A 54637-nucleotide genomic window follows, 5' to 3' on the forward strand; every position below is an offset into this window, starting at 1 on the left:
GGCCCGGGGGTGACCCGCGCGCCCGCCCGGGACCACGGCCCGGGCGGGCGCGCGTCGCCGGGGTCCGGGGCCGGAGGCCCTGGCCGCGGGCGCCGGCGCCGGCGCCCGCGGCGCACGGGGTTCGCGACGGCCGGGCGACGGCAACGACGGCCACCTGTCCGCGCGTCGACGCCCGGCCGTCGGGGTCCGACCGTCGTCGGCCGCCGCCCGGGGGGTCAGGACTTCAGCCGGCCTTGACGAGGTACGCGGCGACAGCCTCTCGGACCAGCTGCGACATCGGGACGTGCCTGGCGGCCGCCGCTGCGCGGACCTGGGCGTCGAGCTGGGCGCTGGCGCGCACCTTCCAGACCGGCGACGGGCCCTCGGAACCCAGGCGCGGTCGACCCAGGGCGACCCGCACGGCCTCGTCCGGGTCGTTCTGCCCGGTGGCCTGCATGAGCATCTGCCGGCCAGCCTCGGCGGCGCTCGGGCCTCGGCGCGCCGTGCCCGGCTTGCTGGTCATCTCGCCGCGCTGCGCGCGGTCGGCCAGCTCGTCGTACTCGCTCATCGTGCTCACTCTCCCTCGCTCACCAGGTGCCGGTACAGGTCTGACAGCTCCATCACGTGGAAGATGACCATCGTGCGCGGGTGGCGCTGGGCGACGATCACCTCGAGGTAGCGGTCGGACTGCGCGTGCGGGCGGCCGACGTACACCACCGTCGTCTCCCCAGGTCGCCCTTCCAACTCCTCGCTGCCGACGGCGTGGGTGATTGCGTACAGGGCGTCCTCACGCGAGATCGCGTGTCGCGCTGCGCTGTCCGTCCACTCCACCGGCATGACTAAAGAGTACCACGAAAAGGGACCACAGAATCGGGCCGTTGCGAGGCGTCTTCGGTGATGGCGTCTTCCCAGCACTGGCCGCAGCCGATGCCGCCGACCATCTGGCGGGTGCCGCGGTGGGTGCAGGCGGCGCGGACGGCGTCAGCGAGGCGGTGGGTCTTGGTGAACCAGCCGGTGCGCCGGCCGTCCGTGCGGGCGGGGACCGCGCGTGGGGTGCCGGTGGTGACGCCGCGGGCCAGGTCGACGGCGCTGGACAGCGGCAGGCGGCCGTCATCGAGCATGGCCCGGGCCTCCTCGGGCAGGCGCAGCAGGGCCAGGCGGTCGCGGACGGTGCCGGCGGACCGTCCGCTCTTGCGGGCGATGTCGACGAACGGCACGCCGGCGTCGCGGAGCTTGGCGAACGCGGCCGCTTCCTCGAGCGGGGTGAGCGGGTCGTGCAGGGCGGCGATCAGCATGAGGAAGGTGTGGTCGATCCCGGTTCGGGTGCGCCGGGCGATGACGGGGATGACCTGGAGCCCGACGCGGCGGGCGGCCTCGTAGCGGCGGTGGCCGTCGATGATGCGGAACCGGCCGTCGGCTCTCGGGGTGACGGTGATCGGGTGCAGGATCCCGACCTCGCGCACGGCCGCGACCAACTCGTCCATGCCCCGCAGCTGGCTCCGGATGTTCTCGGGGTTCGGCACGATCCGATCGATGGGCAGGGTGGTGGTCATGCCAGCACCTCCAGCTGGGCAGCGAGGTCGGCGTCGCGGAGCCGGCCGAGGGTGTGCAGCAGGCGCGCGGTGCTGCCCTCCTGGTGCGCGTCGGGGGCGATGATGGCGGGCAGCGCGGTGAGCACGGCGGGCGCGTGGGCGAGCAGGCCCGGGTCGGGCCGCCCTTCGGCGCGGGCGTAGAGGCCGTCTCTCACCTCGCGTGCGGGGCCGGCCGGCTGCGGTCCTCGCCGCCCGTTCAGGGCCCAGGACTGGCGAGCGGCGCGCCGTGCGTCGACCTGGGCTGCTCGGGTCTCGATCCAGTCCCAGATGCTCGCTGCGCGGGCCGGCCCGCGGGCGGGGGCGTCGGGGCGGTGGGCGTCGTGGTCGTGGATCAGCGCGGCGAGCGCGGGCCGCAGCGCGGCGCCGCCGAGCGCCCACCGCGGGTCGCGGGCGCGGATGGTCTCGGCCTCGGCGCGGGACCACAGCGCCCGGTAGGCGAGCTCGTCGACGACTTGGGCCTCGGTCGGGTCGGCGGGGTTCACGGCGCGACGCTCACGTGCGAGTGGTCGGCGAGGGCGGTGATCTGGTCCGGGCGGTACCCGGACCAGTGCTGGCCGTCGGCGACGACGACGGGCGCCTGCAGGTGCCCCAGGCCCATGACGTAGTCGCGGGCGTCGGCGTCGGTGGTGATGTCGACGATCTCGTACTGCAGGCTGGCCTTGTCCAGGGCGCGGTAGGTCGCGTCGCACTGCACGCAGTCGGGCTTGCTGTAGACGGTGATGTTCACGGTGGTCCTCCTGTCGGGTGGGCGGCTGACAGGGCGAGCGGGTGGAGTCAGCGACGGGTGAGGCGCCGCACGATGCGGGCCAGCCCGCCGCGGGGCGCGGGGCTGGGGGCCGGTGCGGGCGCCGGGCAGCCGGCGTCGCACCACTGGGCGATGAGCTCGTGCTTGTCGGCGCGTGCGTCCTCGACGGTGTCGGCGGCCATGTAGCGCTGCTGCCAGGCGTTGTACGCGGGGAGGTCCACGCTCCTGAGCCAGACCTGGGCGAGCGCGCTGGCCCGGTGGAGGCCGATCTGGACTGCCGGGGTGGGGTGCTGGTCGCCGTGCTCGGGATCGGCGACGACGCTGGCGGCGATGACGCTGACGGGGCCGGCTGCGCCGTTGACGTGGGTGCGCAGGTAGGTGAGGACGTCGGCGCGGATGTCGGCGGCCGTCTCACTGCCGTAGGCCTCGGCCCAGGCGGCGGTGTCGATCTCGACGGTGAGGTTCAGGGTGGTGCGCAGGGTGTTCCTCCTGGTCAGAGCCGGTTGGTTCCGGCGCCGGTGGCCTCGGTGCGGCTGGCCATCGCTTCGATAGCCGGAGGCCCATGTCGCAGAGCCGTGGGGGTCAAGGGCCAGACCGACCGACGCAGCCACCGCAGGTGCGGAGCACCTTCCGGGACCGGCTACGGGAGGTGATCGGCCCTTGACGCCCACGGCGGCGCGACAACGATCAGCGGCTCGGATCGATGGGCCCGCAGGTGACCCGCACCCCGCCCGGGACCACAGCACCGGGTTCGCGACGCGTCGCCGGGGTCCGGGGCCGGAGGCCCTGGCGGTGGGCCGCGCCGCCCGCGGCGGCCGCGGTGCACCACGCGCTCGAGGTGAGCGCCACCGGGGTGAGGCCGTGCACAGGTCGCGCGATCCGAACCGCCGGCCGACTGCTCGGGGTGACGGCGCGGCCTGTGTGCGGGCGCCTGCTGGGTCCCGTCGTCCACCTGTGTGCGCCGCGAGCCGCGCAGCGATGGAGCTCGCGGCGTGCCCGGGTGGGCGAGGGGTGCACCGGGCCAGCTGGCTACGGGCTGATCGTCGCCGGGGTCCGGGGCCGGAGGCCCTGGCCGTGGGCGCCGGCGCCCGCGGCGCACGGGGTCCGCGACGGCCGGGCGACGGCAGCGACGGCCACCTGTCCTCGCGTCGGCGCCCGGCCGGCGGTCCTCGCCGGCTCGATGCCGGCGAGGGCCGCGCACCGCCCGGGGGGTGGGGGCCGCGGTGCCCGGCTGCGGTGTGCGGCCGGGCACCGTGGTTGGTCAGGCGGCGGCGTCGAGGTTGGCGGGGGTGGTAATGGCGTCGGCGATGGCGTGCGCGGCGCGCAGCACGTTGGCGGCGGTCGAGCGGATGAGGTCGGTGTCGGCGTCTGACCATCCGGCGACGTACCCGATGGTGTAGGCGCTGGTGTCGAGGCCGAGCAGGCCGGCGACGACGTAGGCGACGGACTCGGCCTCGGTCTCGTAGGTGCCTCGGTGCTGCTGGTACTCCCCGGGCTCCAGGTCGCCGTGCAGGTACGCGTGGGCTGCCTCGTGCAGCGCGGTCTTGGCGGCCTGTGCGGGCTCGACGTCGGTGGCGATGACCACGCGCCGGGTCTTGAAGTCGGTGAACCCGCCCAGGCCCGGGGGCAGCGCCTCGCGCTCGACGCGCCAGCCGCCGGCGGTCAGGTAGTCGCTCACGGCGGTGAGGACTCCGAGGTGGTCGGCGCCGGTGAGGGTTTTCGTCAGGTCGGCGGGGTCGGCGGCGTCGGGGTCGGTCGGGTCGGTCTGGGCGATGTCGAACACGGACAGCACGGGGTACCAGACGCGGCGGCGCTGGCCGTTCTCGTCGGTCTCGGTGCGCTCGTCGTCGGGGGCGTCGGTGCCGTCGGTGATCTTCGCGGTGGCGTATCCGAAGATGCGGATGGCCTTCTCGCCCTTACGGACCTGGCGGCCGCGGGCTTGCCACTGGCGGAACCCGGCGACGCGGGTCGCGTCGGGTCGCTGGGACCAGATGAGCAGCAGGTTGTTCAGTGAGTAGGCGTGGAACCCGCGGGACAGGTCGAGGAACGCGCGCCACTGGTCGGTTCCGCGCAGGGTCTCGACCTGCTCGGCGATGCTGTTGTGCAGGGCGGTGGCCTGCTCGCGGCGCTGCTCGGGGGTGGTGCGGGTGGTGATCTTGCGGGCCATGACGGGTTCCTCCTCGCGTCGGGGTTGGTGGGCCGGTGAGCGCTGGGCGTGCCCGGCCTCACCGGCGTGCGCGAGGTGCCGCGCCGTCCGCGTCGGGGCCCCGCGCGGGGACGGGTGGGGGTGAGGGATCGCATGCCGGCGCGCAGCGTCGGTGTGGGATCGCTCAGGCCCGCACGGCATCGGGTGGGGTGCGGGCGGGGTGGTACCGGCCCTGGTGAGCCGCGATGGCCAGGCACGACGGGACCGACCGGCGCGCTCGGAGGGGTGCTGCGCGCCGTAGGCGCGTCGGGCATCAGCTGGTGCCGTCTGCCGGCGCCGGCTGAGTATCTTGGGCGCGCGGGCACCTACGGCACGCCGGATAGGTGGTCACCTGGGTGTACGCAACAGACGGATGAGTCGCTACGGTGCGGTCCGGCGGCGTCCCGGACCCGATCGCGGGCGCCGTCCTCGCTGGTCGGAGCCGTGGAGGGTCGGCGCCGGCCAGCGAGCAGGACCCGGGTGTGAGGTTCTCGCCCTTGCCACACTCAACGACCTGTCGGGACCGTCGGGCATGGCTCGCAACGACGCGAAGACGCAGACGATCGAGGTCCTGACGACGAACGGCGTGCTGTTCTGCCCCGGAGGACGAACGCCGCTCGACCCGGAGGACGCCGCCCGGGTGTACGAGCTCCTGGTCGATGCCGAGGGAGTGCTCGCGGCCCCGCCGGGCGCCGGCGGGCCGGCGACCGTCGACGGGTCGTGGATCCGCGATCGGGACCGCGGGGAGGACACCCGGGCCCTGACCCTGGTCGTCCTGACGTCGCACCCGGTGCTGCAGTGCGGGCAGCCGCTGGCGGTCGACGAGGCGCTGTGCGCCTACGAGCTGCTGGTGACCGAGCACGGGGTGCTGGTGCCGGGCCGAGGCACGTTCCTGCCGGAGCAGTGGGTGCAAGCCCGGGCCTGCCGGTGACCGCGCCCGCAGCAATGGCCGCGGTCATCAAGCGGATCGTGTGGGCCAGGGACGCGGGCGTCGCTCGTGTGCCAGGCCGTCCGGTGACGACGAAGGCTCGTTCACCGAGCCGGTGAACGAGCCTTCGTCGTACTCGCGTGGGCGCCGAGGAGACTCTGGTCTCAGAAGGCGCGGTGCGTCATCGCAGGCTGACGGCGATGACGTCGGTGACCCTGTCGAAGAGGTTGGTGCTGTTCGGGCCGACCTCGGGGCTCACGATCCCGTTGGCGAACCTGACCTTGGCGGTCCAGCTGCCGGACGTGTACTTGGTGCGAGCCGGCCAGTTGCCCCGCATCGTTCCGGCGCCGGTGAAGCCGTAGTTGGCGTTGGGCACCCCGGTGCCGAACAGGCACATGTTGCCGGTCTTGCACACGTTCGAGGAGGTCGTCAGCGGCGACACCAGGGACTGACCGGTCTCGACCGAGATGATCTCGCCGTTCGAAGGGTTGCTCGTGACGGTCTTCGACTCGTCGGACAGGATGAACGCCTCGAGGTCAGCGGACGTCTCGACACCCGGGACGCTCACCTCGATGCCGTCGATGACGGTCGCGTCGGTGTCGTCGTCGGCGATCGCGGCCTGGCCGGAGATGGCCAGGACTCCTGCGCACGTGGCCACGGCGATGAGGGAACGGAAAGAGCGCATGCGGAAAAGCCCCCTGGAAAATTGCATTCTGGGCGCCAATCGGCGCCCAGACGGAACCTAGCAGGTCAGAGCGCTGCGTCGGGGGACTTTCGATCAGTGGATCTCGAACCGCGAGTAGAGTTGCTGGCGCCCAAATGCGAGGTGCCGGATCGGGCTCGAGCGCGTTCCTGCTGAAGCGGCCCCCAGGTCCGCGGCCGCGGTGAACAGCGTGCGGTGACCGGCTGCGGGCTGATCGTCGCCGGGGTCCGGGGCCGGAGGCCCTGGCGGTCGGTGCCGGCGCTCGATGCGCCCGGCGCCGGCCACACCCGCCCGATGGCTGTGGGCGCGCGGGGGCTCACCAGGATGGGGTGGTGAGTGGTCCTCTCCTCGCTACGGTGTGGCGGGCGGTGGTCCTGCCCCTGCGATCCGCCGCCCGCGCCCGGCCGGAGCCATTCGGACTGGTTCCGGCCGGGCGTCCTGCGGCTGGGGGTCAGGCTGCCGGTGCGGCCGCCTCGGCGGGCTCGGGGTCGGGGTCGGTGGCGGGGGTGCGGCCGCACGCGACCTGCTCGATGTCGGACAACTGGTATCCCCAGGTCTCCAGCGTGGTCAGGTAGTCGGCGGCGCCGCTGTCGCCGGAGGCGTTGCGCCAGGAGTGCACGCCGGTGCACTCCTCGATGGCGGCCAGGACGACCACGAGGGTGATGACGTGCGAGCGGGGGGTGTTGGCCTTGCTCAGCAGGTTGGCGATGTACTGGCGGCCGCCGTACTCGCCGGTGTGCCCGAGCAGGCTGGCGGCGACCTGGAAGCCCCGGTCGGCGGCGTAGGAGAGCCGGGAGGCCTGGTTCACGATGGCGTCGGCGACCAACTCGGCGGCGCCCTTCGGCGGGGTCTTGCGGCGGGCGATGGTGGCCGCCAGCCAGTCGCGCCGCACCTTCTCGGCCGAGCGCCAGGCCGCGTTGTTCTCGCGGACCTGGCGGCGCTCGGCCCGCTCGGCCTCGGACACGGGGGTCCGCTCGGCCTTGGCGGCGGGGTCGGTCCACCGCAGGTGCCCGGCGGCCTTGTAGTCGGTGCAGATGTAGACGGCCTCGGCGGTGGCGGTGGCGTCGTCGTAGTGGACGTAGGCGGCGTGGTGGGGGCAGGTGGCGTGCTGCTCGGGGGTCAGGGGCTCGGTGTGGCCCTTGGCGCGCAGGGCGGTGACCTCGCGGCGGGGGGTGACCTCGTAGTACCCGGGCTTGGGGGTGATGGTGACGCCGTCGGCGGTGAGGCGGGCGCGCTCGGTGTCGAGCGCCTGGGTGCGGGCGCGCTCGTCGCGGATGCGCTGGGCGGCGTGGGCGAGGGAGCCGCCGCGCTCGGCGGCCCACCGCAGGGTCCGGGTGGCGTCCTCGTCGCCGTCGAACTCCGCGAACAGCGCGGCGGACACCAGGTCGAGCGCGTACCCCTCGGCGGCCTCGGCGGCGGTGGTGGACTTGGCGACGGTGAGCCCGGCGGTGACCTCGGCCTTGGTGCGGCGGGTGCGCTTGGCGATCTGGGAGGCGGACAGCCCGAGCAGGGCCAACTGCTCGTAGGCGGCGGCGGTGTCGGGCTGGGTCATCGCGGCGCGGTCGTGGTTCTCGGCCAACTGGCCGATGATCCGCTCGACGTCGCCGCCGTCGGGCACGACGTAGACGGGGATGGCCGGGACCTGCTCCTGGGTGGCGGTGATGGTGCGGCGCTGGCCCTCGCGGACCTTGATGCCCTCGGGAGCGCGGACCGCGGTGACGGGGACGCGGACGCCGAGGTCGCGGATCGACTGGCGGAACTCGGGGGTGATGGCCGCGTCGGTGCGGATGTTGGCGTCCACGATGAGGTCGGCCGGGTTCATGTACAGGAACTCGACGCCGTCAGGCAGTGCGGCGGGTGCGGGCTGGGTGGTGCTGGTGGTGGTCATGGTGACCCTCTCCTCGGTGTGATCCGGTACCGGTTGGTCCGGCCGGTGAGTGCCCGTGTCTTTCGGGCCTCACCGGCAGGCGCGAGGTATCAGGCCGAGGAGCGGGAGGGGCCCCGCGCGAGGCCGGAGCGCTGTGACGTCGCGCATGCCGGCGCGCAGCGACGGGGTGGGCTACGTCATGGCGCGCAGGCATCGGGTGGGGAGCGACGGCCTGATACCGGCCGAGGTGGGCCGCGATGGCCTGGTGGTGGGAGGCCGGCTCGGGCGCCGATGGGGTGCAGCGCGCCGTAGGCGCGACCGGTACCAGCTGGTGCCCCTGGGGCGCCGGCTGGCGGTGGTGCACCTCGAGCGCCCCGGACCCGGGGTGGGGCGAGCAGCTAGGAGCGCGGAGCGCGAGTCGCTGCGAGGGATACGGCAGGCGGCAGGCGCGACGTCGCGTCGATGTTCTCGCAGGTCACGGCGTCGGGGAGCCGGGCGCTCCGGGATCTTGTCCGCCATCTTGTCCGCGAGAAGTTCTCGCAGCGCGTCCGGAAGATCTTGCGCTCGTGGTGACGACGGAACTTCCCGCACTCGTCATGTCAGCGAGTCCCGCTGTGGCTCACGGGCTCTGTGCCCGTTAGCCACCACGGTGTTAACATCCTGATAGCAGTGTGGCGACGCCCCGCCACGGACGAGGTCCATGACGGGACGTCACCACGGTGTTGTGAACTCAGGCTACGAGTTCACGGATGAGGCGAATAACTTCCACGACGACCGGCATGAGTTGCTTCACGAAGGGTGCAACCTTCGCGGCTCGGCCGGTCGTTCGCTGTTCAGAAGCTTCGGTCCTCTGACAGTGCTGACACGGTTCGTCTGCCACTGCCACCACCTCCCATCTCCCCGCAGCTGCGAGGCATGAGGCGACCCCTCCCACCGGGTCCTGGAACAGTCAGCTACGTGATGTGAGGTGGCAGGCACGAGTGTAGGGCGTGGCGTTGACACACCCGCGGCTCGGTCCCCGGGACGGGTCGCGTTCAACGCGCCGACCCCGGTTCCCACGCGAATGCCTGACGATTCCGCGCTTGCCCACCTCGTGCTGCCCCGGCTGCGGATGCCGTCGATCGATGGCGCGGTGAAACTGGCCGTGACGTCGAACTAGGAGGTCTCCAATGAGCCAGGGCAACGGCGTGCACACGGTGCACAGCGACGGTGCGTGGATCAACGAGGTCGCCGGCCGCCAGGTGGGCGACCGGCACGACACGAAGGACGCCGCGGTGGCGGCGGGCCGCGAGGAGGCGATCGCGCGCGGCGCCGAGCACCACATCCACGGGCTGGATGGCCAGGTGCACGAGAAGAACTCCTACGGCCGCGACCCCCGGAACATCCCCGGCTGACCGCGGTCGCGACCGGGCCTGCTCGCGGGTCGGGACGCGCAGGAGCCCCGGGTCGCCGAGGCGCCCCGGGGCTCCTGCCCTGCTCCTGTGCGCGCCGCCGGCGCGCGCCGTCAGCTCCTGGTGATGGACACCAGGGTGATCGGGCTGGTGAACGTGGTCGTCACGTTCACGTTCTGGTAGACGCCGACCGTGGCGCTGCGCCACCAGGTCGTCACCTTGTTGCCGGCGCTGACCTTGGTGACCCCGGAGATCGAGGACTTGAACGTGAGCTGACCGGTCCCGTAGAACCCGATCGTCTTGTTGACGATGCACGCGTCACCGCTCGCGCACCCGGGGCCGCGCTGAGTGATCGCCCGCGTGACGATCGTGGGCTCCTCGACGAACGCCGAGACGTACTCGCCGGCCTCGACGTCGTACAGGGCCTGGACCTGCTGCCCGGAGTTCAGGATCGCGTCGACCTCGTCCTCGCTCTGGACCGCGGCGAGCGCGTCGAGCTCGGCCCGCAGGGCGGTGTCGTCGTTGACGACACCGTCACCGGGCTCGCCCTGCGTCAGCGGCACATCGGGCGACGGCGCGCCGGCGGCGATCGCCGGGGCCGTGCCGAGCAGGACCAGGCCCACCGCCAGTGCCGTCGTGGTGACTTCCTTCAACATGCGCTAGATCCCATCGTTGTACTTTCGCCCCTTGCGGCCAACGTAGCCGCAGGTGAAGGCCGATGTGGGCGCTTTCGCAGAGGAGTGTCCAGAGCAGCGAACGCCGTCCTATCCGGGGGGTCGAAGCTGGATGGTCACGTGCTCCGGTCGCAGGCTCCACCTCCGCGACGGGGACGTCCGGGCGGGCACCCGGCAACGACCGGATTTCGGGACCGGCCAAGATGTCTAGCAGGCGTCTCCGGCCCGGGGGTGGCGTTGACGCACCAGCTGCGGACCGCTGGTCGCAGCCGGGGAGCAGACGGTCCCGGCAGGCTGCAACTCGCCCGGGCGCTCGCCGAGGAGGGCCGACGGCCTCCCGCTTGCCAGCCACGGCCCGAGGTGTGCTAGGGCGTTCTGCGCGGGCGTCCGGGTGGCCCGCAGCCCTTCCCGGCTGGGGAGCGGTGATGAAGGTTCGCTGAAGAGTGCGATGGCGAGCACCAGCGCTTGAGACGCTCCGTCTAGCGTCGCTCGGAACCGGGCGCCGTCCGGGGCCGCGCGGACGCCGAGTCCTGCCACCGCCCGGCTTGTCGATGTTGCGCGGCAGGAGCGGGGGGACCCAGTCTCCACGGGCACTCAACCGCCCTCGGCGGCAAAGCGAGTCCCGGGTCGGTCGAAGAGCTTCGTTCGAACCGACAACGCACCTCGCAGGCGACTGGAGCCCACATGCCTGCTCATCTGCGCGTCAGCTCGCGCAATCGCACTCCCGGCCCCGCCCGGACGCCGTTGACCGACGCCAGCGCGAATGCGCGGGCGACCGGAGCGCTCGCCGGCCGTCGGGTCGGCACGCTTGTCGCAACTTCGGGGCTAGCGGTCTCGCTCACAGCGGTTCCGGCGTCCGCACAACCGGCTGAGAGCAGCGCCGGCATTCTCGATCTCAACGCCCTGGCCGGGGCCCGGGCGTTGGCCTCCGCCGCCCCGAGTGCAGTCGCGCCCGTCACCGCGACCTGGTCGTTCGACGTCCCTGGCGCGACCGCGGTGCTGCCACCGCCTCCCCCGCCGGTGGTCGAGGAAGCGGCTGCTCGACCCGATCAGGCGGCAGCCCGCTCCTCGCGACGAACCGAGCCCACCGAACCGCAGGAGCTGACCGCGATCGGCGCACCAGTGCCCCAGTCCGCGAACGGCAGCGCCGTCGTCGCGGTCGCCTCGGGTCTGGTCGGTGTGCCCTATGTGTACGGCGGCACGACCCCGAGCGGGTTCGACTGCTCCGGCTTTACCTCGTACGTGTACGCGCAGGTCGGCATCAAGATCCCGCGCACGTCGACGGCCCAACGAGACGCAGGCACGGTCGTCCCGCGCGACCAGGCGCAGCCGGGCGACCTGATCTGGTCGCCCGGGCACATCGCGATCTACGCCGGTGACAACCTGCAGGTCGACGCGCCCGTACCCGGCAAGACGGTCCAGATCCGGAAGATCTGGCAGTCCGACCCGTTGTTCATCCGGATCGGCTGATCGGCGTGCCGATCGGAGACCTCAGCACCCTGCTCGTGTGGGGCGCGGTGACTGCGTACGCGATCGCGCTGGTCGCGTACTCGACCGCTCTGGCCCGCGTCGCGGATGCCTCGGCCCGAACGCAGCGCCGCCCGGTCGCCGTCGGTGCCGGCGCGGCCGAAATCACGACCGCAGAATCGACCATCGCCGCGCCCGGCCGCGCGGCGGGGATCGCGCGATCGACCGCCACGCTGGCGACGGCGCTGCTGCTGTGCGGTGTGGTCCTGCGTGGAGTGGCGGCCGGGCGGTGGCCGACCGCCAACATGTACGAGTTCACGATCGTCGGGATCTTGGTCGCGGCGGTGGTCTTTCTTGCCGTACGGCGCACCCGCATGTTGCCGTTCGTCGGGGTGCTTGTGACCGGGATCGCCGTGCTGTCCCTCGTGGTCGCGCTGAACTCGTTCTACCTGCGGGCGGACGCGGTGCAGCCGGCGCTGCAGAGCTACTGGCTGGTCATCCACGTCAGCATCGCCATCGCAGCAACGGGGATCTTCACCGTCGCTTTCGCGACCTCGGTGCTGCAGGTCCTGCAGGATTCCCGCGAGTCCGGGCGGTCCCGGCTGGATCGCCCGTGGCGCGTGGGCGACGAGCTGCGCCGTTCGCTGCGTCGGTGGCGGATCACCGGTCCGTCATGGTTGTGGCTGCGGACGGTCCCCAGCGCGGTGCGCCTCGAGGCGCTGTCGTTCCGGTTGAATGCGATCGCGTTCGTGCTGTGGACGCTGACGCTGATCGGTGGGGCGATCTGGGCTGAGCAGGCGTGGGGCCGGTACTGGGGCTGGGATCCCAAGGAGGTCGCCACGTTCGTCGCGTGGGTGGTGTACGCGGCGTACCTGCACGCGCGCACCACTCGTGGCTGGCAGGGCCGGCGTGCCGCGTACCTGGTCTACGTGGGGTACGCCGTCGTGATCGCGAACTTCACCGTCGTGAACCTGTTCGTCAACGGCAAGCACTCGTACTCGGGCATCTGACGACCGCCCCGGACCGTGAGGACCACAAGGTGCGTAACGAGGCCGGCCAGCCGGGTGGCGACCGGGTCGCGATCATCTGGATCGTCGCGGCTCTGGTCGTCGGCGGCAGCCTGACGGTCGCCGGTGTCGTGGCGAGGAGCGCCGCCCCGATGATCGCGGGGGTCGCGCTGCTCTTCATCTGCTCGACGGCAACTCGGTTCTGGTACTTCCGCCGCCGCGGATGAGCCGACCTGCAGACAGTGCGGCGACGGCCGCGCTACCTCCCACGGGTGTGGCGCACGATCCGGCGCCGCATCGGTGTCCTGGTCTCAGCCCGGCTGGTCGGGTGAGGTCGTCTGACGTCGATCGAGGCGAGGCGTGGGGGCCTGGGGCTCAGCGAATCGAGTCGATCCCAAGGACACCTTCATCGAGTTTCCGTCGCTGGAAGACGAGGACCGCGTTCCCCTGGTACCGGGGAAGAACGAGCCGGCTCAACGAGTAGTCGTGGACGAACTGGAACCCGGTCTGTCGCCGGTAGTCGAACCAGTTCCCGCTGCCGGTCTCGCGAGAGCTGCCGACGACGATGTAGGTCTCGACGCTTGGCGTGCGGAACACTTCACGCTCGAACACGTTGCCGACCGGGGGCCACGAGCACACCACGACCTGGGGTTTGCGGGCACGTAGGGCTGAGACGGCATCCTGGCGTGCGACGTGGTCGGGGTAGTCAATCGACCGCGACCAGCTCTGGTTGTCCGTGGCGACGACGTCGACGCCCCGCTCCTTCAGCAACCGCGTGAGCGTGCCGTCGCCGGCGGCGATCTCCAGGGTCTCGCGCGGCCCGATCAGCTTTGCGAGCTGACGCACGAGCGCCGCGGAGTAGAAGCAGTAGATTCCCCGCGGGCGGACCAGGGGCATGACGTAGCGGCGCTGGCGCGCGAGCGGCCACAGCACCGCGTACGCGAGCATCGAGACAGGTCTGCGCTCCAGGCCGCGCCGGAAGAACAGCCGCTGCAGTACCCGGCCGCTGAACGCGTCGAACGCGATCTGGGACTTGTCGGCCCCGGCTTCAGCCTCGAACGCGGCCCGCTGGATCGCGTGCGCGAGCATCTGACGGCGCACCTCGTGGGCGACCAGGTCCTTCGCCCGCGGCTGCCGGTCCGGCGATCCGGCTCGCGGAGCACTGACTTCGACAACCAGAGCGCGAAGCGCGTCCTCGCCAGCATCCGCTGCACGAACCAGGCGGATCTGCACCTGCTCCCACTCGTGCGGGAAGGTCCGCCGCAGTTCCTCCAAAGTGGGCTCGGTAGCAAGCCACCCAACGACGTCAGACCGGCGGTCGCCGTCTCTACTCATGAGGCCTCCATGCCGGGATCGTCGGGGGTCTCCGACAGCATCGCCGCTGCTCTCGCGGCAACAGGGCGAGAACAGCTCCGTCGTCGATGAAGGTCCGCTGAAGGTTCACCTCAGGAACACCGAGACGATCACCGTTCTGCGGTCCATCCCCAGCCCGGAGGGGGCCTCGCGGGCCTCGCGGCTCACCAGGGCCGGTACCACCCCGCCCCCGACAGGGAATCGATCGCGCGTCCGGTGAGGCGGGCGTGGTTCATGCCTCCGCGCGGCCGGGCGGTGGCTGTCACACCACGGGCTGGAAGATCGCGATCAGCCCCTGCAGGCTCTGCGCCCACCTGCCCCACAGGCCGGTGACCAGGGCGAGCCCGATAAGCACGAGCATGCCGCCGCCGACCACGGAGATCATCCGCCGGCGCCGGCGGACGACCTCGAGCAGCCGCGAGCTGCGCTGCAGCCCGAGCGCGAGCAGCACGAACGGCAACCCGAGACCCAAGGCGTATGCAGACGACAGCAAGGCGCCGCGGGCCGGGGAGCCACCCTCCAGGGAGAGGGCCATCACTGCGGCAAGCGTGGGGCCGATGCACGGCGTCCAACCGAGCCCGAACGTGACCCCGAGCAGCGGCGCGCCCCACAGGGTCGCGGGCGGGCGGCGGTGGACCCGCGCCTCGCGCTGGAGGAACGGCACCCCGCCGAGGAACGCGATGCCCATCACGATCACCACGACGCCGAGCGCGCGCGTGATGGGGTCCTGCCAGCGAAGCAGCGTCCCGCCCAGGGATCCGGCCAGCGTGCCGAGAGTGACGAACACGAGCGCGAACCCGAGGACGAAAAGCGTCACCCCGAGCGCGAGACGTCCCCGGCGCGGCGCCGGTGCGGAGCCCGAGAGCGGGGTGCCGACTGGTTGCATGGTCTGCGCGGTGAGCCCGCTGAGGTACCCCAGGTAGCCGGGAACCAGAGGCAGGACGCACGGTGAGGCGAAGGACACCGCACCCGCGACGAGTGACACGAGCACCGCGAGGAGCAGGGGGCCGGAGAAGGCGGCGGTGGCGAACGTCGATCCGACGTCGGCGGCCAGGAGCACCGCTTCGGTGGGTCTCATGCGGCGGCGACCCGCGCCACCCCGGCGCGGCCCAGCTGCGCGTCCCCGGTCGCGGGGCCTCGCGGCGCGCGGGCGGCGCGGACGCCGTTGTGGATCACGACCACCTCGGCGACCTCGTGGACGAGCACGACGCCCGAGGGCGATGGGTCCCGGTCACGGCAGCAGGGTGGACCAGTAGAACCAGAACCGTTGCAGCGCGAGCAGCGCGATCGTCAGGTACCACGCGGTGAGGATCGTCGAGCGGTAGTCGACGGCCACCGCGAGGGCCGCTCGGGCAGGCCGGGTCAGCGAGAGCTGCCAGCGCTGCAGGTTGCGCAGCGTCACCGACAGGAACAACGGGATCATCACCGCCCACACCACCAGGCAGTACGGACAGAGCGCGCCGATGCGGTAGAGGCTCTGGAACGCGAGCCAGTGCACGAACACCACCCCGAAGGTGACCCCGGCCTGCAGCGCGAGCCAGTACCACTCGCCGAACCGAGCGCCACTGAGCATGCCCGCGGCTGCGGTGAGGACCACTGTGAAGCCCACGATGCCGATCAGCGGGTTGGGGAAGCCGAACACCGACGCCTGCTCCGAGGTCATCACCGAGGTGCAGGACAGGATCGGGTTGAGCGTGCAGCTCGGGACGTGAGTGGGGTCCTCCAGGACCGCGAACCGCTCGAGGAGCAGGGCGAACGCCGCAGCGAGCCCAACCGCGGCGAGGGCCGCCAGGGCGACGGCGCGGCGCCGCTCGGCTGTCCGGGGCTCGAACAGGACCGTATCGGGGGTGGCGGCGACGGCGGTCACGCGCCGCCCGACTCGTCGAGCGCGCGGTCCAGGGCGTCGGTCAGGTCCGAGACGCTGCTGAGCTCCAGGCGCTGCCCGTCGAGGAAGAACGTCGGCGTGCCCTGCACCCCGAGCGCCTGCCCGTCGTCGAGGTCCTGCTGCACGCGCTCCTGGGTCGCCGGGTCCGCGACCGCGTCGTCGTACGCGGCCAGATCCAGGCCCAGGTCCTCGGCGAACGAACGGAACAGGTCGGCCTGTGAGGTCTGCTGCTCGCCCCACTCAGCCTGGGTCTGGAACATCCGGTGGTACATGTCCTCGACCTGGCCCTGCTGCGCCGCCGCCTCCACCGCCAGCGCGGCGTTCATCGCGTTGGCGTGACTCTCGATCGGGAAGTAGCGGATGACGTAGTTGATCTGACCCGCGTACTGCTCGCGGATCTGCTCCACCACGGGGTAGAAGGCGCCGCAGGCCTCGCACTCGAAGTCCATGAACTCGACGAGCGTCGGCGCGCCCGGGCCGGCGTCGTCGAGGACGTAGGAGTCCGCGCGGGTCGCGGGCAGCGCCCCGGCCTCCTGCCGAGGCGCCGGCCCCCGGGGGCCGGTGGCGAGGGCATAGATCAGCAGGCCGGTGATCGCCACGACGACCAGCGCGCCGGCAATCAGGGCGCTGCGCACGCGCGGACTCAGCGGCCGCGGGGGGTTCGCGGCGGCAGCGTCGGTCTTCATGGCGTCTCTCCTGCGGGTCGTCAGGCGCGGCCGCGCGGCAGAGCACGGCTTTGCGGTGGTGAGGAAGAGGGTGGAGCGCTGCCCTCCGGTCGCACGGTAGGCGACCCCAGGCGGCACATCGGCCCTCGGAGGTTGAGATTCGATGAAGGCTCGACCTGAGGTGTGGCACGCGTCGCACACAACGCTCTACCATCGCTGTGTGACGATGACATCCCCAATGGTCGATAATGAGAACGACGCCCGCTCCGCTGATGACGCCGTGCTCACGGCCCCGACCGCCGCGCTGTTCCGGGCCCTCGGCGAGCCGGCCCGGCTGACGATGCTGCGCCACCTGTTCACCGGGGAGCACTCGGTGCGCGAGCTGACCGAGCACCTCGGCCTCGCGCAGTCCACGGTGAGCGTGCATCTGGCCTGCCTGCGGGACTGCGGGCTGGTCACCGTGCGGCAGCGCGGCCGGTCCTCGATCTACGCGATCGCCGACCCGGGCCGCCTGGCGACGCTCGTCGGCGCGGCGGAGGACCTGCTGCGCGGCGGGTCGAGCCCGGACGCGTGCGCGCACCTCGCGGGGGACCAGCGGTGAGCCACGGGCACGACCACTCGCCCGTGGCCGGTGGCGACCACAGGCGCCGGCTCGCGATCGCGTTCGGCCTGACCTCGACGGTCCTGGTCGCACAGGCCGTGGGCGCCCTGATCACCGGTAGCCTCGCACTGCTGGTCGACACCGCGCACATGCTCACCGACGCCGCCGGCCTGGCGATGGCGCTCGTCGCCGCGCACCTCTCCCTCAAGCCGGCGACGTCCCGGCGGACCTGGGGCTACCGGCGGGCCGAGGTGCTGGGCGCGCTGGCGCAGTCCGCGGTGCTGCTGGCCGTCGGCGGGTACGTGCTTGTCGAGGGGATCCGGCGGCTGTTCTCCCCGCCTGAGGTGCCGTCGACCGAGCTCATCGTGTTCGGCATCATCGGCCTGGTCGCGAACGTGGCGGCCATCGCGGTCTTGGCCAGCGGGCGCAAGGCGAACTTCAACCTGCGCGCCGCGTTCCTGGAGGTGCTCAACGACGCGCTCGGCTCGGTCGGCGTCATCGTCGCGGCGGTCGTCATCGCGACCACCGGCTGGCAGCAGGCCGACGCCATCGCTGGCCTCCTCATCGGCGCGCTCATCGTCCCGCGCGCCATCAAGCTGCTCCGCGAGACCAGCGCCGTGCTGCTCGAGTCCACTCCTGCCGGGCTCGACCTCGACGCGGTGCGCGACCACCTGCTGGGCGTCGAGCACGTGCGCGCGGTGCACGACCTGCACGCGACCCTGGTCGCCACCGGCCTGCCGGTCATCACGGCGCACGTCACGGTCGACGACGAGTGCTTCTCCGACGGGCACACCGCCCGCATCCTTGACCAGCTCCAGGACTGCCTGACCTCGCACTTCCCGATCTCGGTCGAGCACTCCACGTTCCAGATCGAACCCGCGTCGCACCGCACGCACGAGCACCTCGGGCACGCATGAGCCGCCGCGTCGGTACGGCGATGCCGCCCGTGGCGTTCGCCGCGGTCGCGGGCGCTGTGCAGCTGGCGGTCTCCCGGGGGAGGCGGCCCACCCCCGGCTCGCTCGCGGCCGCCGCGCTTCCTGCCGCCACCGCGGCGTGGCTGCTCGGCGACGCGCTCGTCCGATTCCGTCGCGCCCGCACGACCGTCGACCCCCTCGCCCCGGCGGGGGCAAGCACGCTCGTGACCACCGGGGCCAATCGGGTCAGCCGCAACCCGATGTACCTGGGGATGGCCGCGGCACTGCTCGCGCACGCGGTGGCCCTGCGGTCGCCCGCCGCGCTCGCCCCGGTGGCCGGGTTCGTCGCCGTGCTCACGGCCGGGCAGATCACTGCGGAGGAAGACGCGCTTGACGAGCGGTTCGGGGAGTCCTATGCGCGGTACTGCGCCGAGGTCCCCCGATGGGCCGACCTGCGCTCAGTGCGGGTGGTCGCCGCTACCGGTTCCATGAAGATCCGATGAAGGCCGCGCCCGGCCCCATCCAGGGTCGCTCGAAGCGGCCGACCACACGTGCGAAGGTGCCGCATGCCCACTGACACCGAACGCGTGCGCGTGCTGGTCGTCGAGGACGAGAGCGTGCTCGCCGCCGTCATCGGCGACTACCTACGTGCCGACGGCTACGACGTGGCCGTGGTCGGCGACGGCGCCCACGCGCTGGAAACCGCCCGCTCGATCGCGCCGCACGTCGTGGTGCTCGACCTCGGCCTGCCCGGAGTTGACGGCATCGAGGTGTGCCGGCGTCTGCGGGAGTTCTCCGACGCCTACGTGGTGATGCTCACCGCACGCGCGGACGAGACGGAGGTGCTGCAGGGCCTGCGTTCCGGTGCGGACGACTACATGACCAAGCCGTTCCGGCCGCGCGAGCTGCTCGCCCGGGTCCGCACGCTGCTGCGACGCGCTCGCACACCCGGCCCGCTGGCACCGCCGACGCGTGAGATCGGCGGCCTGCGCGTGGACCTGCGCAGCCGCGAGGTCACACTCGAAGGGGCGGCGGTGGACCTGACGCCGACCGAGTTCGACCTGCTCGCCTGCCTGATCGACAACGCCGGGACCGCCATGTCGCGGCGCGCGCTGATCGAGGCGCTGCGGGGGGAGAACTGGTTCGGCGACGAGAGCCTGATCGACGTGCACGTGCTGCACCTGCGGCGCAAGCTCGGCGACGACGCCGCGACTCAGCGGTTCGTCCGCACAGTGCGCGGCATCGGCTACCAGCTGGGCGACGGATGAGCCGCGCACCGTGGCGGGGCTGGGGGGTCGCCCTCCGGCTGAGCGTCGCGCTCTCGGCGGTCACGCTGGTCACCGTCGCGACCGCCGGGCTGGTCGCCTCGCTGATCGGGCCCGGGATCTTCCACGAGAACCTGTTGCAGCACAACGAGGACGCGTCCGACGACGCGACCGAGCACGCCGAAGCGGCGTTCGGCACGGCTGGCAGCGTCTCGCTGGGCGCGGCCCTGCTGCTCGCGCTGCTCGTGTCCTCGGTGTTGAGCATCTGGATCGCGGGGCGAGTGACCCGGTCGCTGCAACCGATCGTCGCGGCCGCCGGGAGCGTGGCGCGTGGGGTGTATGACCGCCGGGTTCCCGTCCCGGGGTTGGGCGCCGAGTTCGACGACGTCGCGACCGCGATGAACGCGATGTCCGAGCGCCTCGAGCACGTCGATGGCACCCGCCGCCGGCTGCTGGCGGACCTGGCCCACGAGATGCGCACGCCGCTGGCCACCCTGACCGTGTATGTCGACTCGATCGAGGACGGGCTGCGGGACCCTGACGCCGCGACGCTGCAGGTGCTGCGCGACCAGGTGAACCGGCTGAGCCGGCTCGCGGAGGACGTCTCGGCGGTGTCACTCGCCGAGGAGCGGCGCCTGCCGCTGCGCCTCGCGGACGCCGCCCCGGAGGACCTGGTGCGCGCCGCGGCCGCTGCGGCCAACCCTGCCTATGCCGCCAAGGGCGTGTACCTCCAGGTCGACACCGCGGCCCGCGCCCCGGCAGTCGTCGTGGACCGCGACCGCATCGGGCAGGTCCTGGCCAACCTTCTGGACAACGCGCTGCGGCACAGCGACCCCGGAGCCGCCGTCGTCGTGCGGGTCCGCGCCGAGCGGGACGCCGTCGCCATCGGCGTGCACGACACGGGCGACGGCATCGCCCCGGAACACCTGTCCCACGTGTTCGACCGGTTCTACCGGGCCGACGCGGCCCGCGACCGGGACCACGGTGGCTCAGGGATCGGGCTGACGGTGAGCAGGGCGTTCGCGGAGGCACACGACGGATCGTTGGAAGCCGCCAGCCCCGGCGCCGGGCAGGGCGCCACCTTCACGCTCCGGCTACCCGCACGGCGGGCACGAGCCGGCGCAGACAGCGCCAGATGAAGGAACGCTGAAGGCGCGCCCCCGCGCCGCTGCGTCGTCGACGCCCCGGCCTACCGTGGTCGCGCCCTCGCGTTCCACGACAGGAATCCCGCATGCGTCGACCCGTTGCCCGCCCCCCGCGTCTGTGGCGCCGCGCAACCGCGACCCTGGTCGCCGTGGCCGTCCTGGTGGCTCTCGCCCCCGCAGCGGGCTCAGCTGACGACCTCGACGACCGGCGACGTGCAGCCCAGGAACGCGCTGACGCCGCCCAGCGCCGCGCCGAGGACCTGCAGGCGTCGATCGAGGGCCTGTCCGCCGACCTCGCGCAGGCCGTCAGCGATCTCGCAGCGACCGAGGCCCGGCTGCCCGCCGCCCAGCAGGAGCTCAGGACCGCACAGGACGAACTGGCCGGCGCCGAACGGCGCGCCGAGCTCGTGCAGGCCCGCCTCGTCGACGCCACGGACCAGCGCGACAGCATCAGCGCCGACCTGACCGAGAACGCCGCACGCGACCAAGACGTCCGGGACAGCATCGGCCAACTCGCGCGCCAGGCGTACCAGGGCGGGGGTGACATGTCCGCCATCGCGGTGGTCCTCGACGCCCAGAGCGTCGATGACTTCAACCGCCGCTACCAGGCCGCCGCGACCGCGCAGCGCGCCCAGCGCGAGCTCGTCCAGGAGCTTGCCGACCTCGCCGGCGACGCCCGGAACGCACAGACCCGTCTGACCGCCGTCACCGATCGGATCGGCGAGCTGAAGGCCGAGGCCGAGGCCGAGGTTGTGCGCGCCGACCAGGCTCGCGCCGCCGCAGCGACGCGTGAGCAGGAGATCGAGGACCTGATCGCCGACCAGCGCTCAACCCAGCAGCGCCTAGCCGGCATGAAGAACCAGGCCGAAGCCGAGCGCGCCCAGGTCGAGAGCGACCGCGCCGCGGTCGAGCAAGAGCTCGCCGGCATCATCGCCGAGCAGCAGCGCGCCGCCGCAGCCAAGCCGGCGCCCGCGGCGCCCGGCGCACAGCAACCGGCCGCGCCCCCGCCGCCCTCCAACGGCGCGGGTGCGATCTTCGCCAACCCGACCTCGATCAACCCGATGTACGTCACGTCCAGCTACGGCATGCGGCTGCACCCGATCCTTGGGTACACGCGCCTGCACGCCGGGATCGACCTACGCACCTACTGCAACACCCCGCTGTACGCCCCGCGCGACGCGACCGTGCAGTGGGCGCAGCGGCGCGGGACGTTCGGCAATCAGGTGATGCTGAACTACGGCACCGTGAACGGTCAGCCGATGATGAGCAGCTCGAACCACCTCACGAGCTTTGCCGTGTCGACCGGTCAGCAGGTGCGCCGGGGCGACCTCATCGGTTACTCCGGCAACACGGGCCTGTCTGGTGCCTGCCATCTGCACTTCGAGGTGTACGTGAACGGTTCCACCGTCGACCCCGCACCGCTGCTGGGGCGGTGACCAGGATGCGTACTGCTCTCCGCGCAGCGGCACTTGTCGCTACTGCCGTTGTGGCGCTGGCCGGGTGCGCCCCGTCCGAGACCACGGGCGCGAGTGTGCCGAACCAGGGCTACGTCTCCGGCGACGGCAGCGTCCAGACCTGGGACGTCGACGAACGGGGCGAGCCGGTCGCGGTCACCGGCACGACGTACCAGGGCGAACAGGTCGACACTGCGGACTGGCTCGGGCAGATCGTGGTGCTCAACACCTGGTACGCCGCGTGCCCGCCGTGCCGGAGCGAGGCGCCGACGCTCGCCGCGCTCGCCCGCGACCGCGCAGACGACGGCGTTCGTCTGCTCGGGATCAACGTCGAGGACGCCGCGGGCGCGGCGCTGGCGTTCGAGCGCACCTTCGACATCCCGTACCCGTCGATCGACGACTCCGGGGGCACGGCGGTCAGCGCCCTGTCGGGGACCATCCCGCTCCAGGCCGTTCCCACCACCGTGATCCTCGACCGCCAGGGACGAGTCGCCGCACGAATCGTCGGCCTCGCCGAGGAATCCACCCTCGGCGCCGTCGTCGACGACGTCGTCGCCGAGTCAGGTGCGCCGTGACCGGGCGCCGCGACACCTGATGCTCCCCGCGGACTTCTCAGGGCCGGCTCGGATCCCGACCGTCCCGCCGGGTATGGCCTCCTACCTCGCGCCGTGGATCCAGCCGGTTCCCGTGCTGCCGGTGATCGCCGTGCTTCTCGGTTCCGCCTACGTCATCGGCGTCATCCTGCGGCACCGCAGCGGGCACCGGTGGCCCGTGAGCCGGACGCTGTCGTTCCTCGGCGGGTGCGTCGTGCTGCTGATCGTCACCGGGGCAGGCGTCGAGGGCTACGGCTACGAGATGTTCTCGGTCTTCATGTTCCAGCAGCTCACCTTGATGATGTTCGTCGCTCCCCTGCTGGTGCTCGGCCGACCGGGCACTCTGCTCCTGCACGCGGCCCCGCATCACGGACCGGGCCGGGTGCTCCTGGTCGGGGCGCGCCGCGCGCTGCGGTCGCCGATCGCCGCCGCAGCGTTGCACCCGGCAGTCACGGTGCCGCTGTTCCTGCTCGCGTTCTACGGCCTGTACCTAACCGACGCCGCCGGTGTTGTGCTGTCCTCGTGGTCCGGGCACACGGCCCTGGAGGTGGCGCTCCTCGTCGCGGGCGTGCTGTTCGCGGCCCCGGTGCTGTCGCGTGACCCGCTACCGCGTCGACAGAGCCACGCCGGGCGTGCGCTGGACGTGGCGGTGGAGATGCCGCTGCACGCGTTCTTCGGGGTCGTACTGATGATGGCGACCATGCCCGTGGTCACGGCGTTCGGGCACCCGCCAGCTAGTTGGGGGGTGGACTTGGTCACCGACCAGCAGACCGCCGGTGCCTTGGCCTGGTCCTACGGGGAACTGCCCACGCTGATCGTGCTGCTCATCGTCTTGTCCCGCTGGCACCGTGAGGAGACGGTCAGCACCGCGCTGCGCGACCGCCGCGCAGACAGGGACGGCGACGTCGAGCTCGACGCCTACAACGCCTACCTCGCCGGTCTCGCCGCCCGCGACCGGCGCACCACCTGAGCGACCCGTCCCGCCGGGTCCCCGTTCCGAACCACGTCCACTAGCAACCGCGCCACCCCGAGAGGTCCGACATGCACCACGTCCCCACGCCCACGCCGCTGCGCCGACGGTCGGTGGCCCGCCTCGCGCTGATCCCGGTGCTCGCCCTCGCAGCGTTTGCCGTGTCCACCGGTCCGGCCGCCGCGCACTCGGGGATGACGGGCTCGGATCCTGCGGACGGCGCAACGGTCGATGTCGCGCCCGACGCCGTCTCGCTCACGTTCAACGAGGCACCGCAGGCGCTCGGTACCGAGGTCGCGGTGGTTGGTCCCGATGGAGCGCGCGTCAGCGAGGGCGTAACCACGGTCGCCGACGTCACGGTCACCCAGGCCCTGTCCGCGACTCGACCTGCCGGGACCTACGTGATCCAGTGGCGGGTGACCTCTGCCGACGGGCACCCGCTGTCCGGTGAACTCACGTTCACGGCCTCGGCCGGTACCGGCGTCCAGGCGTCGGTCGACGAGGGATCCACCCATCCAGAGCCGGAACCGATCCAGGAGACCACCGCACCGAGCGCCGAGAACACTGCAGAGACCGCCGCGCCGAGCGGCATGGACGAGGAGGAGATCTCCTGGCAGTGGGGCCCGACCTCGATCATCGCCCTGGTCGCGATCGCTGCCGCAGCCGGCGCACTCGTCGTGGTCGCGCTGCGCCTGCGCCGACGCAACTTCGGGACCCGGGGCGAGGACCTGGAGCACGGCGACCGGTGATCCCAGCTTAGTCGGATCTTCATCAGCCGGCCCCTCACCGACGGACCTGCCAGGGACGATCCAGTCGCTGCACCGCACCGCGCGCGTGCCAGCAGCGAGGAGGGGCGCATGCCCGAACAGCGAATCATCGGTTCCAGCAGCAGGATCGGTGGCCAGCGACCATCATCGTCGGCGAGCACCGACTCCCAGCCCACGCCCGCGCCCGTACCGACACCGGCCAAGCGCAGCAGACGCACCCTCGTGCTCGTCGCGATCCTCGTCGCCGTGGCGGGCGTGGCCTGGTACCTGCTTCGCGGGAACGCTGCATCGGAAGCGGAACCGGCGGAAGTCGAGCTCGGCACCGTGCAGGCGGTCGAACCGATCAGCATCAACCTCGCGAACGGCCGCTACCTGCGTCTGGGCCTCGGCCTGCAGCTCACCGCCGAGGTGGCCGAGGACGTCGACACCGTCAAGGCGCTGGATCTCGCGATCGCGTTGTTCTCCCAGCGGTCGATCGACGAGCTGAACACCCCCGAGGGCAGGGACGCACTCAAGAACGAGCTCGCGACCCAGCTGACCGAGGTCTACGAGGGAGAGGTCGTCGACGTGTACTTCAGCAACTTCGTCTACCAGTGACCGCCCCCGAGACCCTGCCGGAGTCTTCATCGAACCTCAACCACCGCCGGCGGTCCGTGAGAGCACCCAGCGCTTACGGTGAGAACACCCCGCGGCGGTAGCGCTCGATGGATCCGAGCCCCCCGCCGCCGCGGGGCCCATCCGTCGTTTTCCCGCCCCAGGAGCCGTGCCGGACATGCCTGCCGTGCTCCCGGCCGCGACGGCGAGCACGGTCGAGACGGGCAAGGTCACTCGGCCAGTTCGGGCGTTGCTGTGCGCCGCGGCGGGAGGGGCGCTGACCAGCGCAGCGTTCCCTGAGCGCGGATGGTGGCCGGTGGCCTTCGCCGGGATCGGCGTTCTCGTCCTGGCATCTCGCCGCCTCGGCGTGGGGTCGACTGCGCTCGTCTGGTTCGGGTGGGCAGCGGCGTTCTTCCTGCCCCATCTGAGCTGGGCGCGCGAAGCAGCGGGACCGCTCGCGTGGGTCGCGCTGTCGGTTCTCGAGGCCGCCGTGGTCGCGGTCACCGGGATGGCGTGGTCCCTGGCCCGGCGGGCGGCGTTCGTCGTGAGGGTTCCCGGCCTGGGTGCGGTGGTGTTCGCTTCCGTGTGGGTCACCGGCGAGCAGGTCCGGTCGGTGCTGCCGTTCGGCGGCTTCCCATGGGGACGTCTTGCCTTCTCACAGGTCGACGGCCCGCTGCTGCCGATCGCGTCGCTAGCCGGTGCACCCGGACTGTCGTTCGCCGTCGCCCTCGGCGGGTACGCGCTGTCCGCGGTCCTGCTCGCGGCGAGGCACCGTCAGCCACGCCGGGTGGTGACCGTGATCGCGGCAACCGCCGCGGCGCTGACGCCGGGAACATTCAATGCGCTTCCGACGCAACCGGAGACGGGCGAGCTGCGGCTGGGCGCCGTCCAGGGGAACGTCCCCGAAGACCCGGGACGAGGCCGTGCCCGCGAGGTGCTCGACAACCACGTCGAGGGAACACGCGCGGTCGCCGGCAGGCAGTCCGAGCCGCTGGACCTCGTGGTCTGGCCCGAGAACGCCACCGACATTGACCCGCGGACCGACGCGGGCGCGGCGGCACGTGTCCAGGACGCCGCCGACTCGGCCGGGGCGCCCGTGCTGCTCGGGGCAATGAGGTACGAACCGGACGCCCGGTACAACGACGTCCTCGTGTGGGACCCGGCGTCGGGACCGGTGGCCGCGTACACCAAGCAACGACCGGCGCCATTCGGCGAGTACATCCCCCTGCGAAGGTTCGTCCGCCTGTTCTCGACGGAGGTGGACCGGGTTGCGGTCGACATGGTCGCCGGCCAGGAGCCCGCGCTGCTGCCCGTGCCCTCGACCCGGCTCTCGCGAGACGTCCTCGCCGCGACCGTCATCTGCTTCGAGGTCGCCTACGACGACGTCGTGCGCGACGCAGTGCGGCGGGGTGCGGAGATACTCCTGGTCCCGACGAACAACGCCTCCTTCGGGCGCACCGCCCAGTCCACGCAGCAACTGGCGATGACGCGGCTACGGGCTGTGGAACACGGCCGAGCGGCCGTCCAGATCTCCACCGTCGGGGTGAGTGCGATCATCGCGCCTGACGGAACAATCCTCGACCGTACGTCCCTGTTCACCAGCGACACGATGACCGAGCGTCTGCCGTTGCGGACGACACTCACGATCGCCGATCGTCTTGCGGATGCCCCGACCGTGGCTGCGTGGATCCTGTCGTTCGGGGCAGTCACTGGTGGTCTCGGACGAGTCGGTAGATGCCGTCGGAAGCCGAACGGACCAGGCGAAGACTGATCTGGGGGCGATGCCGAGGAGCGCCGGCCCGTGGACTGTGGCGTCGGCGCGGGCCAGCGCTCTCACGGTGAGGCGCTCAGCGCCGTCCGGTCATGACCTGCGCGCTGAAGGCCCAGAACCGGCAGCGCCTACCCCGCACAGCAGTCGGGTGCGGGGTCAAGTCCCGTCTGTCCTGAAGTGGCTCGTCCCGTCGCCAGCATCTTCGGTGTTCCCCGCGGCGGACACCGGGTCGTGGCGGGGAACACCGAAGATCAGGGCCGGACGGGCTAAGCGGCGAGCTCCTGGCGCTGCGGCACGGCCACGCGCGCCTTGTAGCGGCCCGCGCGGACGCCGTTGGCGATCACGAAGACCTCCGCGACCTCGTGCACGAGGACGACGGCCGCCAGGCCGAGGACACCGAAGAGCGCTAGGGGGATGAGCACGCCGATCAAGGCGAGCGAGAATGCGACGTTCTGCCACATGATCACGCGGGTCCGCCGGGCGTGCGCGAGGACTCGGGGCAGATGGTGCAGGTCGTTGCCCATGAGCGCGACGTCGGCGGTCTCGATCGCGACGTCGGTGCCCATGGCGCCCATAGCTATGCCGATGTTCGCAGTGGCCAACGCCGGCGCGTCGTTCACCCCGTCACCCACCATCGCGACCGGGCGACGGGACGACAGCTCTCGGACGATGTCGGCCTTGTCCTCTGGGCGCAGCTCGGCATGCACATCGCTGATCCCAGCCTCAGCCGCCAAGGCGCGCGCCGTTCGATCGTTGTCTCCCGTGAGCATCGCGACGTCGTAGCCGGCCCCGGTCAGCTCGCGCACGACGGCGGCGGCTTCGGGGCGCAGCTCGTCGCGTACGCCGATCGCACCGAGCAGTTCGCCGGCCGTCTCGACCAGCACGGCGGTCTCGCCCCGCTCCTGCATCCGTGCGATGTCCGCACGCAGGGGCCCGGCCTCGATCCACCCGGGTCGACCTAGACGGACCGGTTGTCCGTCGAGGCTGCCAGTGATCCCAGAGCCGGTGACCGCGGCCACGTCCTGGACGTCCGGTCGGTCAGTGGTCGCCGCGAGGATGGCCCGCGCCAGCGGGTGCTCGCTGCGCGACTCCAGCCCGGCGGCCACGGCCAGCAGCTCGTCGCGGGTGTGGCCGAAGGCCGCGACCACGTCCACCACCGCCGGGGCGTTGGCGGTCAGCGTGCCGGTCTTGTCCAGGGCCAGCGATCGAATCTTCCCGAGCTCCTCAAGCGCAGCGCCACCCTTGACCAGCACTCCACCCTTGGTGGCGGCGCCCACCGCAGCGACCACGGTCACCGGAACGGAGATCGCCAGCGCGCAGGGCGACGCCGCGACCAGCACGACGAGCGCGCGCTCGATCCACAGCGTCGGGTCGCCCGCCAGGGCACCGACGACGGCGATGAGTGCTGCCGCGATCAGGATCCCGGGGACCAGCCGGGAGGCGATCGCGTCAGCCAGGCGCTGCCCGCCGCCCTTGCGTGCCTGCTCGGCCTCGACGATGTGCACGATCCGAGCGAGGGAGTTGTCCTCGGCGGTCGTGGTGACCTCGACCTCCAGTGCGCCCGTGCCGTTGATGGAACCCGCCAGCACGGTGTGCCCGGGACCGGCTTCGACCGGGACGGACTCTCCGGTCAGCGCTGAGACGTCCAGCGCAGTCGCGCCGCTGCGGATCACCCCGTCGGTGGCGATGCGCTCTCCGGGACGTACGAGCAGGACCTCGCCGATGGCCAGGGTCGCCGGCTCGACCGTGACGGGTCGCCCCTCTCGCAGGACTGTGGCCTCGGTCGGCACCAGGTCGAGCAACGCTCGCAGCCCGCGCCGGGTGCGGGCCAGGGAGTACTCCTCCAGGCCCTCGGAGATGGAGTAGAGGATCGCCAGCATCGCAGCTTCCTCCACCTGGCCCAGGATCACCGCGCCCACTGCCGCGATCGTCATCAAGGTGCCGACGCCGATCCGGCCCTTGCGCAGCCTGCGCAGGGTCCCGGGGACGAACGTGGACGCGGCGATGATCAGCGCCGCGGCCTCACCGGCGAGCACGATCCAGTGCGGCACGTCGGCACGGGAGACCAGCCAGGTGGCACCGAGCACCACCGCGGCGAGCGCGGCCGCGCGGATCTCGCTCACCTGCCACAGGCTCGTGGACTCCTCAGCCTCCTCGACCTCGGTCCCGTCGGCGTCATCGGAGCAGCCGCACGCGTCGCTCATCGGACGACCTCCACACCCTCGAGCGAAGCCTCAGTGCCGTACCGCGGGCAGAGCGCGACCAGGTTGCCGGTCGCCGCCAGAAGGACCTCCGCGGCAGCCAGCATGTCCAGAAGCTCCGGGCGCGCCAACGAGTAGTACACCCGCCGACCCTCCATCCGGCCCTCGACCAGGCCGCAGTCGCGCAGACAGCCCACGTGCGAGGAGACCGTCGACTGAGCCAGCCCCAGATCCCGGGTCAGCTCGGCTACCCGCGCCTCACCGGTCGCCAGGCGTCGGACGATCGCCAGCCGCGCTGGGTCGGCCAACGACCGGAACAGGGCAACCCCTGGCTCCACACCCTCGACTGAAGCGGAGCACTCGGACACCTTGGTGATCTGCATGTGTCGATAATAAACGATGTGCGTCGATCATAGGGTCGGGGTCGAAATCGGTTGGAAGAGGGTCGGGCGCCCCCGCGGCCGCCACTCGTACCCAGCATGAGATGCCGAGCCTGCCGAGGCGACGGCGTCCAGTCCCGAGCAGGTCTCTGAGCACCACGACGGTCGGTTCACTCGCCCTCGAGACGAGCCCGGAAGTGGCGCGCACGGACCCACCGTCAAGCGGTGGTGACGGGTGTGAGTAGCAATCGAAGCAGGTGCACCTGGCGGCACCCACCGTCTGTTGCCGGAGACCTGTCAGCGCTGCCGAAGGTCAAGTCGGCGTAACAGCTGCGCGTTGAGCGCGACGACGATCGTGGAGACCGACATGAGGATCGCGCCGACGGACATCGGCATCACGAACCCGACGGGCGCGAGGACACCTGCTGCGAGCGGGACGGCGATGAGGTTGTAGCCGGCGGCCCACCACAGGTTCTGCTTCATCTTGCGGTAGCTCGCGGAAGATAGGTCGATGACTGACACCACGGATCGCGGGTCGTCGCTGGCGAGGATCACCCCGGCCGAGGCGATCGCGACGTCGGTGCCTGCGCCGATCGCGATGCCGACGTCAGCCTGCGCGAGCGCGGGTGCGTCGTTGACGCCGTCGCCGACCATCGCGACCGTGCGGCCCTCGCGCTGCAGCTCGGAGACCTTGGCGGACTTGTCCTCGGGTCGCACGCCGGCGAAGACCCGGTCGATGCCGATCTCGGTCGCCACGGTGCGTGCGACGGCTTCGGCGTCGCCGGTGATCATGACGACGTCGGCGCCGCGGTCGTGGAGCTGACGGATCGCTGCGCGGGACTCCTCGCGGATCTCGTCGGCGAGCTTCAGGGCGCCGGCGACCTGCCCGTCGACCAGGACGTGCAGGATGATCGCTCCCTGAGCGCGCCACTGCTCGACGCCGTCGAGCTCGGTGACGTCGCGCTCGTGCAGCAGGTTCGGTCCGCCGACCTCGACGGTGCGGCCTGCGACCGACGCCCGGACGCCGACAGCTGGCGAGGACGTGAAGTCGCTCGCCGCGGGCACAAGCACCTGCGCTGCGGCGGTGACGATCGCGCGGGCGAGCGGGTGCTCGCTGTCGGCCTCGGCCGCGGCGGCCATCGCCAGGACGTCGTCGCGCGCGAAGCCGTTCGCGGGGAGGACCTCGGTGACGGTGGGCTGGCCCTTGGTCAGGGTGCCGGTCTTGTCGAACACGACGGTGGAGACCGTGCGCATGCTCTCCAGGGCCAGGCGGTCCTTGACCAGGACGCCGCCGCGGGCGGCGCGCTCGGTGGCGATCGACACCACCAGCGGGATGGCCAGGCCGAGGGCGTGGGGGCAGGCGATCACCAGGACGGTGATGGTGCGGATCACGGCTGCGTCGGGCATCCCGAGGAGCGACCAGACGAACGCGGTGATCGCGGCGGCGCCGAGCGCGAACCAGAACAGCAGGGCTGCCGCGCTGTCAGCCAGGCGCTGGGCGCGCGAGGAGGAGTTCTGCGCCTCGAGCACGAGGCGCTGGATGCCAGCGAGGGCGGTGTCCTCCCCGACGGCGGTCACGCGCAGCCGCAGCGCGGAGTCCGTCGCGACGGTGCCGGCCACGACGTGGTCCCCGGTGGTGCGACGCACGGTGCGTGACTCGCCGGTGACCATGGACTCGTCCATCTCGGCGGCGCCGTCGATGACCGCGCCGTCGGCGGGGACGCGAGCACCGGGACGCACGAGCACGACGTCGTCCACGGTGAGCTCCGACGGGGCGACCCGCACGACGTCGTCTCCCTCGACCCGCTCGGCTTCGTCGGGCAGGAGTGCGGCCAGGGAGTCCAGGGCGGACGTGGTCTGCGCGAGGGACCGCATCTCGATCCAGTGGCCGAGCAGCATGATCACGATGAGCAGCGCGAGCTCCCACCAGAAGTCGAGCTCGTGCGCGACGACCCCGAGGGTCGAGAGCCAGGACGCGACGAAGGCGACGGTGATCGCCAGGGCGATGAGCAGCATCATCCCGGGACGCCGGGACCTCAGTTCTTCGGCCGCTCCGGTCAGGAAGGGCGCGCCTCCCCAGGCGAACATCACGGTGCCGAGCACCGGCGAGATCCACGACAGCCACGCGAGGTCGGGCAGCTCGTAGCCCAGCACCATCGCGAACATGCCGCTGGTCGCCACTACCGGGACCGCGAGCACGAGCATCACCCAGAACAGCCGCCGGAACTTCTCCACGTGACCCGCGTGACCGCCGTGACCGCCATGTCCGCCGTGGCCTTCGTGAGCGGAGTGCGGGTCGTGACCGTGGTCGTCCTGGTGGACGCGGGTCGCGGTCATCGCGTGCCCGTGGTGCCCCTCGTGCGGCAGGTCGGCTGCGTCCTCGCGCATCGGCTGTGCCGCTTGCGGGTGCGTGGCTTGGTTGTCGTGGCGGATGTGGTCCGGCTCGCCGGGGTGGTGCTGGGTGTGGTCGTCGCGGCTCATGTCGGTGGCCTCTCTCGTCGACTGGTCCACGTGGTGATGGCGCTCGACCCCTGCAACCGCATACCCCCCGGGGGTATTCCACCGAGGGGTATGCCGGGACGTCAGGAGATGCGTTCGTGGTCGCCTTGTGGCCGGCTGGTGCCGTCGAGCGGCACCTCGTCGGTGACCGCCGGGCGTGTTCCGGCGTGCGGGTGGGGCGGAGTGCCGTGCCCGCTGCGCCCGCGCCCCATGAGCAGCATCATCGCGACCATCCCGAGTGGGCACGCCAGGAGCAAGGCGTATCGCAGGGCGCCGGACAGGTCGACGCCAAGTGCGAGCAGCAGCGCGAGGACAACGGCTGCGGCGATGGCCATGTGCTTGAGGTGGTGCTTGATCACGTGTTGCTCCGTCTACTCGATGTCAGGTTGTCGCCCGATCTCGATCCTCGACGTGCCGGGTGGAGGCAGCCCTTCATTGCTGGTGAAGCGTCGATGAAACCGACGAGCTTGGCACGGACAAAGCAGCGCCACCGGGGCAAGGGGGTGTCCCGGTGGCGCTGCGTCGTGGGTGCTCACATGTCGGCGAGCATCTGCTTCATCTTCGCGATCTCCTCGGTCTGGTCGCCGATGATCGTCCCGGCCAGGGCGAGTGCGTCCTTGTTCAGGCCGTTGGCCTGCTCCTGCTCGGACATGGTGATCGCGCCCTGGTGGTGCTCGATCATCATCTCCAGGAACATCCGGTCGAAGTCCGCGCCGGCGTCCTGGAGCTGCTGCATCTGGGCGTCGTCGGCCATGCCGGTGTGGCCGCTGGAGTGGTCCATGCCACCCATGTCGTCATCACTGCTGGACGGCTCCTCGCCCCAGGTCTCCAGCCAGGAGGTCATGAGGTCGATCTCGGGCTGCTGGGCGAACTGGATGTCGCTGGACAGCTGCTGGACCTCTTCGCTCTGAGCGCGCCCCTCAGCCATGGCGGCCATCTCGATGGCGCCCTGGTGGTGCAGGATCATCATCTGCGCGAACTCGGTGTCCGCGTCGTTGTGCTCCTGGGACGTGGCCGCCGCGTCGGATGTGCTGGTGCTGGGCTGCTCGCCGCTGGTGGTCTCGGCACCGTTGGAGCAGGCGCTGAGGACGACTCCGAGGGCCAGCGACGCCGCAGCGACTGCGAGCGTGTGGCGCTTCTTCGGGGACATGGGGACTCCTTCGGGTAGGGCTGGCTCGTCGCGCTGCAGGTCAGGCGACGGGCGCGGTCATGCTCGGGGCGCCGGTGGCGGTGGGGCCGCCGCAGCAGCTGCTCCCGGCCGGTGCCGTGGTGGTGCCGACCTGGGTGTCGGCGCCGCAGCACCCCGCCTGGGGGCTCGCGGTCTGCTCCGCGGCGGTGTCGTCCGGACGGTCGAGCTCGTCCTCGTCGGTCATCGTGAACTGGCAGCACTGGTCGCTCATGGGCGTCTCCTTGGGTGGGTCAGGCGGGCAGGTTGGCCTGGACCTGCTTGAGCAGGTCGCCGGGGGCCAGCCACATGGAGGGGTAGTTGCCGGACCAGCGGCGGGTGCCGTCGGCGTCGACGAGGACGAAGCTGTGGCCGGGGAGTCCTGCGTGCATGCCGGTGCCGAGCGTCCCGTACTGCTCGGAGACGGTGCCGTCGTCGAGCAGGAAGGGGGTCGTGACGCCGTAGGTGGCCATGTCGGCGCTGATCTGCTCGGCGGTGTTCATGACGATCGGCAGGACGGTGATGCCGGCGTCGACGAAGGCGGGGTCCTTCTCGATCTCACCCATCTGCTGCAGGCAGGATCCGCAGCCGGCGCCCTCGTTGAAGTACAGGACGACCGGGGTGCCGCGGAAGTCCGACAGGCTCACGGTGGAGCCGTCGGTGCTCTTGAGCGTGAAGTCGGGAGCGGGTCCGGCCTCGGTGGAGGTGACCTCGCGCGAGGACAGCAACGCGGCGGTGACCACGGCGATCACGAGGACGACCAGTGCGGCAGAGGCGGTGGTGATGACGATCCTGCGTCGCCGGTCGTGCCGCTGCTGGTCGTGCCGGACCTGGGCGAGGGCGGCGGCGCGCTGCTTGCGGGCGGCCGTGGCGGAGGTCATCGGTGTGCTCCTTCGGTGTCGTGCTCGTGGCAGCTCGCCTCGCCCGTGGGTCGCTGCTCGGGAGTGGTCTCGGGCCGGGTGGTGCGTGCGCGCCGGCGCTCGGACAAGGTGCCCCACACGAACAGTGCGGCCAGGGCGACCAGCGCCAGTCCGAGCACGGGCTCGGGGACCGGGGAGGTCCAGTCCTCGAACCGGGAGAACACGGAGGTCAGGGTGCGGCCGATCGCGGCCTGCGCCTGGGTTCCTCGGGTCATGTCCGGGCTGCCGGCGAGCAGGATCACGGCGACACCCATGACCGTGAACCCGGCTGCGACGGCGATGTTCAAGGTGCTCGTGGTGAGCGTGCGGCCGGCCAGGCGCAGCCGGACGGTCCTGGGGCTCAGCCAGGTCCGGTCCCGTAGCCGGGCCTTGTCCCAGATCAGTGCCATCACGAACAGCGGGAAGACCATCCCGAAGACGTACGCCAGGCCCAGCAGCAGCCCACCGGCTGGCGACCCCGACAGTGCGGACAGCGTCATCACGCCGGCGAGCACGGGTGCGCAGCAGCTGGAGGCGATCCCGGAGAAGACGCCCAGGGCGAAGAAGCTCGCGGTGTCCCCTCCGCGGGTGTCGGGGGCGCGCAGCGCGCTCGGCAGCGACCACATGCGCCCTGACAGCGCGAGCGCGGCGAGCGCGAGCATCAGGGCGCCGCCGGCGTAGTACAGCGGCGCGTGGTACCGGGCGATCGCGCCGGCGACCATGCTGACCCCGAGGGTGATGGGCAGCAGGACGGTCGCCAGGCCGGCGGCGAACACGAACGTCAGGGGCAGCAGCCGCCACCGCCGGTTCTTGACGGCGCCGGCGAGGTAGCTCGGCGCGAGGAACACGATGCAGCACGGCGCGAACAGCGCGACGCCGCCGGCGAAGAACGCCGCCAGAACGCTGCCGGTCGTCAGCAGCTCCGAACCCATCTCAGCGCACCGCGGTCAGCGGGACGTCGGCGCCGCGCTGGCGAAGCAGGTCGAGAAGGTGCCCGGTGCGCAGTCGCCCGGAGCTGACGAACTCCCCGTCGAGCAGGACCAGTGGGCTCATCGCCGCACGGTGCTCGGCGACCAGCTGCTGCCCCTCGTCGGACCGTGCCTCGAGAACCCGCAAGCGCAGCGGTGTGCGCTCGCGCAGCCGGTCGAGGGTGTCGAGTGCGGCGTCGCAGAGGTGGCATGCGGGTGAGCGCACCACCGTGACGACCGGGTCGGTCAGGCTCTTCAACTGGCCGGGCGTGCTGGGCATGCCACCACGGTCCCGCGCACCACCTGCGCCGACGATCACGCGTGCATCAAGTTTCGATGAAGCCTGCCGTCGGTCAGGCGCGAGTAGCGGTGGTGGTCGCGTCCGGCAGTCGGACGGAGAACCGCGAGCCGCGACCGAGGCCTTCGCTGGCTGCGTCGATCGTTCCGCCATGGGCCTGGACGAGCGCCCGGCAGATCGCCAGGCCGACGCCCGATCCACCGTGGCGGCGGTCGCGGGCGCTGTCGACGCGGTAGAACCGCTCGAACAGGTGCGGCAGGTGCTCGGCGGCGATGCCCTCGCCGGTGTCGGTGACGGTCAGTTCGATCGTGGTGGCGTCGCGGCGACCGGCAGAGAGGATGATGCGTCCGCCGGCGGGCGTGTGGCGGATCGCGTTCACCGCGAGGTTGTCCAGCACCTGCGCCATGCGGACGCGGTCGACCCGCACGACCCCGGCGTCGGCGCCGTTCTGGGTGGTGAGGGTGACGCCGGCGGTCTCGGCTCGCTCGCGTGCGACGAGCGCGGCGGCCTCGACGAGCTCGCCGGCGGGGACGTCGGCGAGGTGAAGGTCGAGCTCTCCGCTCTCGGCGCGGGTGACCGCGGCGAGGTCGCTGGCGAGTCGGGTCAGGCGCTGGGCCTGGTCGTTCAGAACGGTGATCGTCTCGGTGTCCAGGACGCGCACGCCGTCCTCAAGCGCTTCGACGTAGGCGGTGAGGGTCGCCGCCGGGGTTCGCAGCTCGTGGGCGACGTCGGTCAGCAGCCGCTCACGCAGTCGTTCGTCGGCTTCGAGGTGGGCGGCCATGGTGTTGAACGACCCAGCAAGCTGGTCGAACTCGACACCGATGCCCGGCAGCGGGACCCGGGCGTCGAACCGGCCGGAGCCGACCTGCGCGGCGGCGCGGGCCATCTGGGAGACCGAGCGCCCCACACGGCGCGTCAGGACCACGCTGACCGTCAGGGCGGTGACGCCCGCGACGACCATCGCCAGGCCGAGGGCGATGGTGCTCGCCGACTGGAACGCCTCTTCGATGTGCAGGTCGGCGAGCTCGTGGTCGGCGATGTTGGCCTGCACCAGGTGCTCGTGGAACAAGGCCGGCCCCACGAGCGTCGCCACCAGCCAGGCCGTGGCCGCGGCGGCCACGAGCACCAGGACGATCGAGACCAGCAGCCGCCGCCCGATGCTGCCGGGGCCGATCGCCTCGCGCGTCCTCATCCGGGTCCCATCCGGTACCCCACCCCGCGGACGGTGCGCACGAACCGTTGCTGCTGAGCGGTGTCCTTGAGCTTGCGGCGCACGTGCAGCACGTGGACGTCGACCAGGTGCTCGTCGCCCACCCAGCCCTCGCCCCAGACGGCGCGGATCAGCGCGGGCCGGGAGAACACGACGCCGGGTCGCGAGGCCAGCGCGGCCAGCACGTCGAACTCCAAGCGGGTCAGGACGACCGGCTCGCCGTCGACCTCGACCTCGCGCGCGTCCAGATCCAGGACGAGGCCACCGACGGTGACCCTGCGGGTCTCGACCGGCGCGGAGCCCTGGTCTGCAGGAGCGGCTCGGCGCGGGCGACGCAGCATGACGCGGATCCGGGCCATCAGCTCCCGCGGGCTGAACGGCTTGGTCATGTAGTCGTCCGCCCCCACGGACAGCCCGATCAAGGTGTCGACCTCGTCGCTGCGCGCGGTGAGCATGACGACGTAGCAATCGGAGAACGTGCGCAGCTGCCGGCAGATCTCCACGCCGTCGACCCCCGGCAGCCCGAGGTCGAGGACCACCACGTCCGGGTCGACCTCACGCAGCAGGGCGACCGCGGCGCTGCCGTCGTGGCACAAGGACACCTCGAAGCCCTCCCGCTCGAGGTAACCGCCGACGACGGAGGCCAGCGCCTGCTCGTCGTCGATCACGACGGCGCGCATCGTGGCCTCGGGCGGTGTCATGCGGCCATTGTGGCCAGGAGCCCGCACCTCGACGAGCACCGCGCGGATCGTGTGGGAACTTCCTGATCGAAACTTCATCGACCGGGGACGTCCTCGCGCGCCCGCGCCTCGTATCGTCGTCCGGTGCCTGATACCCCCACCGAGCCCGCCCGGGAGGCCACCCTTCCCGGACTGACCGCCTGCTCGCTGTGCGCGGGCGAGACACTGGGGCACCGCGACCCGATGCCGGGCGGTCAGATGGCACGGCTGCGGGCGGTGGCCGAGCGCGGCGCTGCCCGCCTGACGTTCGTGGAGTGCCTCGACGAGTGCGAACGCGGCGACGTCGTCGTGGCCCGCCCCTCGGGCACATGCCGACGCGCTGGAGCAGCGCCCGTGTGGTTCGAGCGCCTGGCGGGCGACCACCAGACCCGGGCGCTCGAAGACTGGCTGCGTGCCGGTGGTCCGGGTGCCAGAGCCGTCCCGCCCGCGCTCTCGGAGCACGTGATCCACCGCGGGTCCGAGGCCCCCGACGTCGTGGCATCGACAACTCACTGACATCGACGCCGTCGCACACTGACCCACCTCGCCGACGCACCGAGAGGTTCGCTGCCTCGATACCCGGGGCGGCGTCCCGGGACTTCGTGCCCACCTCGGTCGAACCGACGGCTTTCTACGCTGGAGAACATGAGGCTCACCCACCGACCCCGCCTGCTCGCCTCCGTGGCGCTCACCGCCCTGGTTCTCGCCGGTTGCGCGGCCCAGCCGGAAGCCGCCGGCGACGCGCCAGCGACCGCTGTCGAGACGTGGGCCGAGCTGGACGCCACGGAGCTGATCGATCAGCTCGAGGCGATGCCCCTGGACGAGCGACCCCAGGACGTGCTGGCATCCATCCGCCAGGACGAGGTCCTGCTGTCCTCGCCGGACGGGTCGCAGGACGTCTCGGTCCCGATTGAGGAAGGGCACTACCTGTCGATCGCGCCGTACGTCGACCGGACGCACGACTGCTACTTCCACTCGCTGACCACCTGCACCGGCGAGATGGGCGGCGAGGAGATCACGGTGCAGATCGTCGACGACAGCACCGGTGAGGTGTACGTCGACGAGACGACCCGCGCCCACGACAACGGGTTCGTCGGATTCTGGCTCCCGCGCGACATCGGCGCCACGGTCACGGTCACCGCCGCCGGCCGCAGCGCCCAGGCCAGTGTCGCGACCGGCGGCGAGGACCTGACGTGCCTGACCAGCCTGCAGCTCACCTGACCGACACCGCGGTGCGCACCGCGCCTTCCTGAGGGCGCGACTCGGTCCGGCTCGGCGATCTTGATCGAATCTTCATCGTCCGCCAGAGGAGACTTGACGCGCGTTGTCGACAGTTGAGGGCATGCACGTACCTCACGACGGTCACCGGTCTGGCGGCGGCCCAGCATGTGGTGCCAGATGAGCCCCGCCGGCTGGGCGGTCATGGCCGCCGCCTGGTTCACCCTGATCACGCTGGCCGTGTGGGGCGTGTCCCGGCTGTTCCCCACGCGTGCCGCCAGCAGTCCGCGTGCGGCGCTCGATGAGTGGCTCGCGTCGGGGACGATCGACGCCGAGATGTACGGCCGCCTGCGCGCGGACCTGGACACCGCGGGACCCAACCGCTCGAGCCGCCCGTGGTGAGCGCCCCCACCCGTCGGTCGCGAGCCGCGGCCACGGGCCGTCCTCGCGCGTTCGCGACGGCAGCCCTGGCCGCGGTCATGGTCGTGGCGGTGCTGCTGCCCGCTGGGCCGGCCGCCGGTGACACCACCGACGACCAGGCACGCGCGGCACAGCAGCGTGCCGAGGCTGCTCAGCGTCAGTACGAGGACGCGCAGGAGTCGGTCGAGGACCTGTCTGCGGAGCTGGCGCAGGCCGTACTGACCCTGGAGGAGACGAAGGCACGCCTGCCCGCAGCCCAGGCGGCGCTCGACGAGGCGACTCGGACTGCAGACGCCGCCCGGCGCCAGGCCACGCTCGCGCGCACCCGCCTGGAGGACGCCAGCGACGTGCGCGCCTCGCTGGTCGCCCAGATTGAGCAGGACTCCACCCGGACCGCCGAGGTGCGCGCCACCGTCGCCGAGCTCGCCCGCGCCGCCTACCAGGGGCGGTCGCGTTCCTCCGGTCTGGAGATCGCGGTGGGCGCCAGCTCGGTCGAGGACTTCCAGGCGCGGTCGTTCACCGCGTCCACGGCCCAGCGGATGCAGGCACGCACGCTCGAGGAGCTGACCGAGCTCGAGGCAGCCGGCCGCAGCAACGAGTCCCGGCTGCAGTCCGTGGTCGAGACCCTCGACGAGCTCGAGCAGGAAGCCGAGCGCGATGCCCGCGCGGCCGACGACGCCCTGGCAGCCCAGCGCGAGCAGAACGCGGCCCTCGACCGGGCCGTGGCCGACCAGACGGCGGCCGCCCAACGCATCGAGGGCATGAAGGGCCAGGCTGAGGCGGAGCAGGCCGCAGCCGACGCCGCCCGGGCCGACGCGGACGCCGAGATCGCGCGGATCGCGGTGCAGCAGGAGGCCGAAGCGGCAGCCGCGGCCGCGGCTCGGCCGGCACCCGCGAACCCTGCGCCACCGCAGCCGGCCGCTCCGGGGAAGCCGGGGCCGGCCGCTCCGCCCGCTGCCCCTCCAGCACCGCCGGCGGTCGAGTCCGGCGCGCTGTTCTCGAACCCGACGTCGATCCAGCCGATGTACGTCACGTCGAACTACGGCATGCGGCTGCACCCGATCCTGGGCTACACGCGCCTGCACGCCGGGATCGACCTGCGCACGTACTGCAACACACCGCTGTATGCCCCGCGCGACGGCACCGTGCAGTGGGCCGAGTGGCGCAACGGGTTCGGCAACCAGGTGATGCTCAACTACGGCACCATCAGCGGGCAGTCGCTGATGAGCTCCTCGAACCACTTGACCCGCTCGGTGGTCCGCGCCGGGCAATCCGTGACGCGCGGCCAGCTCATCGGGTATTCCGGCAACACCGGCCTGTCCGGAGCGTGCCACCTGCACTTCGAGGTCTACGTCGGCGGCAAGACCGTCGACCCCGCACCCCTGCTCGGGCTGCGATGACCACCACCAGCACCCCCTGCGCGACACCGGAAGGAGGACCGCGTGGACGGCATCACCGCGACCAGCGCCCGCATCCTTGAGATCCGCCAGCTCATCGGCGCCACCACACCCCGCCTCGTGAAGCCGGCGGGGGGCTCGGGCGACGCGTTCGCGGCGGCGCTCTCGGCGGCCGTCGACGACACGACCCCCAGCCCTTCCACGGCCCGCAACGCCCAGGGCGTGCCCGCCGACCTCGCGGCCTACGGCAACGGGAAGATCCCGAGCGACGCACTTTCCGAGGTCGGGAGCACCGGACACCGGCTGTGGGCGCCCGCAAGCCAGGCCCTCGACCAGCTGATGACCGCCGCCGAGCGCGACGGGATCGACGTCGGCATCACCGACTCCTACCGGTCGTACGACGCCCAGGTCGATGTCGCCCGCCGCAAGGGCCTGTACTCCCAGGGCGGCCTGGCGGCCCAGCCCGGCACCAGCCCGCACGGCTGGGGCGTGGCCGTCGACCTCGATCTGGACGACGCCGCTCAGAGGTGGATGCGCGCGAACGCGGGGCGGTTCGGGTTCGTCGAGGACACCCCACGCGAACCGTGGCACTGGGTCTACAAGACGTGAGACCGCAGCACCCGCTGCAGTCGCCAGGACGGACCAGGGAGGACTGAGACCACACCACCGCACGACCTCCGGGCCACGCCCGGAGCAGCACCGTCATCAACGCGCTCAGGGGCAGATCTGAGCGACCGGGTGGACGCCGAGTCCTGCCACCACCCGGATCATCTCGACCACGCATGGCAGGAACGGGGGAACCACCGATCGTCGGGCACGCAGGTGCCCTCGGGGTGAAGCCGGTCCACGGACCGGCCGGGCGTCTCCCGCCCGAACCCGACAGCTCACCCCGCAGGCGGCAGGAGACATCCATGCCTTCACGCCACACGACCTCCGCGCGGCACCGCGCGGACGGCCGAGCACACACCTTGCTCACGGACGCCCGCCTCACCGCGGCGCACCACCTGTCCAGCACCACCCGGCGCACCGGCGCCGCCGTCGCCTCGTCCGGCCTGGCGGTGTCGCTCCTCGCGGCACCCGCCCTCGCCGACGACGAGGTCCGGACCACCGCCGTGGACGTCTCGGCCCTGACCGCCTCCGCCCGTGCCATCGTCGAGGCCGCCCCGGTCGTCGCCTCGCCCGCGGAGGCCTCCTGGACGTTCGAGAACCCGGCCGCGACCGCCGTCACCCCGCCGCCGCCCCCGCCGCCCGTCGTCGAGGAGGAGCCCGAGCCCGAGGCACCGGCGAGCAGGTCGCGATCGGCACAGCCCGAGGCGCCGGCCGCCGAGCCCGCTCCCGCGGCCGTCGGCGCCCCGGCGCCGGCCAGCGCGAACGGCAGCGCCATCGTCGAGATCGCCTCGAGCCTGGTCGGGATCCCGTACGTCTGGGGCGGCACGACCCCGTCCGGGTTCGACTGCTCCGGGTTCACCTCCTACGTCTACGCGCAGGTGGGGATCAAGCTGCCCCGCACGTCCGGCGACCAGCGGTACGCCGGCGTCGAGGTTCCGCGCGACCAGGCCCAGCCCGGTGACCTGATCTGGTCGCCGGGGCACATCTCCATCTACGCCGGCGGGAACCTGCAGGTCGACGCGCCCACCCCCGGCAAGAGCATCCAGATCCGCGAGATCTGGCAGTCCAACCCGAAGTTCATCCGCGTCGGGTAGCGCGCTGGGGCCGCACCCCGCCTGCGGGGTGCGGCCCGCGCCGCCGCCATCTGACTTACTCGGCCCCTGACTTCGAACAGCAGTGGATGCCCCTGGGGCGAACGTCGCTGGCTGCAACTCGGATGCCGTCGCCGGAGCGCCTCGGGAAAGCAAGGTCGACGGCGGCTTTCGTACTGTTTTGATGTGTGTCAACATAGAGACATGTCGAACCAAGCCCCCGTCCGCGACATCGTCATCGTCGGCTCCGGCCCCGCCGGGTACACCGCCGCGATCTACGCGGCGCGCGCGGGCCTGGCCCCCTACGTGGTGGCCGGGTCGGTGACCGCCGGCGGCGCCCTCATGAACACGACGGACGTCGAGAACTTCCCCGGGTTCCCCGACGGCATCCTGGGCCCCGACCTCATGGACAACCTGCAGAAGCAGGCCGAGCGGTTCGGCGCCGAGGTGCTCTGGGACGACGCCGTCGAGCTCGACCTCGCCGGCCCGGTGAAGACGATCGTGACCGGCGGCGGCGAGACCATCCGCGCCCGCGCCGTCATCCTGTCGACCGGCTCCGCGTACCGCGAGCTCGGCCTGGACGACGAGAAGCGGCTCTCCGGCCGCGGCGTCTCGTGGTGCGCGACCTGCGACGGGTTCTTCTTCCGCGACCAGGACATCATCGTGGTCGGCGGCGGCGACTCGGCCGTCGAGGAGGCCACCTTCCTCACCCGGTTCGGCAAGTCGGTGACGATCGTGCACCGTCGCGACGAGCTCCGCGCGTCGAAGATCATGGCCGACCGCGCCAAGAACGACCCGAAGATCCAGTTCGCGTGGAACTCCGAGGTCGTCGGGATCCACGGCGACGAGAAGGTCACCGGGGTCACCCTGCGCGACACCGTGACCGGCGAGACCCGCGAGCACGGCGCGACCGGCGTGTTCGTCGCGATCGGGCACGTGCCGCGCACCGAGCTCCTGGCGGGCCAGGTCGACCTGGACGAGAACGGCTACATCGTCGTCGAGGGCCGGTCCACCCGGACCAACCTGCCGGGCGTGTTCGCCGCCGGTGACGCGGTCGACCACACGTACCGCCAGGCGATCACCGCCGCCGGCTCGGGCTGCTCGGCCGCGCTCGACGCGCAGCACTACCTGGCCGCGCTCGGCGACGTGGACCCGGCCTCCCCGGCCGAGATCCCCGCCGCCGTCGAGCACGCCGACGTCGACGCCGCCGCCGCCCTTGACGCCCGGGTCGCGGACACGGCCGCTGCGGCGGTCGCTCGATGAGCGCGCAGGTGCCCGACCTGACCGCGACGCGCGGGCGGCTGTCGACGCTCGATCGGTGGCTGCCGGTCTGGATCGGCCTGGCGATGGTCGCCGGTCTTGCGCTGGGTCGATTCGTCCCGGCGCTCGGTGATGCGCTGGCCGAGCTCGAGGTCGGCGGGATCTCACTGCCGATCGCCCTCGGCCTGCTGGTGATGATGTACCCGGTGCTGGCCAAGGTCCGCTACGACCGGGTCGCGGCGGTGACCGGCGACAAGCGGCTGCTCGCGAGCTCGCTCGCGCTCAACTGGGTTGTCGGGCCTGCGCTGATGTTCGCGCTCGCCTGGGTGTTCCTGCCCGACCTTCCCGAGTACCGCACCGGCCTGATCATCGTGGGCCTGGCACGGTGCATCGCGATGGTCGTGATCTGGAACGACCTGGCCTGCGGCGACCGCGAGGCCGCGGCGGTGCTGGTCGCGATCAACTCGGTGTTCCAGGTCGTGGCGTTCTCGCTGCTCGGGTGGTTCTATCTGACCGTGCTGCCCGGCTGGCTGGGCCTGGACTCCGCCGGTTTGGACGTCTCGATCGGGCAGATCGCGGTCAACGTCCTGGTCTTCCTCGGCATCCCGCTGGCCGCCGGGTTCGCATCTCGGTGGGTCGGCGAGCGTTCCCGCGGCCGGGACTGGTACGAGGAGCGGTTCATCCCGCGCATCGGGCCGTGGGCGCTGTACGGGCTGCTGTTCACGATCGTGCTGCTGTTCGCCCTGCAGGGCGACGCCGTGACCTCCCGGCCGCTCGACGTGGCGCGGATCGCGCTGCCGCTGCTGGTGTACTTCGCGGTGATGTGGGGCGTCGGGATGCTCACCGGCCGGGGCCTGGGCCTGGGGTACGCCCGCTCGACCACGCTCGCGTTCACCGCGGCGGGCAACAACTTCGAGCTCGCGATCGCCGTCGCGATCGGCACGTTCGGCGCGACCTCCGGGCAGGCGCTGGCCGGCGTCGTCGGCCCGCTGATCGAGGTCCCGGTCCTGGTCGGGCTGGTCTACGTCTCCCTGTGGGCCGGCCGGCACTGGTTCACCGACACGGCTCGTCCCGCCACCACCGTCGCACCGCAGGAGGTCCGCTCATGACCACCACGACAATCACGACCGCCGACGCCGACGAGGGGTGCGCCCCGCAGTCCTCGCCCGCCGACCACGCGATGGGCCTGGACGCCGCGACCCAGGTCGCCGGGACCCTCAAGGCCCTCGGCGACCCGCTGCGCCTGCGGATGCTGTCGCTGATCGCGACGTCCCCGAACGGCGAGGCGTGCGTGTGCGACCTGGCCACGGTCGCAGAGGTCTCCCAGCCGACCGTCTCGCACCACCTGAAGCTGCTCAAGGACGTCGGGCTGCTGACGTCCGAGCGCCGCGGGACCTGGGTGTACTACCGGGTGCAACCCGCGCTGCGCGGAGCGGTCACCACCCTGCTGGACTCGTTCGCCCCGGTGGCGGCCGAGGCGGCGCACCTGTCCCCCCTGACCGGGCTGACCGACGCCGAGACCGCGCTCGCGCGGGTCGCGGACCGGCTCGCCGCCGCCTTCCCCGACCGCGACCCCGCCGCAGTGCTGACCGTGGTCCGCGAGTCCTACACCGGCCTGGCGCGCTCCTCGGCCGTTCGCTCGCACCTGGTGGTCAACACCGAGCGGTTCGCCCGCCAGCGCCTCACCGACGCCGCCCGCGCCCTGGACGCCGCGACGACCGCGCACCGCCCGCAGGTGCTGTTCGTGTGCGTCGCCAACGCCGGGCGGTCCCAGCTCGCCGCAGCCCTCCTGCACCACTACGCCGGCGACGCCGTCGTCGTCCGCTCGGCGGGTTCCTCGCCCGCCGGCGAGGTGCACCCCGGGGTCCGGCCGCTGCTCGCCGAGCTCGAGGCCGACGCAGAGGCGTTCCCCAAGCCGCTGACCGACGACGCCGTCCGCGCCGCGGACGTCGTCATCACCATGGGCTGCGGCGACACCTGCCCAATCCTGCCCGGCAAGCGGTACGAGGACTGGGTCGTCGGCGACCCCGCCCTGGCCTCCGACACCGGCGTGCGCGCCATCCGCGACGAGATCGACCGCCGCGTGCGTGGACTGCTCACCGACCTGCTGCCCGACCTCCCCCTGCCCGCCTGACTCCTGAGGAGACCCCCGATGAGCGAGACCACCAAGCCGTCCGCCCTGTTCGTCTGCGTCCATAACGCCGGCCGCTCCCAGATGGCCGCCGGCTACCTGCGGGCGCTGTCCGGCGGGGCCGTCGAGGTCCGCTCGGCCGGGTCGATGCCCGCCGAGCACATCAACCCGGTCGCCGTGGAGGCGATGCTCGAGGAGGGCATCGACATCCGAGCCGAGCGGCCGAAGGTCCTGACCACCGACGCGGTCAAGGCCTCCGACGTCGTCATCACCATGGGCTGCGGGGATGCGTGCCCGATCTTCCCCGGCAAGCGGTACGAGGACTGGGCGCTGGCCGACCCGGCCGGGCAGGGCATCGAGTCGGTCCGCCCGATCCGCGACGAGATCCGCGGCCGCATCCTGACCCTGCTGTCCGAGCTCGGGGTCGAGCCCGTCACCGCCTGACCCGCGAACGCTCGCGAGGGCCGCACCCCGCCTGGGGTGCGGCCCTCGCGCGTAGGCCGGTCAGGCCGGGCAGCAGGCCGGCGCCGCGGCCCGCTCCGTGCCGGCGAGCCGGGCGCGGACGCGGTCGGCGAACTCGGCCAGGTGCCGGCGGGCGCGCACGATGCAGCCGGGGCAGTCCTGCGCGGCGCGCCGCAGCTCGAGCTCGCGGGCCAGCTCGCGGTCGCGCTGCTGGTGAACGGCCAGGTACAGGTCGGGGTGCATCACGCCTCCTGGGATGCGGGCTTGCGGGCGCGCACGATCGCACCGTGCATGCCCTCGGCGACGGGGTGGGTGAACTCGACCTCGGCGTCGACGAACCCCGCCGCCGCCAGGCCGTCCAGATACTCGGTGCGCGACAGGGCCCCGGCGATGCACCCGACGTAGGAGCCGCGCTCGGCACGCTGCTCGGGGGTCAGGTGGTCCTCGGCGACCACGTCGGAGATCCCGAACCGCCCGCCGGGCACCAGCACCCGGAACGCCTCGGCCAGCACCGCCGGCTTGTCCGGCGACAGGTTCACCACGCAGTTGGAGATCACGACGTCCACGCTCGCGTCGTCCAGGGGCAGGTCCTCGATGGTGCCCTTGCGGAACTCCACGTTGCTCGCACCGGCCTTGGCCGCGTTCGCCCAGGCCAGGTCGAGCATCTCGTCGGTCATGTCCACCCCGTAGGCGAACCCGGTCGCACCGACCCGGCGCGCGGACAGCAGCACGTCGATCCCGCCGCCCGAGCCCAGGTCCAGCACCCGCTCGCCCTCACGCAGCTCGGCCACCATCAGCGGGTTCCCGCAGCCCAGCGACGCCGCCAGCGCCTCGGCCGGCACCGCGGCCGCGTCCTCCGCCCCGTACAGCCCGGCGCCGAACCGCTCGTCGATCACCAGGTCCGTCGGCCCGCACCCACCGGCCGAGTCACCACCGCAGCAACCGGCGTCCGCGCTGCCCTGCACGGCCGCCAGGGCGTAGCGGGCCCGGACCTGCTCCCGGATGTCCTGTGCCATCACTCCTCCTTCGCATTGATCCCCGTCGATACCTGGAGGGTGGACCATCCCATCGACGGCTGTCAACATCGACAGGCGTCAATGCATGACGCATGATGAGGGCATGGCTCTCGACCTGCTCCCGGTGACCTCGACCGCGTCCGCAGGCTGCTGCAGCCCCGTCACCGGTTCGACGATGAGCGCCGAGGACGCCGAGCGGACCTCCCGCACGCTCAAGGCGCTGGCCGACCCGGCCCGCCTGCGGCTGCTGTCGATCATCGCCGCCCACGACGGCGGGGAGGCGTGCGTCTGCGACCTCACCGAGCCTGTCGGGCTCTCCCAGCCGACGGTGTCCCACCACCTCAAGGTGCTCACCGAGGCCGGCTTCGTCACCCGCGAGAAGCGCGGCGTGTGGGCGTACTACACGGTGGTTCCCGACGCAGTCTCCGCGCTGACCGGCCATCTGGTGCAGCACCTGGCCAGAGGGTCCGAGGCGTGATCTTCATGCACGCGGTCGATCGTTCATCGCACTGAGGTAGCCCTGCCAGTCGCGCCCGGCACGGCGGGCCCAGCCCGTCGATGCGGCGATGCTGAGCCCGAACAGGTCGCTGATCACCGAGGTGGTGAAACCTCTTCCGGATACAACTCTGGTCGAACCCGGACGAACCGCAGCGGGTGTCGGAAGCTCCTGCCGGACCAGGCGGTGTCGGCGGACACCTCGATGACGAGCGGGTCGACCAGGGTCAGGGTGATGGGCTCGCGGCCGGCGCCGAACCCGTGCACGGCGGATGCCGGCACGACAGCCGGCCACGGGTGGCCGGGGCCGGCGGCCGCGAGCTGGCGGGCAAGGTCGCGGCGGGCGATCCCGCTGAGCGGGGTGGTGCGTCCGACGATGCGCAGCTCGCCGTCGATCGGCAGGCCGGCGACGGCGGCCCCCGGCGCGGCGGCGGGGCCGATGACGGCGGCGCAGACGACGTCGAGCACCGACCGGTGCTTGACCTTGAGCCAGTCGCGGCGGCCGGGCCGGTAGGGCTGGGCGCCGCCCTTGGCAACGAGCCCCTCGATGCCGGCAGCGGCCAGGTCCCGGAACCAGGCGGCGGCCACCTCGATGTCGCTCGTCGACGGCGAGAGCGTCATCGGCGGCGCCCAGGCGGCGGCGAGCTCGGCGAGCACCGCTCGCCGCTGGTGGTGCGGCAGGGGCCGCAGGTCGGTCCGGTCGTGCTCGAGGACGTCGAACGCGGCGTAGGAGGCGGGCTGCTCGCGCGCGAGACGCGCGGCGGTGCGCGGACTCGCCACGCGCCGCTGCAGCGCGGAGAAGTCCAGCGTCCCGGTGGTGGTCGACCAGACGACGGCCTCGCCGTCGAGCACGGTCCCGGCGGGGACCTGGGCTGCGGCGGCGGTCGCGAGGTCGGGCAGCGCCGCGGTGAGGTCGGTGCCGCGGCGCGAGAGGATCCGCGCGCCGTGCTCGTTGACGACGAGGACCGCCCGGTACCCGTCCCACTTGGGCTCCCAGGTGGTGCCGCCGGGCAGCGCGGTGGTCTCGGCGATCGTCTCGACGGCGCGCGCAAGCATCACGTCGCCGGGCATCGAGCGGTCGGCCGGGGTCATCGACTCAGGGTGCCGGGCACGGGAGACGTCCGCGCGCCGACAGGTAGGAGCCCCGCGGACGCTGCTGCGAGGGCTACGTCGGGCGGCAGGGCGACGTCGGGTTGATCTTGTGCACCGGGTCGTAGCCCCAAGGGTGCTCGCGGCGCTCTCCCCCTGTCCGCGGCGCGCTCTCGGTGCTGCTCGCCGACGGCCCCTTCATCGCGCAGCTCCTCGCCGGTGCACGCGGGTGCTCGACGGTCCTGGACGGCACTCGACGGCCCTTGCCGGTACTTGCCGCGTTTCAACGCCATTTGCAGCCACCCGGCTGCCCGTTTCATCTCACTTAGGCGCAGGGGGTATGACGAATGCCTCGCACGACCGCTGCGGGGCAATCCCCGGCGCGCAGGGCGCTTATAGCACACTGCTCCGACAGGAGACGGGCCTCTCCTGCGCGTACGCCCGGCTGCCGTCCGACCACCCCGGCCCTACCAGAGCCGGGGTCACATAGGCCACCACAGGTTGTGGTGGTGGTGCTACTGACCGCCAGATGTAGGGACACCCGTCCTTGAGCCGACCGCCGCGACAGGCCGCCCGCGAACCGGCCGGACGGCCATGTCCGGCGTGTGGGGACAATGCGCGAAATCGAAATCACGCGACTCGCCGCAACACGCCGAAGCCTGTGGACGAACGGCTTGACGTGTCGGAGCACGGCGGTATGGTGCAAGCACATCGCCCCAGTGACTCGGGCGATAAGCACCGAGACGCTGGGGCGACGAATCCCTTTGCACGGGGAGATTCGAGGCTAACAGGAGTCGTCGGACCTCTCTAGGGGTCCCTCCTACCGGGTGTCGGTGACGACAGTCAGGAAGGAGGGAGCCTCGTGGCTACCCGACGCATCACGCGCACGGTCACGCGTGGCCCGGTCCGCGTGACCATCACGCAGACCACCACGATCCGCCGCGGCCGCTGAGCCGCAACGGTCGGGGGCCCCCCCCCCGGGGGGGGGGCCCCCCCCCCCGCGCCGGCCGGGTGGACCACCGGGCCCCCGGGGGGGCCCCGGGGCCGCGCGTAGTCCTCGGACCGTCTCGCGCAGCGCGAAGACGGGGCAGTTCGTTCCCAAGGCGACCGCGAAGCGGAGCCCGAAGACGACCACCACTGCAGAGCGGGTCGGCTCCGGCACCCGCAACGCCCGGACGGTCGTCCGCGACGTGGGCACCGGCCGGTTCGCCAGGGCGACGGCGGCCAGGCGCAGCCCGAGCAAGACCATCACGCAGAAGGTCTAGCTCTCGCGCCTGCTCGGCCCCGCACCCTCGGGTGCGGGGCCGAGTCGCGCTCGCCCGCGCCGCCTACGGCCGGGCGCCGGCCCGCTGGAGGGTGCGGTAAACGCTCGCGCGGGAGATCCCGCACAGCTCGGCGACCTCTCCGACAGTGCGCTCGCCGGCGCCGTAGACGTCGACCAGGTGCTTCGCTTGGGCTGGGGTGAGCTGGGGTGCGCGGGCCGCAGCGCGTTACGCCCGGCCGGGTCAGAAGATCGACGGCCCGATGTAGACGATGCGGACGACTTCCTCGACCTGGTGCCAGACGACCATGACCTCCTCCTGGCCGCCCCGCACCGAGTACGCCCACACGGGGTCGAGGTCGGGCCTGCCGGGCAGCCGCAGCAGGTGGCGCCGGTAGGTCGCCACGGTGGCGTCCCCCTCAAGCGCGTCGAGCGAGTCCTCGATCCGGTCGCTGAGGGTGGAGTCGCGCTCGTGGACCGCGTCGAGGTACTGCGCGGCGACGGGGTCGAGCACCAGGGTCGTCATGACTACCATCTTACCCTATTGGGGCAACACCCCGGTTGTATAGGTGGGGCACTGGGGTTAAACTCCTAGGCGTCGGAACCACCAACACTTCCCACCACCCCGAGAGAAGCCCCGAACGGCCACAGCGACGGCCACCGGGGCAGCGCCCCGCCAGAGAGCTGCCACCGCCATGACTGCACTCACCCCTGCCATGAACCTCGTAGAGGTCGACGCGCGAAGGCGCGTCAGCCTCGGCAAGATCGCCACCCACGACCGCTACCTGGTCCGCGAGGAAGCCGACGGCGTCCTCGTCCTCGAGCCCGCGGTCGTTGTCAGCGCAGCCCAGGCCCGCTTGAACGCGCGGCCCGACGTCGCGGCTGCGATCGCCGACGCGATGGACCACCCCGAGCGGTCCGTTCCCCGTCGCGCACGCCACTGACCCTCCTCACGAAGCCCCTGGGTGCGGTGCATCCGGGGGCTTCGTGCTGCCCGACCTGGAGCACCCGCAGAGCCGGCGCCGCGAGGTCGATGTCGGCGCGCGAACGTACGCTCCGCGTCGTGATCGTGTTGCGTGCCCTGGCTGAGACCGTCCCCCCGGATCACACCGGGGTCGACCCTGACCGCCGGACGTCGCAGCTGGAGGGTCGCGGCGTGGACTACGACGCGGCGATGGCCGCGCTGCGCGAGCAGGTGCCGGACGGGGTGCGCCTGATCTGGGTCCGCCGGCCGGGCGCGGACGACCCCCACTAGCGGGGTGGGGCACGCCGACGGCTTCGGTGCGTGCGGGAGGGCCCTCGGATCGAGGCGGTTGCCACACTCGACTCCTGGTTGTCCGAAGGCCCTCCGGGTCGACGGTAGGTCGTCGTGTCGCAGCGACGGCGATCGGGTGCTGGACCACGGAGCCCCCTCGACGCGGTGCGTCGAGGGGGCTCCGTGGTGCGGTGCGGGTGTCAGGCTCGGGCGCGGGCTCGTCGGGCGAGGACGGTTGCCGTCCCGCCGGCGAGCAGGAGCACCGCGGCGATCGCGGCGATGAGCGCCGCGGTCTCGGCGCCGGTGCGCGCGAGGACCCCGGTGGGCGCTGCGGCGGCCGGGGTGTCCGGCGCCGCGACGGGGGCGGCGGTGATGGTCAGGCCGGCGCGGGCGGGGTCGGACGTCGCGCCGTTGATCGTCTGGGTCGCGGTGATCGCGTGCTCGCCGGCGGCGAGCCGCTCGGCCAGCTCGACGCCCCAGGTGCCCTGCTCGACCTCGGCGGTCAGCGCCGCGGTGTCGTTCACGGCGAGCTGGACGCTGGCACCGTCGATGCCGGTCCCCTCGACTCGGTTGGGGGCGTCGGCCTCGGCGAACGTCACCCCGTCGAGGCTGGTGATCGCGGGGGCGACGGGCACGACCTGGAACGTGGTCGTCACCGGGGCGGTCGGGGTGCCGCTGGTCTGCGCGACGGTCACGGCGTGCACGCCGTAGGACAGGTCGACGGCCACCTGCCATGTCCCGTCGGTGCCGACCACGGCGGTCTCGGTGACGGCACCGGTGAGCTCGACGGTCTCGCCGGCGTTGCCGACGCCGGTGATCTGCTGCAGCCCGGTGACGACGCGCTCGCCCTCGGCGGGGCTGGTGATGCCGGTGGCCGGGACGACGTCGTAGCCGAAGCTCAGGGCCTGGGAGACGGAGTATCCGCTGCGGGCGGTCGCGGTGTAGGTCACCGCGCCGGCCTGGGTGGGGGCGGTGATCGACCAGGTGCCGGCGCCGCTGACCGGGACGTCGACGGGCGCCTCGCTCCCCCGCTGCACGGACAGCACGGTGTCGGCCGGGGCGGTGCCGGTGATGGTGGCGCCGGGCAGGATCGTCGAGCCGTCGGCCGGGCCGGTCAGGGCCGGGGCGGCGACCTCGACGGCGACGGTGTACCCGCCGGTGCGGGCCAGCGCGGCCTGCAGGTCCGCGGCCCACATGACCGGGACCCCGCCGCTGGTGCCGCCGCCGGAGACCAGGCCGACGGCGGTGGAGCCCTGCAGGACCGCGCCGCCGGAGTCGCCCTCGGCGGCCGGCACGTCGGTCATGAACCCGGCGACCTCGCGGCCGTCGACGACGGCCCAGCCGTGCCCGAGGACGCTGCCGGAGGTGAACCCGGTGGTGCGGCCGGACTTCACGACGTTCTGGTCGACCTGGGCGCGGCCCACGGCGGTGACCGGGCGGGTGGAGGCCGACAGGTCCGCCACGGTGGTCCAGTTGGTGACCGCGGGCAGCAGCGTGAGGTCGGGGTTGGCCACGTCGATCACGGACACGTCGGTGCTGGTGACGTCGCCGTCGGCGCCCGGGGTGTTGCCCGGCCCGCCGAACTGGGAGAACCCGAACTGGCCGAGCTCGGCCAGCAGCGAGATGTCGTCGCCGCCGCCCGCGTCGTCGTCCGCCGGCACGGTCAGCGCCGCCTCGGTGAAGTCGCCGTCGTCGGTGCAGTGCCCGGCGGAGATGACCGCGGGCGCGCCGGCCGGGGTGAAACCGGTGAAGCCGACCGAGCAGAGCCCGGCGGCGAACGACAGCGGGTTGTACGCGGCGTACCCGGCGCCGCCGACCACGTCGCTGGAGGCGAGCGCGGTCAGCGGCGCGTCCAGGACGATGACCTCGACGTTGCCGTGGCCGTCCACGAACTCCTCGGCCTCGTCGACCAGCTCCTCGACCGGCTCGGTGGTCAGCAGCACGACGTTGCCGTCGCCGTCCGCCGTCACCGCCTCGACGCCCTCCAGCCCGAGCAGCGTGCGCGCCTGGGCGCTGAACTGCGGCCCCGACGTCGGCGCCACCGGGTCGACGTCGTCGGCGAACGCGGCCGTCCCGGCCAGGCCGGCCAGACCCCCGGTCGCGAGCGACCCGACGGCCAGGCACGCGACCCGGCCCTTCCATCGTGCAGACAATGCGACTCCTCGTCGTTGAGCCCCCCGCACCCGTCAACGACACGCGGATGTGACGTTGACCAGGTAGGACTCATCGACGCTAGCGGCGCAGGACCGACACTCAGGAGCCGGTCAGGCGGCACCTAGATCCGTTGCGTACCTGCGGGATCGGCCGGACGAGACGGCTGCGCGCACGCACGGTGGGGATGCGAGCACCTACTGGCCTGCAACCCTGCCGCTGGGGGTGCGCACCACGGGGCTACGGTCGCGCCGTGTCGAAGCGCCTGCTGGTGTCCGTGGTCGACGACCTCGACGGCACCCCTGCGGGCTCGTCTCACGTCCTCGGGCTCGACGATCAGCGTGTCCGACTCGACCTCAGCGCCGCGAACCTGACACGGCTGCGCACGGCGTTGGCGCCGTTCGTGGACTCGGACAGCACTCCCGACCGGGGGCGTTCGTCGCGAGCATCCACCCCCCGTGCCTGGCGACGCTGGCCAGGCTCCACGGGGCACCGCGGCACGGGCGCCTCCCCGCCGCCGTTCTGGAGCAGTGGCGCGACATGGTCGACACCGACGCCCGTGCCACGCCGGTGATTCGCACCCACCTTCTCGAGCTGGACCGCAGGGTCGTGCATCTGCCGCTGAGCGCCGGCGACCTGGCGGAGCTTCGGGCGGTCCTGGGTCCGTTCCTCGAGGCCGGTACTCCCTCACCGGTGCGCGCACGGCCCGGGCGGCCGCCCGCCGCGCTCGCCGAGCTGGCGCGTACGCAGGGGGTCTCGATCACCGCCGGCGCACTCCCCCGCCCGCTGCTCGAGCAGTGGCGATCGCAGGTGGTACGCGCCGCCGGCCTCACGAGCCCGGCGCTCAGTCCCGGAGACGCCTCAGAACGGCTTGCCGTCGAGGACGGGCAGGTCGAACACGGCCGCGACCTCGCGCAGGGCGGGGGTGTCGACGTTGGTCGAGCCGAGGAGCCGGGGGTCGTTCTCCCCCGGTGACAAGCCGTCGTCGCCGCGCCGGTCCCACCATGCCCAGCAGCGGCCCATCAGGGTCCGCGACTGGAACCAGATCCCCAGGGGCCTGGTGCCGTCGTCGAGCTCGAGGCCCCGGATCCACTCGGCGACGAGCGTGGTCACCCCGCGGTCGGCGCTCTCCAGGGCCCCGGACCACAGGTCGTCCGGCAGCCCCGGGATCGAGGGCTGGGCTGCCTGGATCGCCATGAGGGTGTCGGCGTGGTCGATCTGGACCCACCACCCGCTGGTCGGCATCCAGACCTGGTAGATCGAGCGGGCGTACTGCCAGCGGCAGGACACCGACCAGGGCCGGTCGACGTCGTTCTCGGCCGACTGTCCGAGGACCGCCTCGACGTACTCCTCGACGGAGTAGCCGGCGCGTCCGGCCGCGACGGCCAGCCGCAACCGGTCGACCCGCATCGGGGCAAGCACCTCGGCGAACGCGGTCTGCGGGGTGTCGGCGAAGTACACGGTGCTGCCGACGGTGTCCCAGCGCCCTCGGCGGTCAGGGACACCGGTCGGCAGCGGCCCCACGTCGCTGTTCGGGTACCCCTCGAGCGCGGGACGCCCGCGGTCCTTCGCGACGCGGAACGCGTGACCACCGGAGGCCGGGACCAGGCGAACCCCCGTACGCGCGCAGGTGCGGCCGCCCTCCTCGAGCGAGGTCACGCCGCGTACGTGTCGTCGACGAACGCGCGCGCCGCGCCGAGCACCTCCGCGTGCCGCAGCTCGTAGACCGCGTTCAGGGGCAGGTCGTCCTCCAGTCGCGGGTTGGCTCCGACCAGGAAGGCCAGCGCGACATCGCGGCCCTCGGCAGCTTCGACGGTGCGCCAGACCTGGTAGCCCAACCTCAGCCGCTTCTGAGTCTCCATCTGCGGCGTCGGGCCGTCCGGGCGGGCCCAGCGCGACGGCATCGTGCGGTCCTTGGTGCCGGTCAT

At 72.3% G+C, this 54637-nt stretch carries 62 protein-coding genes and 1 riboswitch (1 of these 63 cut by a window edge); of the genes, 29 read left to right on the top strand and 33 right to left on the bottom strand.

The features are described from left to right. Positions 1 to 223: 223 nt before the first annotated feature. From J5O08_RS10120 to J5O08_RS10150, 7 genes are all read right to left on the bottom strand, one after another. A complete protein-coding gene (locus tag J5O08_RS10120) occupies positions 224 to 547 on the bottom strand; it encodes a ribbon-helix-helix protein, CopG family (protein ID WP_218706721.1) in 324 nt (107 codons plus the stop codon). A 5-nt stretch (positions 548 to 552) separates the two neighbouring features. After that, the gene (locus J5O08_RS10125; RefSeq protein WP_218706722.1) at positions 553 to 816 is read right to left on the bottom strand and encodes a hypothetical protein; all 264 of its coding nucleotides are present in this window, start codon (positions 814 to 816) and stop codon (positions 553 to 555) included. Positions 817 to 818: 2 nt separating this feature from the next. Beyond that, positions 819 to 1532: a ParB/RepB/Spo0J family partition protein gene (locus tag J5O08_RS10130; protein ID WP_218706723.1), complete on the bottom strand. Its 714-nt coding sequence runs from the start codon at positions 1530 to 1532 to the stop codon at positions 819 to 821. Further along, positions 1529 to 2053, bottom strand: a complete 525-nt coding sequence (locus J5O08_RS10135) for a hypothetical protein (RefSeq protein ID WP_218706724.1) — start codon at positions 2051 to 2053, stop codon at positions 1529 to 1531. The genes J5O08_RS10130 and J5O08_RS10135 overlap by 4 nt, the downstream gene beginning before the upstream one ends. Beyond that, positions 2050 to 2298 (bottom strand): glutaredoxin-like protein NrdH, encoded by a 249-nt coding sequence (gene nrdH, locus J5O08_RS10140; RefSeq protein WP_218706725.1) that lies wholly within the window; start codon positions 2296 to 2298, stop codon positions 2050 to 2052. The genes J5O08_RS10135 and nrdH overlap by 4 nt, the downstream gene beginning before the upstream one ends. A gap of 47 nt (positions 2299 to 2345) precedes the next feature. Next, on the bottom strand, positions 2346 to 2927 hold the full coding sequence (locus tag J5O08_RS10145; RefSeq protein ID WP_218706726.1) for a hypothetical protein: 582 nt from the start codon (positions 2925 to 2927) through the stop codon (positions 2346 to 2348). A gap of 650 nt (positions 2928 to 3577) precedes the next feature. Next, the gene (locus J5O08_RS10150; protein ID WP_218706727.1) at positions 3578 to 4483 is read right to left on the bottom strand and encodes an ArdC family protein; all 906 of its coding nucleotides are present in this window, start codon (positions 4481 to 4483) and stop codon (positions 3578 to 3580) included. A gap of 550 nt (positions 4484 to 5033) precedes the next feature. Here J5O08_RS10150 and J5O08_RS10155 point away from each other — a divergent pair. Further along, positions 5034 to 5432 (top strand): hypothetical protein, encoded by a 399-nt coding sequence (locus tag J5O08_RS10155; RefSeq protein WP_218706728.1) that lies wholly within the window; start codon positions 5034 to 5036, stop codon positions 5430 to 5432. Positions 5433 to 5610: 178 nt separating this feature from the next. Here J5O08_RS10155 and J5O08_RS10160 read toward each other — a convergent pair whose 3' ends face one another. Both J5O08_RS10160 and J5O08_RS10165 read right to left on the bottom strand, forming a co-directional pair. Next, on the bottom strand, positions 5611 to 6087 hold the full coding sequence (locus J5O08_RS10160) for a hypothetical protein (RefSeq protein ID WP_218706729.1): 477 nt from the start codon (positions 6085 to 6087) through the stop codon (positions 5611 to 5613). 496 nt (positions 6088 to 6583) lie between these two features. Next, the gene (locus tag J5O08_RS10165; RefSeq protein WP_218706730.1) at positions 6584 to 8020 is read right to left on the bottom strand and encodes a ParB N-terminal domain-containing protein; all 1437 of its coding nucleotides are present in this window, start codon (positions 8018 to 8020) and stop codon (positions 6584 to 6586) included. Between the two features lie 1148 nt (positions 8021 to 9168). Here J5O08_RS10165 and J5O08_RS10170 point away from each other — a divergent pair. Continuing rightward, positions 9169 to 9393: a DUF2188 domain-containing protein gene (locus J5O08_RS10170; RefSeq protein WP_218706731.1), complete on the top strand. Its 225-nt coding sequence runs from the start codon at positions 9169 to 9171 to the stop codon at positions 9391 to 9393. Between the two features lie 110 nt (positions 9394 to 9503). Here J5O08_RS10170 and J5O08_RS10175 read toward each other — a convergent pair whose 3' ends face one another. After that, positions 9504 to 10046: a hypothetical protein gene (locus tag J5O08_RS10175; protein WP_218706732.1), complete on the bottom strand. Its 543-nt coding sequence runs from the start codon at positions 10044 to 10046 to the stop codon at positions 9504 to 9506. Between the two features lie 702 nt (positions 10047 to 10748). Here J5O08_RS10175 and J5O08_RS10180 point away from each other — a divergent pair. From J5O08_RS10180 to J5O08_RS10190, 3 genes are read left to right on the top strand one after another with little or no spacing between them, the layout of a single operon-like run. After that, a complete protein-coding gene (locus J5O08_RS10180) occupies positions 10749 to 11534 on the top strand; it encodes a C40 family peptidase (RefSeq protein ID WP_218706733.1) in 786 nt (261 codons plus the stop codon). 5 nt (positions 11535 to 11539) lie between these two features. Beyond that, positions 11540 to 12541, top strand: a complete 1002-nt coding sequence (ccsB, locus tag J5O08_RS10185) for a c-type cytochrome biogenesis protein CcsB (RefSeq protein WP_218706734.1) — start codon at positions 11540 to 11542, stop codon at positions 12539 to 12541. Positions 12542 to 12570: 29 nt separating this feature from the next. After that, positions 12571 to 12765 carry a hypothetical protein gene (locus tag J5O08_RS10190; protein WP_218706735.1) on the top strand — a complete coding sequence of 65 codons (195 nt, stop codon included), beginning with the start codon at positions 12571 to 12573 and terminating at the stop codon, positions 12763 to 12765. A gap of 148 nt (positions 12766 to 12913) precedes the next feature. Here J5O08_RS10190 and J5O08_RS10195 read toward each other — a convergent pair whose 3' ends face one another. The 5 genes from J5O08_RS10195 to J5O08_RS10210 form a co-directional block, all read right to left on the bottom strand. After that, positions 12914 to 13771 (bottom strand): class I SAM-dependent methyltransferase, encoded by an 858-nt coding sequence (locus tag J5O08_RS10195; protein WP_218706736.1) that lies wholly within the window; start codon positions 13769 to 13771, stop codon positions 12914 to 12916. 382 nt (positions 13772 to 14153) lie between these two features. Beyond that, positions 14154 to 14969, bottom strand: a complete 816-nt coding sequence (locus J5O08_RS10200; RefSeq protein WP_218706737.1) for a cytochrome c biogenesis CcdA family protein — start codon at positions 14967 to 14969, stop codon at positions 14154 to 14156. Next, complete coding sequence (locus J5O08_RS20920; RefSeq protein ID WP_255589584.1) at positions 14966 to 15097, bottom strand: hypothetical protein; 132 nt, start codon at positions 15095 to 15097, stop codon at positions 14966 to 14968. Before J5O08_RS20920 ends, J5O08_RS10200 begins: the two co-directional genes overlap by 4 nt. 25 nt (positions 15098 to 15122) lie before the next feature. Next, positions 15123 to 15758 carry a vitamin K epoxide reductase family protein gene (locus J5O08_RS10205; RefSeq protein ID WP_239192350.1) on the bottom strand — a complete coding sequence of 212 codons (636 nt, stop codon included), beginning with the start codon at positions 15756 to 15758 and terminating at the stop codon, positions 15123 to 15125. Next, the gene (locus J5O08_RS10210) at positions 15755 to 16462 is read right to left on the bottom strand and encodes a thioredoxin domain-containing protein (RefSeq protein WP_218706739.1); all 708 of its coding nucleotides are present in this window, start codon (positions 16460 to 16462) and stop codon (positions 15755 to 15757) included. The genes J5O08_RS10205 and J5O08_RS10210 overlap by 4 nt, the downstream gene beginning before the upstream one ends. A 205-nt stretch (positions 16463 to 16667) precedes the next feature. Between J5O08_RS10210 and J5O08_RS10215 the strand changes: the two genes are divergently transcribed. The 11 genes from J5O08_RS10215 to lnt all read left to right on the top strand — a co-directional run bounded on the left by J5O08_RS10215 (position 16668) and on the right by lnt (position 26515). Then, positions 16668 to 17042, top strand: coding sequence for a metalloregulator ArsR/SmtB family transcription factor (locus tag J5O08_RS10215; RefSeq protein ID WP_218706793.1), 375 nt, complete (start codon positions 16668 to 16670; stop codon positions 17040 to 17042). Beyond that, positions 17039 to 17959, top strand: coding sequence for a cation diffusion facilitator family transporter (locus J5O08_RS10220; protein ID WP_218706740.1), 921 nt, complete (start codon positions 17039 to 17041; stop codon positions 17957 to 17959). Before J5O08_RS10215 ends, J5O08_RS10220 begins: the two co-directional genes overlap by 4 nt. After that, complete coding sequence (locus tag J5O08_RS10225; RefSeq protein ID WP_210417389.1) at positions 17956 to 18459, top strand: isoprenylcysteine carboxylmethyltransferase family protein; 504 nt, start codon at positions 17956 to 17958, stop codon at positions 18457 to 18459. Before J5O08_RS10220 ends, J5O08_RS10225 begins: the two co-directional genes overlap by 4 nt. Positions 18460 to 18522: 63 nt before the next feature. Beyond that, the gene (locus tag J5O08_RS10230) at positions 18523 to 19224 is read left to right on the top strand and encodes a response regulator transcription factor (protein ID WP_147794759.1); all 702 of its coding nucleotides are present in this window, start codon (positions 18523 to 18525) and stop codon (positions 19222 to 19224) included. After that, entirely contained in the window at positions 19221 to 20360 is a 1140-nt protein-coding gene (locus J5O08_RS10235; RefSeq protein ID WP_218706741.1) for a cell wall metabolism sensor histidine kinase WalK, read from the top strand. Before J5O08_RS10230 ends, J5O08_RS10235 begins: the two co-directional genes overlap by 4 nt. A gap of 155 nt (positions 20361 to 20515) precedes the next feature. After that, on the top strand, positions 20516 to 21802 hold the full coding sequence (locus J5O08_RS10240; protein ID WP_239192355.1) for a M23 family metallopeptidase: 1287 nt from the start codon (positions 20516 to 20518) through the stop codon (positions 21800 to 21802). Between the two features lie 95 nt (positions 21803 to 21897). Continuing rightward, positions 21898 to 22395: a TlpA disulfide reductase family protein gene (locus J5O08_RS10245; protein WP_239192358.1), complete on the top strand. Its 498-nt coding sequence runs from the start codon at positions 21898 to 21900 to the stop codon at positions 22393 to 22395. A gap of 73 nt (positions 22396 to 22468) precedes the next feature. After that, a complete protein-coding gene (locus tag J5O08_RS10250; protein ID WP_239192361.1) occupies positions 22469 to 23383 on the top strand; it encodes a cytochrome c oxidase assembly protein in 915 nt (304 codons plus the stop codon). Between the two features lie 113 nt (positions 23384 to 23496). Then, positions 23497 to 24132: a copper resistance CopC family protein gene (locus tag J5O08_RS10255; protein ID WP_218706744.1), complete on the top strand. Its 636-nt coding sequence runs from the start codon at positions 23497 to 23499 to the stop codon at positions 24130 to 24132. Positions 24133 to 24240: 108 nt separating this feature from the next. Beyond that, entirely contained in the window at positions 24241 to 24747 is a 507-nt protein-coding gene (fliL, locus tag J5O08_RS10260; RefSeq protein WP_218706745.1) for a flagellar basal body-associated protein FliL, read from the top strand. A gap of 175 nt (positions 24748 to 24922) precedes the next feature. Further along, complete coding sequence (gene lnt / locus J5O08_RS10265) at positions 24923 to 26515, top strand: apolipoprotein N-acyltransferase (RefSeq protein ID WP_218706746.1); 1593 nt, start codon at positions 24923 to 24925, stop codon at positions 26513 to 26515. A gap of 266 nt (positions 26516 to 26781) precedes the next feature. Here the strand turns inward: lnt and J5O08_RS10270 are convergent, their stop codons facing one another. The 11 genes from J5O08_RS10270 to J5O08_RS10320 all read right to left on the bottom strand — a co-directional run bounded on the left by J5O08_RS10270 (position 26782) and on the right by J5O08_RS10320 (position 36836). After that, positions 26782 to 28719, bottom strand: a complete 1938-nt coding sequence (locus J5O08_RS10270) for a cation-translocating P-type ATPase (RefSeq protein ID WP_218706747.1) — start codon at positions 28717 to 28719, stop codon at positions 26782 to 26784. Further along, positions 28716 to 29099, bottom strand: a complete 384-nt coding sequence (locus J5O08_RS10275) for a helix-turn-helix transcriptional regulator (RefSeq protein ID WP_147794765.1) — start codon at positions 29097 to 29099, stop codon at positions 28716 to 28718. Before J5O08_RS10275 ends, J5O08_RS10270 begins: the two co-directional genes overlap by 4 nt. A gap of 294 nt (positions 29100 to 29393) precedes the next feature. Continuing rightward, a complete protein-coding gene (locus J5O08_RS10280; RefSeq protein WP_218706748.1) occupies positions 29394 to 31577 on the bottom strand; it encodes a heavy metal translocating P-type ATPase in 2184 nt (727 codons plus the stop codon). A 101-nt stretch (positions 31578 to 31678) separates the two neighbouring features. Then, a complete protein-coding gene (locus tag J5O08_RS10285) occupies positions 31679 to 31954 on the bottom strand; it encodes a DUF2933 domain-containing protein (protein ID WP_147794767.1) in 276 nt (91 codons plus the stop codon). A 173-nt stretch (positions 31955 to 32127) separates the two neighbouring features. Then, entirely contained in the window at positions 32128 to 32745 is a 618-nt protein-coding gene (locus J5O08_RS10290; RefSeq protein WP_147794768.1) for a DUF305 domain-containing protein, read from the bottom strand. 40 nt (positions 32746 to 32785) lie between these two features. After that, positions 32786 to 32995, bottom strand: a complete 210-nt coding sequence (locus J5O08_RS10295; protein ID WP_218706749.1) for a hypothetical protein — start codon at positions 32993 to 32995, stop codon at positions 32786 to 32788. A 19-nt stretch (positions 32996 to 33014) separates the two neighbouring features. Next, positions 33015 to 33641, bottom strand: a complete 627-nt coding sequence (locus J5O08_RS10300; protein ID WP_147794770.1) for a peroxiredoxin — start codon at positions 33639 to 33641, stop codon at positions 33015 to 33017. Next, positions 33638 to 34591 carry a cytochrome c biogenesis CcdA family protein gene (locus tag J5O08_RS10305; RefSeq protein ID WP_218706750.1) on the bottom strand — a complete coding sequence of 318 codons (954 nt, stop codon included), beginning with the start codon at positions 34589 to 34591 and terminating at the stop codon, positions 33638 to 33640. The genes J5O08_RS10300 and J5O08_RS10305 overlap by 4 nt, the downstream gene beginning before the upstream one ends. 1 nt (position 34592) lies before the next feature. Continuing rightward, positions 34593 to 34907, bottom strand: a complete 315-nt coding sequence (locus tag J5O08_RS10310; protein WP_218706751.1) for a glutaredoxin — start codon at positions 34905 to 34907, stop codon at positions 34593 to 34595. 73 nt (positions 34908 to 34980) lie between these two features. After that, the gene (locus tag J5O08_RS10315) at positions 34981 to 36051 is read right to left on the bottom strand and encodes an ATP-binding protein (protein WP_308281533.1); all 1071 of its coding nucleotides are present in this window, start codon (positions 36049 to 36051) and stop codon (positions 34981 to 34983) included. A gap of 62 nt (positions 36052 to 36113) precedes the next feature. Then, entirely contained in the window at positions 36114 to 36836 is a 723-nt protein-coding gene (locus tag J5O08_RS10320) for a response regulator transcription factor (RefSeq protein WP_147794773.1), read from the bottom strand. Positions 36837 to 36959: 123 nt separating this feature from the next. Between J5O08_RS10320 and J5O08_RS10325 the strand changes: the two genes are divergently transcribed. From J5O08_RS10325 to J5O08_RS10370, 10 genes are all read left to right on the top strand, one after another. Further along, the gene (locus J5O08_RS10325) at positions 36960 to 37370 is read left to right on the top strand and encodes a hypothetical protein (RefSeq protein ID WP_239192364.1); all 411 of its coding nucleotides are present in this window, start codon (positions 36960 to 36962) and stop codon (positions 37368 to 37370) included. A 129-nt stretch (positions 37371 to 37499) separates the two neighbouring features. Then, entirely contained in the window at positions 37500 to 38075 is a 576-nt protein-coding gene (locus J5O08_RS10330) for a CueP family metal-binding protein (protein WP_218706754.1), read from the top strand. Positions 38076 to 38252: 177 nt separating this feature from the next. Then, the gene (locus J5O08_RS10335; RefSeq protein ID WP_239192370.1) at positions 38253 to 38474 is read left to right on the top strand and encodes a hypothetical protein; all 222 of its coding nucleotides are present in this window, start codon (positions 38253 to 38255) and stop codon (positions 38472 to 38474) included. Then, on the top strand, positions 38471 to 39892 hold the full coding sequence (locus J5O08_RS21615) for a M23 family metallopeptidase (protein ID WP_218706756.1): 1422 nt from the start codon (positions 38471 to 38473) through the stop codon (positions 39890 to 39892). Before J5O08_RS10335 ends, J5O08_RS21615 begins: the two co-directional genes overlap by 4 nt. 42 nt (positions 39893 to 39934) lie before the next feature. Then, on the top strand, positions 39935 to 40498 hold the full coding sequence (locus J5O08_RS21620) for a D-alanyl-D-alanine carboxypeptidase family protein (RefSeq protein ID WP_218706757.1): 564 nt from the start codon (positions 39935 to 39937) through the stop codon (positions 40496 to 40498). A gap of 124 nt (positions 40499 to 40622) precedes the next feature. Further along, a riboswitch (cyclic di-AMP (ydaO/yuaA leader) is annotated at positions 40623 to 40801 on the top strand. After that, positions 40801 to 41592 (top strand): C40 family peptidase, encoded by a 792-nt coding sequence (locus J5O08_RS10350; RefSeq protein ID WP_218706758.1) that lies wholly within the window; start codon positions 40801 to 40803, stop codon positions 41590 to 41592. (Overlaps the previous riboswitch by 1 nt.) Before the next feature lie 201 nt (positions 41593 to 41793). After that, complete coding sequence (gene trxB, locus J5O08_RS10355; protein WP_218706759.1) at positions 41794 to 42852, top strand: thioredoxin-disulfide reductase; 1059 nt, start codon at positions 41794 to 41796, stop codon at positions 42850 to 42852. Continuing rightward, positions 42849 to 43958, top strand: coding sequence for an ACR3 family arsenite efflux transporter (arsB, locus tag J5O08_RS10360; protein ID WP_218706760.1), 1110 nt, complete (start codon positions 42849 to 42851; stop codon positions 43956 to 43958). Before trxB ends, arsB begins: the two co-directional genes overlap by 4 nt. After that, positions 43955 to 44983 (top strand): metalloregulator ArsR/SmtB family transcription factor, encoded by a 1029-nt coding sequence (locus J5O08_RS10365; protein WP_218706761.1) that lies wholly within the window; start codon positions 43955 to 43957, stop codon positions 44981 to 44983. The genes arsB and J5O08_RS10365 overlap by 4 nt, the downstream gene beginning before the upstream one ends. A gap of 18 nt (positions 44984 to 45001) precedes the next feature. After that, complete coding sequence (locus J5O08_RS10370; RefSeq protein WP_218706762.1) at positions 45002 to 45424, top strand: arsenate reductase ArsC; 423 nt, start codon at positions 45002 to 45004, stop codon at positions 45422 to 45424. Between the two features lie 60 nt (positions 45425 to 45484). Here the strand turns inward: J5O08_RS10370 and J5O08_RS10375 are convergent, their stop codons facing one another. Both J5O08_RS10375 and arsM read right to left on the bottom strand, forming a co-directional pair. Beyond that, entirely contained in the window at positions 45485 to 45685 is a 201-nt protein-coding gene (locus J5O08_RS10375) for a hypothetical protein (protein WP_218706763.1), read from the bottom strand. Next, complete coding sequence (gene arsM, locus J5O08_RS10380) at positions 45685 to 46458, bottom strand: arsenite methyltransferase (RefSeq protein WP_218706764.1); 774 nt, start codon at positions 46456 to 46458, stop codon at positions 45685 to 45687. Before arsM ends, J5O08_RS10375 begins: the two co-directional genes overlap by 1 nt. A 103-nt stretch (positions 46459 to 46561) precedes the next feature. Between arsM and J5O08_RS10385 the strand changes: the two genes are divergently transcribed. Then, a complete protein-coding gene (locus J5O08_RS10385) occupies positions 46562 to 46936 on the top strand; it encodes a metalloregulator ArsR/SmtB family transcription factor (protein ID WP_218706765.1) in 375 nt (124 codons plus the stop codon). Between the two features lie 113 nt (positions 46937 to 47049). Here J5O08_RS10385 and J5O08_RS10390 read toward each other — a convergent pair whose 3' ends face one another. Then, positions 47050 to 48045, bottom strand: a complete 996-nt coding sequence (locus J5O08_RS10390; RefSeq protein ID WP_218706767.1) for an ATP-dependent DNA ligase — start codon at positions 48043 to 48045, stop codon at positions 47050 to 47052. A gap of 1502 nt (positions 48046 to 49547) precedes the next feature. Next, positions 49548 to 49829 (bottom strand): hypothetical protein, encoded by a 282-nt coding sequence (locus tag J5O08_RS10400; protein WP_218706769.1) that lies wholly within the window; start codon positions 49827 to 49829, stop codon positions 49548 to 49550. Between the two features lie 169 nt (positions 49830 to 49998). On the opposite strand from J5O08_RS10400, the gene J5O08_RS10405 reads away from it, so the two are divergent. Beyond that, positions 49999 to 50247, top strand: a complete 249-nt coding sequence (locus J5O08_RS10405; protein ID WP_218706770.1) for a hypothetical protein — start codon at positions 49999 to 50001, stop codon at positions 50245 to 50247. Positions 50248 to 50758: 511 nt separating this feature from the next. Here J5O08_RS10405 and J5O08_RS10410 read toward each other — a convergent pair. Then, the gene (locus J5O08_RS10410) at positions 50759 to 52711 is read right to left on the bottom strand and encodes a S1 family peptidase (RefSeq protein WP_218706771.1); all 1953 of its coding nucleotides are present in this window, start codon (positions 52709 to 52711) and stop codon (positions 50759 to 50761) included. 185 nt (positions 52712 to 52896) lie between these two features. Here J5O08_RS10410 and J5O08_RS21855 point away from each other — a divergent pair, with 185 nt between their 5' ends. Then, complete coding sequence (locus J5O08_RS21855) at positions 52897 to 53283, top strand: histone-like nucleoid-structuring protein Lsr2 (protein ID WP_374225968.1); 387 nt, start codon at positions 52897 to 52899, stop codon at positions 53281 to 53283. A 287-nt stretch (positions 53284 to 53570) separates the two neighbouring features. Here the strand turns inward: J5O08_RS21855 and J5O08_RS10420 are convergent, their stop codons facing one another. Together J5O08_RS10420 and J5O08_RS10425 are read right to left on the bottom strand one after the other, a co-directional pair. Then, positions 53571 to 54368, bottom strand: coding sequence for an RES domain-containing protein (locus tag J5O08_RS10420; RefSeq protein WP_218706773.1), 798 nt, complete (start codon positions 54366 to 54368; stop codon positions 53571 to 53573). Further along, positions 54365 to 54637 carry the 3' portion of a hypothetical protein gene (locus J5O08_RS10425; protein ID WP_218706774.1) on the bottom strand. It continues 108 nt past the right edge of the window, so 273 of the gene's 381 nt are visible here — the last part of the coding sequence; its start codon lies off the right edge, out of view — the gene reads right to left on this strand; the stop codon is at positions 54365 to 54367. The genes J5O08_RS10420 and J5O08_RS10425 overlap by 4 nt, the downstream gene beginning before the upstream one ends.

The sequence above is a fragment of the Cellulomonas sp. PS-H5 genome (assembly GCF_019265565.1).
Classification (GTDB): Bacteria; Actinomycetota; Actinomycetes; order Actinomycetales; family Cellulomonadaceae; genus Cellulomonas.

Excerpts from the sequence above, each read along its gene's own strand:
- fliL (WP_218706745.1), top strand. The coding sequence starts at position 24,241 with ATGCCCGAACAGCGAATCATCGGTTCCAGCAGCAGGATCGGTGGCCAG.
- J5O08_RS10275 (WP_147794765.1), bottom strand. The coding sequence starts at position 29,099 with ATGCAGATCACCAAGGTGTCCGAGTGCTCCGCTTCAGTCGAGGGTGTG.
- J5O08_RS10305 (WP_218706750.1), bottom strand. The coding sequence starts at position 34,591 with ATGGGTTCGGAGCTGCTGACGACCGGCAGCGTTCTGGCGGCGTTCTTC.
- J5O08_RS10350 (WP_218706758.1), top strand. The coding sequence starts at position 40,801 with ATGCCTTCACGCCACACGACCTCCGCGCGGCACCGCGCGGACGGCCGA.
- J5O08_RS10250 (WP_239192361.1), top strand. The coding sequence starts at position 22,469 with ATGGCCTCCTACCTCGCGCCGTGGATCCAGCCGGTTCCCGTGCTGCCG.
- J5O08_RS10310 (WP_218706751.1), bottom strand. The coding sequence starts at position 34,907 with ATGCCCAGCACGCCCGGCCAGTTGAAGAGCCTGACCGACCCGGTCGTC.
- arsB (WP_218706760.1), top strand. The coding sequence starts at position 42,849 with ATGAGCGCGCAGGTGCCCGACCTGACCGCGACGCGCGGGCGGCTGTCG.
- J5O08_RS10155 (WP_218706728.1), top strand. The coding sequence starts at position 5,034 with ATGGCTCGCAACGACGCGAAGACGCAGACGATCGAGGTCCTGACGACG.
- J5O08_RS10235 (WP_218706741.1), top strand. The coding sequence starts at position 19,221 with ATGAGCCGCGCACCGTGGCGGGGCTGGGGGGTCGCCCTCCGGCTGAGC.
- J5O08_RS10335 (WP_239192370.1), top strand. The coding sequence starts at position 38,253 with ATGAGCCCCGCCGGCTGGGCGGTCATGGCCGCCGCCTGGTTCACCCTG.
- arsM (WP_218706764.1), bottom strand. The coding sequence starts at position 46,458 with ATGGCACAGGACATCCGGGAGCAGGTCCGGGCCCGCTACGCCCTGGCG.
- J5O08_RS10390 (WP_218706767.1), bottom strand. The coding sequence starts at position 48,045 with ATGACCCCGGCCGACCGCTCGATGCCCGGCGACGTGATGCTTGCGCGC.
- J5O08_RS10215 (WP_218706793.1), top strand. The coding sequence starts at position 16,668 with ATGACATCCCCAATGGTCGATAATGAGAACGACGCCCGCTCCGCTGAT.
- J5O08_RS10175 (WP_218706732.1), bottom strand. The coding sequence starts at position 10,046 with ATGTTGAAGGAAGTCACCACGACGGCACTGGCGGTGGGCCTGGTCCTG.
- J5O08_RS10170 (WP_218706731.1), top strand. The coding sequence starts at position 9,169 with ATGAGCCAGGGCAACGGCGTGCACACGGTGCACAGCGACGGTGCGTGG.
- J5O08_RS10330 (WP_218706754.1), top strand. The coding sequence starts at position 37,500 with ATGAGGCTCACCCACCGACCCCGCCTGCTCGCCTCCGTGGCGCTCACC.
- J5O08_RS10400 (WP_218706769.1), bottom strand. The coding sequence starts at position 49,829 with ATGACGACCCTGGTGCTCGACCCCGTCGCCGCGCAGTACCTCGACGCG.
- lnt (WP_218706746.1), top strand. The coding sequence starts at position 24,923 with ATGCCTGCCGTGCTCCCGGCCGCGACGGCGAGCACGGTCGAGACGGGC.
- J5O08_RS10180 (WP_218706733.1), top strand. The coding sequence starts at position 10,749 with ATGCCTGCTCATCTGCGCGTCAGCTCGCGCAATCGCACTCCCGGCCCC.
- J5O08_RS10230 (WP_147794759.1), top strand. The coding sequence starts at position 18,523 with ATGCCCACTGACACCGAACGCGTGCGCGTGCTGGTCGTCGAGGACGAG.
- J5O08_RS10120 (WP_218706721.1), bottom strand. The coding sequence starts at position 547 with ATGAGCGAGTACGACGAGCTGGCCGACCGCGCGCAGCGCGGCGAGATG.
- J5O08_RS10405 (WP_218706770.1), top strand. The coding sequence starts at position 49,999 with ATGACTGCACTCACCCCTGCCATGAACCTCGTAGAGGTCGACGCGCGA.
- J5O08_RS10125 (WP_218706722.1), bottom strand. The coding sequence starts at position 816 with ATGCCGGTGGAGTGGACGGACAGCGCAGCGCGACACGCGATCTCGCGT.
- J5O08_RS10165 (WP_218706730.1), bottom strand. The coding sequence starts at position 8,020 with ATGACCACCACCAGCACCACCCAGCCCGCACCCGCCGCACTGCCTGAC.
- J5O08_RS10290 (WP_147794768.1), bottom strand. The coding sequence starts at position 32,745 with ATGTCCCCGAAGAAGCGCCACACGCTCGCAGTCGCTGCGGCGTCGCTG.
- J5O08_RS10280 (WP_218706748.1), bottom strand. The coding sequence starts at position 31,577 with ATGAGCCGCGACGACCACACCCAGCACCACCCCGGCGAGCCGGACCAC.
- trxB (WP_218706759.1), top strand. The coding sequence starts at position 41,794 with ATGTCGAACCAAGCCCCCGTCCGCGACATCGTCATCGTCGGCTCCGGC.
- J5O08_RS10200 (WP_218706737.1), bottom strand. The coding sequence starts at position 14,969 with ATGAGACCCACCGAAGCGGTGCTCCTGGCCGCCGACGTCGGATCGACG.
- J5O08_RS10270 (WP_218706747.1), bottom strand. The coding sequence starts at position 28,719 with ATGAGCGACGCGTGCGGCTGCTCCGATGACGCCGACGGGACCGAGGTC.
- J5O08_RS10370 (WP_218706762.1), top strand. The coding sequence starts at position 45,002 with ATGAGCGAGACCACCAAGCCGTCCGCCCTGTTCGTCTGCGTCCATAAC.
- J5O08_RS10375 (WP_218706763.1), bottom strand. The coding sequence starts at position 45,685 with ATGCACCCCGACCTGTACCTGGCCGTTCACCAGCAGCGCGACCGCGAG.
- J5O08_RS10130 (WP_218706723.1), bottom strand. The coding sequence starts at position 1,532 with ATGACCACCACCCTGCCCATCGATCGGATCGTGCCGAACCCCGAGAAC.
- J5O08_RS10320 (WP_147794773.1), bottom strand. The coding sequence starts at position 36,836 with ATGACACCGCCCGAGGCCACGATGCGCGCCGTCGTGATCGACGACGAG.
- J5O08_RS10365 (WP_218706761.1), top strand. The coding sequence starts at position 43,955 with ATGACCACCACGACAATCACGACCGCCGACGCCGACGAGGGGTGCGCC.
- J5O08_RS21855 (WP_374225968.1), top strand. The coding sequence starts at position 52,897 with ATGCGAGCACCTACTGGCCTGCAACCCTGCCGCTGGGGGTGCGCACCA.
- J5O08_RS10210 (WP_218706739.1), bottom strand. The coding sequence starts at position 16,462 with ATGAAGACCGACGCTGCCGCCGCGAACCCCCCGCGGCCGCTGAGTCCG.
- J5O08_RS10385 (WP_218706765.1), top strand. The coding sequence starts at position 46,562 with ATGGCTCTCGACCTGCTCCCGGTGACCTCGACCGCGTCCGCAGGCTGC.
- J5O08_RS10295 (WP_218706749.1), bottom strand. The coding sequence starts at position 32,995 with ATGAGCGACCAGTGCTGCCAGTTCACGATGACCGACGAGGACGAGCTC.
- J5O08_RS10300 (WP_147794770.1), bottom strand. The coding sequence starts at position 33,641 with ATGACCTCCGCCACGGCCGCCCGCAAGCAGCGCGCCGCCGCCCTCGCC.
- J5O08_RS10225 (WP_210417389.1), top strand. The coding sequence starts at position 17,956 with ATGAGCCGCCGCGTCGGTACGGCGATGCCGCCCGTGGCGTTCGCCGCG.
- J5O08_RS10150 (WP_218706727.1), bottom strand. The coding sequence starts at position 4,483 with ATGGCCCGCAAGATCACCACCCGCACCACCCCCGAGCAGCGCCGCGAG.